Origin of the sequence: Mycoplasma ovis str. Michigan, assembly GCF_000508245.1 — a bacterium.
Lineage (GTDB): Bacteria > Bacillota_I > Bacilli_A > Mycoplasmatales > Mycoplasmoidaceae > Eperythrozoon_A > Eperythrozoon_A ovis.
Genome location: NC_023062.1, coordinates 576,713 through 634,383, shown reverse-complemented (window position 1 = coordinate 634,383; position 57,671 = coordinate 576,713). Strand labels below are relative to the sequence as shown.

The following is a 57,671-nucleotide window of genomic DNA, read 5'->3' as shown; positions in this document are numbered from 1 at the left end:
GAACGAAAAGCTTTACAGAAGAATTGAAAAATAGTTAATTTTTTCTAAAGCATTAATTACTTTTAGCGTTCCTTTAGTTACTTATCTTAGTTTCTGGAACCTTCTGTAATCTAATTTTTTGTCATTTTCTTCTTGGGGGAAAAGCAGGTAAAAATTAACTTGATAATGATGTTTTAAGTCGCCTTTGAGTTTAGCTTATTCAGCGGGATTTCTATCAGATGTTCCAAATCATCATTAAACAATAGTTCCAAGGTTATTCCTTGTTCAAGATTGGGAGGAGTAATCGATAATTCTTGTAATTTGGTTCAATCTTTTTCCTTTAATTCAGGCACTGAATCAGGAGAAAAGGAAAAGTTAATGTGAGTCTTTTCTGTTGAATAATTTCAGGGACATTTCAGAGAAAATACATTATCTTGTTGATTTGTCTCGCATTCTGAAATTGTCCATTCATTTTCATCTAAACTCTCGTAAACTTTTGAATCAATCGAGAATCAATTTTTGCTCTGAATTTCTTTTGCATTTAATTGCGTAGCTTCCTTAGTCAATTTTGGAACAGACTCTTGTTTTTCCTTTAAATATTCTTCTCCCTCATTCTCGTGTTTAATGTTTTGTTTAGTTGAATCAGAAGTAACTGGTCCTGATGCTGGCTGTGTTAATCTAGGCTCCTCTCGCTTTGAACTACTGCCGGCAAAATCAGTAGAAGATTGTCCTAATATTTGTTGCGACGTTTCATCAACATCATTTCCCTCGGACTTCTCGGAAGATGTGGAAGTAATTTGGTCATTGAGTTTTTCTCCTTGTTCTGATTGGGGCGGTGTGACCTCCTTAGCTCCAAGCACTCCTTCTTCAACTCGATCCCCTCCCGAATCACCATCTATTTCGGGATCTTGAGTCCCTAAATCTTCTTTATACTCAACCTTTAAGTTTTGACCTTGCAACTCACTAGTACTAGTATTGTGGGCTCCAAAAGCAGTTCCCGCAACCCCACTCCCATAAAAGAAAGTAAATATTTGGTTAAAAGGGAAGGAGAAAAAGCCAAGAAACTAACTAAATTTTTTCTGTTCTATGTTTTAAATACTCTTATCCCTCGTAACCCATAAGTTTTAGATATTTTTCCGGAGCTTCTAAAGGAACTTCTATCTCGCCACCGCCACTGTTAAATATCAAACCCACAGTTATATTGTCCATTCTAGGATAAATTGTTGATTCTGACAAATCATTTCAGTCCTTATCTTGCAGACTAGGAACTGACTTTGTCAAGAAAGAGAAATCTATATTAGTCTTGAGACCTATGTCATCATTCGTCGGGCAAGAAAAAGAAACTCTATCCACATCTATATTTCTTGTACATTCGTCGGGCATTAACTCAGTTTGTTCTAAGCCGTCATAGTTTTTAGATCTCATAGTGAATCTACTTCCTCTTAATCCACTTGTTTCTCTAGATTCAGATTCACTCGCTGAATCTTCTGGCAAAGCCAAAGGTTGAGGAGATATTTCGGAAACTGAACTTGCAAGCTCACTTTCGTTTCTACTTTCTGGAATATTAAGTTGAGATTCCAAATTTGGTTTTTGTAAAGTTGTACCTTCGCCAACAATAGAAGGAGACTGTTCCGATATTTGTTTTGTTCCTCCTGTTCCCCTTAAAGTTTCTGCATGGAGATTTCTATTGTCACTTTGTTCTTTTACTTCTTTTTTAGGTTCTGCTTCTGTTTTCTTTTTGCCTGTTGCGTCCACTCCTTCACCAGAGCGATCGCTTTCTGCACTTATGGCAGGTCCTGTAGATTCAACTGGAGTTTGCGGAAAGACAATTACTGAAGGAGTTCGTGAAACAACATCACTTCCAGTGGGTCGTTGTTCCTCAACTTGATGTGTTATTTCTCCTTGAGTTTTACCTGCATTAATAGTCCCAAAAATAGTTCCAACAACTCCACTTCCAGCACCTATAGCAGAAAGTAAATATTTTGACAATAGAGAAACGAAAGAAGCCATGAAGTTAACTTTTAACTAATTAAAAAGCCTTTAAGTTCATTCGTTTGTAGAGTTCACAAATCATGATGGCAAGTAAGACTTACATCCCTTATGTAAGTGTCGACTACGACACTTATAGTACTTACCTAATCCTTCGTCAAGTTCTTTCACCTTAGCTGGAGATAGTGAAGCATTAGTATTATCAGAAGAAAGACCAGCTTCTGAGCTAGAAGGTGTTTGAATTGACTCTTTCGAAGAATCAGCAATGGTTAAAGTACTGATTGCAACGGTTGCTGAAACAGGATTGGAAGTAAATAAAACAGTACCCGCAATACCACCTCCTATTCCTAAAGTCGTTAAAAAATACTTAACTGCTCAGGAAACAGAAAGAACCATAAGAATTTAACTAATTTTTAAAGATTATATACTTGCTACGCAAACAAATAAAACATTTGTTTTTTAACAAAAACTTCTCCCAAAACAAAAATTTATCTGTTAACTAAATTGTTTTAAATATTCCTCTGGAGCGGAAATAGGAACTCTTATTTCTTTTTCTAATTCATCCTTAAATACAAAACCTACTTGGATACTATCTTCCAGAGTATAAATATCAATCTCATTCAGCTCTTCTCATTTCTTATTTTGTAAATCTGGATAATCAGTTACAAAGAAAGAGAATCTGATATTTGTTTTAGGGGAAGAAAGATCTCATTCACAATCAAAAGTAATTTGTTGCCCTTCTATTGTCTTCTGACAAACATCAGGAGAAATTTCATTGTATTCTAGGTCATTGTAATTTCTAGAACCAATACTGAATCAACTTCTGTTTGAAGGTTTAGCTTCTGCCATCGTGGGGGCCTCAATTGGAGCTTGTTCTAGTTCCAGTTTAGGAATATCAGGTTTGGGGACATTCTCCCCTTCACCTCTTACGGGGTTATTTTTAGGAAGTTGAGGTTCTTCTTTTACTGCAGGCACTTGTTCTCTCGGATTCGAACTAGGATTGGAGTCCAATCCTAAATCTTTTGTTGATTCTTGTGGAGCTTGTGTTACAGGTTGGTTTTCTGAATTTGATTTTGTATCTTTTGGTTTTTCGTTATTTTTTTCAGTTAGATTTTCTTCCTTGGAATTAGATAGACTTTGCCCAGAATCTGTTATGTCACTTTTTAATGATTTGACTTGGGGTGTTGGGGTCTCAGAAAAACTATCTCTTTTACCTCCCTCTTGTTGTTCCAATCCATCGTTTAGGTGAGTTTCTGCTTGGACAACAACTTCTTTTGTAGGTTTATCAGAAAACAATATTCCTGAAACTGTACTTGTTATTCCCCCTGAAACTACTAAAGTCATCATTACATATTTCCCAAAAAGTGAGGAAAGGAAGGCCATAAACTAACTTAGTTTATTTTTTATGGATTCTATTTGAATTTTTTTAATTTAAATAATTTATCAAAAAAGGCTTTAAAATTGTGTGAAAACATTATTTTCTTTAAGGCATTTTGTCTTCCTTTAAATCCATTATTGTTGGGAGCTTAGCTACTGTTACAGCTGTTTCTCCTGTAGCAGTATTTTCTAATGCTTCTTTCAGGGAGGAATCAGTAACTGTGGCTACAGAAACTTCTAGTAAAGAGAGCAGTTCTGAGACTCATCAATCTTCTTTAACAACCACCGTTTCACAAGCTCGAAAACAATTAAATGAAGCTGAAAAATATCAAGAAAGAACTAAAAATCCCGATTTGTGTAGAGTTGTTTTAGCTTCTGATGAGGATAAGTCTAAGCTTCAAGCTTGTCGAACTTATCAAGATAGTTTAGAAATCGAGTTTGAATATCATGCAGGGGAATATGGAATGCCTATACCTGTGCAAGATTTGAAATTTACTCACAGTCACTTGGTTATTAACTTAACAAAGTCAGACAATACTGGTTTCAGTAATAAAAGAATGAAATTATCTGAAGAAATTCATGCCTCAAAAGGACTGATTTCTTCTTCCGTTAATGGACAAGTTTTCACAGAAAAACAGTGTCAGTTGGAAGTATCAGAAGAAGATAAAGATAAGTTACCTCATAAAGGTTGAAAGATTAATTACGTAGCAAATTCTTCTATTTAAGAATCTTTATTTTTTAGAAAAATTTAGCGAAAGAAGCGAGATTATTACCAAGTTATTAGGAAGTTTCAACTCCCTTAGAATTTAGACGACATTGACGATGAACTTTAAATTGTTGACTATTCCTTTGTCAGGAGGCATTGCAGGAGCTTCTTCTCTGATTCCTATGTCTATTTCGGGAAGCTCTTCCGATAATAATCTAGGGGAATCTACAAGATCCAAAATTAGTAGCAATTGTAAAAAAGTTAAGTCTAGAGAAGATAGCGAGGCGGATGAGAGTGTTGGTGAATTAGCTGTTTGTTTGGAGAAAGGGAAAACTATACCTAAAGAAGTGTCGTTTAAGTGATTTAAAAGCTATAAAGATCAAAATCCTGTAGAAGTTAGATGATTAACTTTGACTAGCTTAGGGATTCTAAAGGTGCAATTACAAGAGGATGATATTGGGGAAGAGGAAATATTTATTCCGGACGAAAGTGTATTTCAGGAGGAGTCTGAAATAACTTTTGTAAAACCCGCAGGCGTTGGGGAACATAAATTTAAAAGCTCAGAATGTCGAGTGGAAATGACATATATGGACTGAACAGTTAGATGCCTTTCAGGCTCTTAAATAACTCTAATTTTTGATTATTGTCGCTTTCTTTAAGTACTAGATAGTATTAATTTTTTTAATAGCTTTTCCTTAAATTAGTTCAAATATTTAAGAAAAAAATTAATTTTTTTTATTGTTAGATTTTGTCTAATATTTTCTGTAATTCCTCTAAGAATTTTGCCTCTTGTTCTGAGGAACCAATTATTGTTGGACTGGAAGATCTTCGCACGACACTTCGGCCAAACAGTTGAGATCTCAAATTATTCAAAGAACTCATAATACTTGCACTCTTTGTACCTATTGTTTTTTGCCTTCTCCTTATGGCATTATTTAAGTGAGCTCAATATGTGTCAAGATTTTTAATTTCTTCTTTTTTAATTCCAACTCCCCGTAACTCCACAAAAACTCTCTCCAAGTAATTCAATTTTTTTAATTTTTCTTGTAAATCACCCTTCTCTTTTTGTAAATTACCATTTTCTAATCGACCATCTTTATTAATTTGCTCTATTGCATCCTTTTCAGATTTTGCTCGTGCAACCTTATTTTCTTTTTCTTGTAATTGATTTTCTATGCCTTTTATTTGAGCCTCAATTTTCTGAATATCAATTCCTTTTAATGTCTGTGAAACTTTCTGCAATTCTTGTGTTTGTTGTTTGATTTGTTGTTCTAATGTCCTTTTGTCACTATCAAATGAGCTTTGTGATAACTGCATGTCTCTAATTTTTTGATCTACTTCCTCCAATATTTGTGAGTATTCTTCTTGTTTAGCTAATAACTCTAAATCACTACGGTCTAGTTGATCTTTTAACTTACTTATTTCTATATTTTTTACTTCCAGCAACTGTGAAGAAGTGTCTTGTCCTCTAAATAACCAGTCACCAGCACCTAATCCAACAGCAGTACCTCCTGTCAAAATACCGCTTAATCCCGTAATTAAAAATCTTAGGGAAGGCATAATTATTTATTTTAATTCCCTATTTTTTAGTTGACTTTCAATTATTAATCACTTCTTCTAAACGTACCTGAAAATCTGAGTTTTGACCATTGCTCACTATTCCCTTGGATTTAAGATCTCTGACTAATCGTTCTAACATCCCTGTAACAGAATCTTTTAATCCTTTCATTGCTTCTTTACGAAGATCTAATAATTTTCGCTCACGATCTTGAATTTCTTTAATTTGCGTCTTTAAAACCTCTTGCTTTTTTAATCCCTCAACAATCATTTCAAGTTTTTGAAGATCTTGAACTTTTTGAATTCTTTCATTTATTTGTTGAATTTCCTCTCCAATCTTCTTCTTTTCTCCTTGAATCTTATCTTTAAATGTTTCTAGCGAACTTTTATCTTTTTCAATTTTCAAGATTTCACTCTCTTTTCTTTGCAACTTTGCCTCTAATTGTTTTTTAGTTTTTTCGTAATTAGACTGGATTTGTTTTAACTGTCTTAAAGATTCTTTAGTATCTTGAATCTCTCCCTTCTTTTTACTTAAATCTTCTGTTAACTTTTGTAACTCTTTTTGTTTTTCCTCTAACTCCTGTAATTCCTCTACCTTTTCTTTTAGACCTGTTTCGTGCTTAATGTTTTCACTCGATAAAGATTGAAGCTTTTCCGATATCTCAGCTTTTAATTGTTCTATTTCTCGTTCTTTCGCCTCTAAATCACTTTTAATATTTTCAGAAACTGGTTGATTTCCTCCTCTAAATAGTACCCCGACAGTTGAGCCTCCAAATAGCAATCCACTTGCCCCCCCCTAGTAACATAGTTTTCCAACCAGCCATAGTTATCTAATTATCCCCCTTTTATTTTTTCATCTTGAAATAGCAGAATATTGAACTTATTTTATTTGCATACGTAAGAATGAATTTGTTTGAAATATTTTGCATTTTTAAGTGCAGTTAAATTTATTTTCCAATTAGCTTTATCTTTTTTCAATGCTGTCTAACAAATCTCTCAAATCTTTTAAAAATTGATCCTCTTTATCTTTATTTCCAATTATCTCTTCTTTCTCCAGTTTTGAACTTTCGTAGTTTCTTTGCCCCCTTGAATTTTGACCAATCAAAGTAACTAAATTAGTCCAAACTTTTTGTCGTTGGCTTTGCACAGCTTGAGCTTGTTTGGATAAAGCGTTTCTCAACGAGGATTTATAATTTTTAGTATTTTTAATTTGTTCTTGTTTAATTCCAACTCCGCGCAATTCCGAAAAAACTCTTCCCAAATAATTCAATCTTGTTAACTTTTCCTTTAAATCATTTCTTTCTTTTTGTACATTTTTACTCTCTTCCTGTGCACTTGAATTAGCTCTTTCCAAGGTATCTTTTTCTGATTTAGTTTTTGAAAGCTTATCGCCCTGTTCTTTTAATTTTGTTTGCAGTTCTTCTATTTGAGCACTAGTTGCTTTAACGCTATCAATATTCTTGTCGGCTATCTGTTCTAATGATGTTTTAGTTCTGGCTAATTCCTCCTCTTGTTGCCTAATTTTTTCTTCCAATGACTTTTTATCATTGTCAAACTGTTCTCGCTTTCCCTGTAAATCTTTCAACTTTTGTTCAATTGTTTCTAATCTAGTCTCGTAATTAGACCTTTCTTCCATCAAATCTTTGTCATTTTTCGCCAACCTACTCACTAACCCTTCAATTTCTTCATCTTTTGCCTCTAGCATTTCAGAGAAAGAAGGTTGTCCTCTCGGAAATCAACTATCTGCGCCTAATCCCATTGTTGTACCTCCTACAACAATTCCACTCAATCCAGTCATTAAAAACTTCCAAGAAGCCATAATTATTCACTTAAATCTCTAAATAAATTATTCGATGTTATTTTCAAGATTCTTTTCATTGTTTCAATAATTGTTCTACCTGAGTTTTGAATCTTTTTTTGTCTTCGTCTTTTCCAAGCAATTTTGTATTGTTTTCAAAATTACTGATTCATTGACTTAACATCCTGTCAATATAATTCCTTCAATCTGTATTTTTGCTTTTTAAAATTCAACAACTCACTTTTATAATTTTTGATTTCTCGAGGTCTTCCTCTAAAAGCCCCCTCCTCGTTGAATCCTATGAAAACTTTTTCAAGTGTTTTTAAATTTTTAATGTTCTTAATTTTTTCACTTATTTCTTCTTTTTCTTTTTGAGCTTGTTCTTTTCTAACTCGCGCCTCTTCTTTGGATTTTTCTAATGCACTTTTTCGCTCCTCAGTTTGTGAAAGCTCAGTTTCTTGCTATTTCAGTCTTGTTTCTAATTGTTTTTTGGTCTCTGAATAATCTGTTTGCTCTTTCTTTAATTTCGCTAAAGATAATTTAGTATCGTCAGTCTCCTTCTTTTTATCCTCTAATTGTTTAGTTAACTCTTTTGTAGTATTATCAAAATCTTTTTGTAGTTTCTCTAATTCTTGTAAATTTTCCTCTTTTTCCGCTAATTCTTTTTCATATTTAGCTTTTTCACTTGATACACTTTCAGTCTTCGTTGTTAATTCATCACTTAACTGTTTTATTCTTTGTTCTTTAGACTCTAACTGTGTTTTGTATTTTGCTTGTAATTCTGGCGTAACTTCAGCATTAACAACTGTGGTTCCTCGAAATTGTCTAATTCCTACTCCTACAGCTGCTCCGCCCAACAATAAACCTCCTGCCCCCCCCAGAATAAGAACCTTCGGACTAGCCATTAGAAAGAAGTTGGATTAATTCCTTCTTAAGCCTAAATACCAATCTTTTTTATTGAAATTATTTTATTTGCACTACAGTACGGTTGATGTGTTTGCAATGTTTTACAAGTACGAAATATTTAAGAGTTAACTTATAGATTTTTTGTAAAAGAGTAAATTTAAGCCCCTTTTTTAACTAACTTTGTCTAATATAGCCTTTATTTTTTCTAATAATTCCTTTTCCTTTTCTGGATTTCCAATTACGGTTTGAGTATCCATTGGCGCAACATCTCCTGCTTGTCTAGTACTTTGGCTCCCGTTTCTAATCTGTTTTGTTAAAGCATGCAAATTGCTTAATACCGCCCCCTTTTCCTTTCACAATACGCTAGTTTTGTGCGTTATAGCATTCCATAAGAATGCTCTATATTTATCCACATTTACAATTTGTTCTTTTCCATAACCAGCTTTACGCAACTCCTCAAAAATTCTTTGCAATTGATTTAATCTTTCTAGCTTTTTATTTAAACTATCTCTTTCCCGCTGTACTTTACTATTTTCTTCTCGGGCATCTAAATTAGCTTTTTTCAGTAAATCTCTTTCTGTTTTAGTGCTCTCAAGTTTAGTGGCTTTTTCTTGTAATTGTGTTTGTAATTTTTCTATATGTGCACTAGCCTCTTCAGCTTTAATTGCACCTTTTTGTGATCTTTCTAATGCATTTTTAGCCTTAGTTAATGCATCATCTTCCTTCTTTAGATGATCAGCTAATGAATTTTTTCTACTTTCAAACTGACCTGTTTTGTCTTGCAATTCTTGCAGTTGTTGTTCCAATTCTTTTAATGTTTCTTCGTAAATAGCCTGTTCGGCTAATAAGTCCTTATCTTGTTTCGACAATTCTTCTTTTAATTCACTTATTGCTTTATTCTTTTCCTCCATTAAATGCGAAGACGAAGAGGATTGGCCACCAAACAATCAGTCTCCAGCACCCAATCCGACGGCAGTACCTCCTGTCAAAATACCACTTAATCCTGTAATTAGAAATCTCAAGGAAGGCATAACTTAACTACCTAATACCTTTTATTTTTTATTTATTTTTTCTTGTCAATCCTTCAGCATTTCCTCTAAACGTGCCTGAAAGGCTGATTTGTCTTGCTCAGAACCCGATATCCCGCTGTTGGTTTTAATCCCAGCAATTAATTTATCCAACATTGCTTTAACAGAATTTCTCAATTCTTTCTTTGCTTCTGCACGAAGATTTAATAGATTTTTCTCACGTTTTTGAATTTCCTGAATTTGATCCTGTTGAACATTTTCCCTGCTCATTCCCTCAACGATCATTTCAAACTTGTCCAAATCTTTAACTTTTTGAATTTCTTGCTTCAATTGTTGCATCCCTCTTTGAATTTTCTCCTTTGCCGCCTTAATCTCGCCCTTTGCCTTCTCTAATGAATCTTTATCCTTTTCAATTTTTGACATTTCAGTCTCCTTTGCTTGTAATTGCCTTCCCAATTGTTTTAACTGACTTACAGAATCTTTAGTTTTTTGAACCTCTTCTTTTTTGTTGTTTAAATTGTCTGTTAATTGTTGTAACTCCTTTTCTTTAGCCTCTAACCCTTGTAATTCACTTGCTTTTTTCTTTAATTCTTCTTCATGTTTAGCTTTTTCACTCAACAAATGCTTAACCTTTTCCGATAATTGAGACTCTAATTGAGTTATTTCAGTTCCCTTGGCTTCTAATTCTCTAGTAACTTCTGCAGAAACTGGTTGTTTGCCTCCCCTAAAAACTACTCCTACGGTTGATCCTCCAAAAAGCAATCCACCTGCCCCCCCCATGAGCATAGTCTTCCAACTAGCCATAACTACCTAATTAAAGCTTTAAAAATGTTCCACTTATTCCTATTTTTAAACCTATTTTATTCATGCCAGAGTATTTATCGATATTTAACTAAAAATCAAAGATAATTAAATCTAGTTTCTTCTTCTCTCTATATTTTTTCAATACTGTTAAATATTTCTCTTAATTTTGCCAAAAATTCACCTTCTTTTACTGAATCTCCAATTAACTTCCCCCTAGCCAATTCATTATTATTTGTTCCTTTTCGTTCACGACCAAATAAAGTCGTTAAATCAGTTCAAACTTGCAGTCTTTTGTTTTGTAGTGACATCTTTCTTCTCGTTATGGCATTATTTAATACTGCTTTATATGTTCTGATGTCTTTGATGTCCCCTTCTTTAATTCTTTCTTTTGATAATTCTGCAAAAATCTTTTCCAAATAGCTTAATTCTTTTAATTTTTTCTGTAAACTATCTTTTTCCTTTTGAAGTTTGCCATTTTCTTCCCGTGAACTCGAATTAGTCTTTCCTAACGTTTCCATTTCCAATTTAGTTTTTGAAAGGTTATCTTCCTTATCTTTTAACTTCTTTTTTAACCCCTCTATATCAACATTTCGACTGGCTACTTTTTCTAATGATTGTTTATTACTTGTTAATTCTTTCTCTTGTCGTTGTATTTCCACTTCCAACGACTTTTTACGTTCGCTAAATTGTTCTTGCTCTCTTTGTAAACTTTCTAACTTCTGTTCAATTTCTTTCATTCTCTTCTCATAATTAGTTCTTTAATCTAATAACTCTTGTTCATTTTTTTCTAACTTACTCTCTAAATCAACAATTTCTTTATCTTTTACCTTTAGTTCTATAGAGAAAGAAGGTCGCTCCCCTGAAATTAATTTACCTGCCCCCCCCAGTCCAACGACTGTTCCTCCTGTCACAATCCCACTTAATCCAGTAACTAAAAACTTTAAAGAGGGCATAATTACTTATTTCAGATTTAATTTTCAATTGTAATCTAATTTCCTCAACTTTATTGATTAAAAGAGAACAGTCTTATTAAGGAATACGAATAAAAAACTAGGAAATTTGCTCAGAATTTACTTATTTTTATTTGAAAATTAATTTTCCTTGTCTTTTAGTGACTCAAGTATTTTAGTCAAAGTTTCTATAAATTTCTTCTCTTCCACTTCAGAACCCATTATGGATTTTCTTTCATAAGTACCATTTACTCATCTTGTATTATCTACGCAATGAGTTCCGTATACATCCTCTCTAGAGTCTTCATAACAAATAGATCCTCCTCCATTTATTTGTTGTGATTTTTCAATTTTTATATTTTTTCCAGATCTAATTTCATTAGACAACGTTGCCACAATATCAGTAATTTGCTTACGCAATTCTCTAGTTGATTTCATTCTTTTTGTAGCAATATCTTTTACTTTCTCTTCATATGAGTCAATGTCCTTAATTTGATCTAAAGCAATCTGTTCTTTTGTAAAAATTTCAAAAATTTTCTCTAAATTTTTAAATTCTGTTAATTTCGCAATTAAATCTGACTTTTCTTGTTGCATTTTGCCCTTTTCAGCTTGAATATTTTCATTAGTCTTTTCCAATTCTTCTTTCTCTAATTGAGTTTGTTTAATTTGACCCTCTTGCTCTATTATTTTTGCCTCCATTTCACTCAATTGAGCTTTATTTTTTTCAAGACTATTTCCGTCTCCCGTTAAGTCTGCTACTGTTTTCCGAATTGCTTCTAATAATGCTTTTTGTTGCTCAAGACTTTCTTTTAATGTTTTTTGACCCCCCTCTAATGTAACTTTTTGTGCCTTTAACTCTTGCAATAGTCGTGTTCTTGCTTCTAATTTATTTTTGTAATTAATTTCTTCGATAGACCAATCCCGTTTGTTTTGTTCTATCTCATACTGCAATTCATTGATTTTTCTCTCACTTTTTTCTAATTCTTTAGCATGTTCATCTTCACCTTCAATCAAAATCCGGCCATTGTTCTCTATATTTAAAAAATTTTTAGCACTTATTCCAATTGCAGTCCCACCCACCACAAATCCACTTAATGCTACCATTAAGACTTTGAAGATAGACATTATTTAATTTGTCACTTAAGACCTTATCTTGATTGTTCTGCTATAGTTCAAGATTTAAGCAAAGATTCTAACTTAGCTTTAAAGTTCTTTTTATCTTCTTCTTTCCCAAAAAACACGTGTGGTCTTGAAGTAAGTCCATCAACTCAATTCTTAAGTGTCATCAAAACTTGTTCTCTTAATCTAGTCTTTTCAGTCTTATGTCGTTTCGTTGAACCCAACAAACTTGTTTCATAAGTCTTAACTTTTTGAAGTTTCTGCTGATTCACACTATCTTTTGTTAATTCTTTAAAGATATTTTCAAGATATGAAAAATCTTTAAATCCTTCTATCTCCTCTTTAAGTTTTGTTTTTTCCTTTTCAGTTTGTTCTTTTTCTTCTTGAGCTTTATTTTTAGATTCTTCTAATAGCCTTTTATTTTCCTGAATTGTTTCAAGCTCACTCTTTTGTTGTTGTAATTGCGTTTCTAATCTTTGTTTATTGCTCTCATAATCAGCCTTTTCATTCTCTAATTTGTTTAAGAAATTCTTAGTATTTTCAAACTCTTGTTTTTTATTTTCTAATTCCTTTATTAGTGATTGGGTAGTACTATCGTAACTAACCTTTTGTTCTTCTAATTTTTTTATTTTTTGTTCAATTTCTTCTATTTTTTTAGCGTATCTGTAGTTCTCTTTTAGTAAATGTTTAGTATTTTCCTCTAATTTTTCGCTTAAATCATCTATTTCTTGAGATCTTTCATTTAATTCTCTAGAACGTTCAATTGTTCTTTTCTCTGATTTTTCCTTGGTTTCTTGAGCAATTGTCTTAGCACTATTTTTGGCATATTCACGAATACCTACACCAATCGTTGCACTTCCTAATAATAATCCACTGCCCCACCCCACGAGAACTTTTAAGAGGGACATAATTAACCTACCACTCGAATTTTTAAACTTCTACTCTAAATTTAACCCCTTTACTTTAAATCTTTTCTAATATTTTCTGCAATTCTGCTAAGAATCGTTCCTCTCTCACTTGAGAGTCAACTATATTTTGCCCATATATTTCTCTTGTAGTTCCCGCAAATCCTCGAGTGTTGGCTCTACCTAGCAACTGAACACGTAATTTATTTAAAGAACTCATAATATCTGTATTCTTGTCCCTTATTGATCTTTGCCTTCTAGTTATGGCATTATGTAAAACCGCTTTATATGTCCCCATGTCCTTAATTTGATTTTTGTCGATTTTTTCTTTCAATAATTACGCAAAAATCTTTTCCAAATAATTCAATTTTTTTAATTTTTCCTTCAAATCATCCTTTTCCCTTTTCAGGTTATCTTTTTCTACTTGAGCATCTTTATTAATTTTTTCCATGTCTGTTTTTTCAAATTGGGCTCCTGAAATCTTATTCTATTGATCTTTTAATCTAACCTCTAGTGCTTTTATTTGATCTTCAATGCTACCATTTTGCATTGCTTCTATTGATTGTGTAATTTTCAACAATTCTTCCTCTTGTTGTTTCATCTGCTCTTCTAATGTTTGTTTGTCACCAAGCTGACTTTGTGACATTTGAATTCTTTGCGTTACTTCTTCCAACTTTAACTCGTAATCTTTTTGTTCAGATAATACATCCAAATTACTTTGTTGCAATTGTTCTCTTAATTCACTAACTTTTCTTTCTAGTATTTGTAAATTTGAAGGAGATTGTCCTCCCATCAATCCAATTGCAGTACCTCCTGTTATGGCGCCACCCAATCCAGTCATTAAAACTTTCAAGTAACCCATAATTAACTAACTAATATCCCCCCTATTTTTTAGTTGTTTTTCAAGCATTGATCACTCCCTTCAAGCGATCCTTAAAACTTGTGTTGTCTTGAATATCCTTTCATATTCCCCTTCTTGATTCAAGATCACTAACTAATCTATCTAACATTCTTGCAACATCAGACCTCAATTCTTTCTTTGCATTTGAACGAAGAGATAACAATTTTTGTTCACGGTCTTTAATTTCCTGAACTTGCTCTTTTGGAACAACATTACCTTCTAATCCTTTAACAATCATTTCGAGTTTTTGCAAATTGCTAACTTGTTTAACAGTTTCCTGTAATTGTTGGACCTCCTTTTGAATTCTTACATTTTTCTCTTGAAGTTGGTTCTTAACTCTTTCCAATGAACTTTTCTCTTTTGTAATTGTTGAAATCTCAACTCCTTTTTTCTTTAGTTCCGACCATAATTGTTGTTTAGTTTTTTGATAATCAGACTTGGCCCGCTTTAACTGTTCTAAAGATTTTTTAGTATTTTCAACTTCTTCTTTTTTGTTGTCCAAATCCTCTGTTAGTTTTTGTAACTCTTCTTGTTGTGACTCTAAACCCTTTAGTAAGTTTTCTTTTTCTTGTATATCTTTTTCGTGTTTAGTTTGTTCGTTCTTTAGATATTCAATCTTTTGTAATAAATCAGCTTCTAGTTGAGTTATTTCTCGTCCCTTGGATTCTAATTCAGCTGTAACATTTGCAGGAACTGGTTGATTGCCTCCTCTAAAAACTACTCCAACGGTTGATCCGCCAAATAACAATCCTCCTGCCCCCCCCAGAAGCATAGTTTTTCAACCAGACATAATTAATTACTTATTGTCTTTTTAGTTCGCTTAGAAATTTTTAAAACTGTCTTATCCATTTTTAAGAGTAGTTTAATTTAACTTCTTTTTATCGACTATATTCTCTCAATTTTGTTTAACAAATTTCTAAAGTTGTTTACAAATTTATCTTCTTTGTCTGCATCTCCAATGATCCCCTTTTTTTCTAATTTGGTTTCTCGATCTTTTTTATTGTGACCAATTAAGTTAGCCAAACCAGATCAAATACCTTGTTGCTTTCTGTGCAACTCGATACCTTTTCTTTTTACAGCCTCCTGCAAGAATGCTTTATATTGGTTGATATTCGTGATTTGTTGACTTGAAATTTTAATACCCCGTAGCTCTGAAAAAACACTTTGGAGGTAACTTAGTTTTTCCAATTTCTTTTTTAGACTATTTCTTTCTTTTTCTAAATTACTATTTTTCGTTCGTTCACTTGCATGAGCTATTTCTAAAGTATCTCTTTCTGATTTAGCTTTTGAAAGCTGATTATTTTGTTCTTTTAATTTTGCTTGTAAATCATTAATTGCATTGATGTTTTTGGAATTTGCACTGCTCACTTGACTTAATGATTTTTCAGTATTTGATAATTCCTACTCTTGTTGTTTTATTTGATTTTCTAATTCCTGTTTATTACTGTTAAATTTTTCCTGTTTTTCTTTTAACTCTTGCAATTGTCTTTCAAATTACTGTAATTTCTTTTCATAATTAGTTTTTTCATCTGATAACTCTTGGCCACTCTGTTCTAACTTACTAAATAACTCACTAATCTCTTCATCTTTTGCATTGAGTATTTCGGAGGAAGAAGGCTGTCCTCCGACAAATAATTTATCCGCACCTAATCCAATAGTGGTACCTCCCGCCAAAACACCACTTAACTCTTTTATTATAGCCCTTAAAGAACTCATAATTATTTATTTATAAAGTCTTAAATTTTCAATTCGTCTTTCAATCCTTCACAACTTGTTCTAATCGATTTTTAAACTTGATTTTTTCTGCAGAATTTCCTTCCAATTTATTGACTCATCTGTTTAGCATGTCAAACATGGAACCTCTAAAATCTTTAATTTTTTCCTTTCGTAAATTCAACAATTCTTTTTTATGTTTTTGAATTTCTAAAGCCCTCCCAGTTGAAGGATCTTCATTGTTTAACACTAGGAAAATTTTCTCAAGTGTTTCCAAATTTTTAATTTGATTAATTCTTGCACTTAAATCATTCTTTTCACTTTGAGCCTGCTCTCTTCTAGCTTGTAAATCTTTCTGAGATTTCTCCAATGAACTTTTGCGTTCTTCAGCTTTCGAAAGTTCAGTCTTTTGTTGATTTAGTTGTTGCTCCAATTGTCTTTTGGTTGTTTCATAACCCGCTTTCTCTTGCTTTATTTGTTCTAAAGATCTTTTAGTTTCTTCAACCTTTGGTTGCCTTTCTTTTAATTCTTCGGTTAATTGTTTTGTAGTACTATCTAAATCTTTCTGCTGTTTTTCTAAATTCTTTAATTCTTGTTCTCTTTGTCCTAAATCTTTTCGTATTTAGATTTTTCGCTTAATAAATCTGCATTTTTCTTGGACAACTGATCACTTAATTGAGTTATTTGTTGATTTTTAGACCTTAATTGCTCATCATATTCTTCTTGCGTAATTTCAGTAACAACTGCTTGATGCCGAAACCCTTTAAATCCTAGTCCGACAGTTGTTCCTCCCAACAATAGACCCCCCCAGCAGAAGAGTCTTTAGGTTGGCCATAATTATCTAATTATTTTTATTTTCAAACTTTTAATGACCCTTTTTCGCTAAATCGAATTAATTAGATTTATTTTATTCGCATGCATTGGCACTTTTAGTTATCTAAGACTCATTATTCTAATTTCTCTTAAAGTCTCTTGTTATTCCTTTCACAATTATTTCTGCTTATTTTTATTTTTTAGATAAATTCGTTAGTTCATTGGAAACAATTGCTTAATTCTCTTTTCCAAAAAGCGATTTATACCAATTGACTGACAAAAATTTTATTGAGAGAACTTGTTGGCTTAGTTATATTCACCACATTAACCGGTTTGTCAAATTTATCCCCTACCATTTGCACTTCTCCCTCTCACTCTCCCTCAATATCAGATTCAAATGCTTTACCCGTAAAAACTATTTTTCTATAATCTCCTGAATTTTCTTCTCCTGTCGTAACTTGCATTTTTATATCAAGCTTATTCCCCGCAGTTAATGTCTCTCTTCTTGGGAAAAGATTATTCGGGAATGAACCTGCCCAATCACTAGGAAACTTAGAATCTTCCCCTTCATTTGTTTTTTTGCAAATTACCGAAAGATAATGGTCTATTTCTTGACCGGCATTTCAGATTGCGTCTCCCAATGTTTTTTCATTTTCTGTGCTACCTGCATCGCCATCAAAGCTAGCCTTGGCTTTTATTATTTCGCAATTACCACTCATTTCTTTTACTTCTGGTACCACAGGAACATGAGGAGCCATTTCAGGTTCATCCTCGGGAGGAACTTCTTGTGGATCTTTTATAGGAGATTCTGGAAGTGATTCTCCAGAAGTAATGTGTTCCTCACGAGAATCTAAAGATGGAGTAGGCTGTTGAGTTACTTGAACTATAGGCTTATCATTAGTAGAACCTTATTGTTGTCTTAGAAGTCACGGAATACCCGAACATCCTCCCCAAATTCCAGCAACTAAAGCAAGTTTGCTTGGACTTATAGGCATAATTAACTACTTCTTTTAGAAAGCAAGTTTAAAAAACTTACAAGTAGGAGAATGATATAGGAAAACATGGTTTTGGCAATCTACTTGTCCAATTATTTTTAAATTGTAAGTCGATATATCAATAGCATTTTGTATCAAATGCTTAAAAACTTGAACAGAGTTCAACCAAAACAAAAAAAGAAATGGAAAACCAAAAGTTGTATCGTATAGATTTACGACCGATAGAACTTTAAAAAATTGAAAGAGACTATCTGTGAGTATTCATTAATACTCATTTGAAGAAAGAAATCAAATGAAATTCCAATTAAGATAAGAAAAAAAGATACACAAGTGAAAACAGGAGTGGACCTTGTTAATCACCTGCGTTACATTGGAATTTTTAAATATTATTTGAAACTACAACAGTAAAGTTTTAGGACAATCTAAGTAATAACGAAGAAATAACACTCAAGTTAATAAGAGAATTAGAAAAAACAAACGATAAGTTTTGAAAAGTATTGAATGAAAAAAACTAGGTTATTTTTTAGATGAAAAAGATTATTCCAATGGTAACAATTATGGACCCGAAGTTAGTGAAGTGGCAAATGAATTAAGTAAAAAAGAATAACTTCTAAAAAATGAATAAAGTAAAAAACTCTCTACCTAAAAAAATTAATAAACAAATGATATTTCAAAACTTAAAAAATTGAATTAAAGATTCAGATAGCGAAACTCTTGAACATCTAAAAAGTAGCTTAAACATGATAAAAAAATGAGAAAAAAAATGAAATATAAAAAGCTTTTATGAAAGTTGAGAAGAACATAAAGAAGCATATGAAGAATTAAAAGAAATACCTGAATTTCCTTGTGCAAAAGAATTGGAAGAAATAATGAATAAAACGCTAAGAGAAATATCTCAAAAATTTCGTAAACTTTATATTTTCCGCTTAACACGTGCATTAATAAACATAAATAACGATTGAAGGTGTAAAACAAATTTCAATACAGATAAATTAAATAGACAAGATTGAATGAAAATATGAGAGATAGCAGAAGAAACAATAAATGAAATATATACCAAGAAAAAAACTTGAAGCTAATACTATGAAAATAATGATTCTCTAAAAAATCAAAATGAAAGACAACTATTTTTGTCTTTCTTTAAAAAGACATTATTTGGCACTGTAGTTGCTTCTGTTGGAATTATGAAATTACCTTTAATTCCGAAAAACGATACTGAAATGCGGGAAGAACAACAATATTAGATTTTGAGATTTCCAAAGAAAAGGAAGATTATAGGGAATTTACGGAAGTAAAAGAGCCTAGAATTATTAAACTCATGGACTTTTCTTGTTCTGTTGAATATGGCTCCAATTTGAATAAAAAATTATTGAAATGTTCTTAAAAATAATTTCTTCTGTTCTTTAATTTCCAAATTAATTTTTCACCTAGCAATAAAGAGATACTAGAGAAATTGAGTCCAAAAATATAAAAGGTAGTCGCTAAATATAAATTATTGAAAATACTCAAAATCAATGTTAAATGGTATTTAAAGACCTGTAAATAAACTTTTCCTCAATTTTTCAATGCTTTTTGGGAAAATTCGATAATCGATATCTTTTAGAAAGATCTTTTAAGAAATATACCAAATATTTATTTTTTAATTTTTTCTAATAACTTTTTAGCTATTTGAAATTCAATAGGATGTTTAAGATGCTTTAGTTTTTGTTCTATTAATCATTTGTCATATTTCAAGGCCTCTTCTTCTTTTGTCCCTTTGAAATGTAATTTAGCAATCTTTTCATCAACTTCTTTTCTTTTTGGGCGAAATTCCTTGGATGATTGATTTATCTCGTCTAAAGCTTTCTCAAAATCCTCTTGTTTCACATAAAACTTGCTGTAAGGATTATCTTTTCATGCTCCCCAATCATTTTGATAAGAACTTTGTGTAACATTCCCTTCCTTAGTTAGCTTAATTTGCTTATTTCCTCAATTAATTTGTTTTAGGGCCGAGGAAAGATTTTCGGGAACAGGAGATTTTTTGTCTTTTACTTTATTTTCTTTAGACTCATTGTCCCCTTTAGAAACAGAACTTAAGTTTTTCAAAAGTTTATTTCTCTCATTGGAAAGTGTTCTGTGGAGCTTATAAATCTTTTGTAAACTGTGTCTTTCTTTTGGATCAAGAGAGTGAATTATATCTTCATCTTTTCCCCTCTTTGCAACTCCCTTTGTAATTTTTCTTCGGACTTCTTGAATATTGGTTTGATGTTTTTTTAGACCTTTGCCCCCCCCTTCTCGAGAATAGATTGATATTTTTTCAGCAATAGGTTATTTATTTCCTCAACTTTCTCTGAAATTGTTATTTCTCCCTTTACTTGTTCAATTGTTTTTTCAGAGTCTTCTTCTCCTTTAGGTGGAGATACTTCTAATTTCTCTGAATCATTACCATTGAAATATAACTTAATATCAGGAAGACTAGTGTAAGGAGTTAGTTTCTCTGCATTTGGAGATATTGTCTGAATTTCCAGTTTCTTATTTTCATCTAAAACTTGTGATTTGCTAACTGTTCTCATTTTTGTAGATAAAGGAATTCCTTTATATTCTTGGAATGTCCCGACACTATTACTTAAAGTGAGTGCTGAAATACCTCCTGATACAGTAATAAAAGCCAATCCTCATAAAAATAACTTAGTCTTAGATCTCAAGTATTTAATATGCAGTCAGAGTTGAGTGTTTTAGAAAGAAGGTCAATTGTTCTGCTCCTTAGAGCTAAGAACAAATTGTCCCTCATCAATTCTAATTAAGTATTTTTTTATAACAACCATTTACGGCTTGTAAATAAGAATTTTTGACTATTAAGTTAAAAATTAAAGTCCTTCGGGGTAGCTTAAAAACTAATACTTAACTTTTAGAGATTAATTGTTATTGGAGGGGATTTAGCGCAATAGATTCTACATTCGATACTTGTAGATCTTTTCACTTGCACATTATCCCTTTTATATTCTTCATCCTCTTGGTCTTCTGGATAACCTCTATCTTTAGGAGATTCAGAGAGAAAACAATAATTCTTCTCCCCTCAAGAACTCGGAAATCCATCCTCATCAACTGCTTCTAATTTGAGAGATAAATTATTTGGGAACTCTGCCAAGATTGGGCTTGCAATGGTGAAAGCTTTAGTTTCCCCACTTTCTGTAATAGTTGCCAAAACCTTTCTTTCTCCTTAAGCTTTTAAATCTTTTAATTCCAGAATTTTATTTTGTTCTATATCGTATAAATAATAATTATTATTTGTGCAAGCCATTAATCTTTCAGAGGTATTTGATTCAATTTCAAACTCATAACATGTCTTGTCTGGCAAAAACTCAGCTAAAACACTATAGGAATTAGAAGCTGATTTCGAAAAAGCAATTGGAGTTGCAATTGAAACTCCAGACAAAGCAAAAACAGCAAATTTAGATAATCCTAAAAAGCTCATTTAACTAATTTTTCTAATTGTACAATTGACGAAGTCTTAATTATTTGTAGTCCCCTTAAAAACAGACTCTTTTAGAACTTTAACTTTCTTTTTCTTTCAAGGATTCAAACAATTTTTTTAATTCTTCTATAAATTTATCTTTCTATGATATATTTTTTCCTTGAAGCGCATAAAACTGTATCGGCAGAAACTCAATGTTGCCTCAGTATCAAAAGGATACTCGAAAAACTTCCTACAATCCCAGAAACCACACAAGCGCATTGCGACTAATAGACATTGTTAATGAATCAATAAAAAAGAGTTTAAAGAGCGATGTACAATGGATACAGATATAATTTTGCCTTTTGTGGCGAAAAAAATAATTTTAACTATCCTAAATTTTTACCACCTGCTAATTAAGTCCCTTTTTTCCTTTCGCCATTCATCTCAGACTCCAATCTACTTTCAACAAAACTATTTTTTATAATTTTCATTATTTTTTTCTGAAACTACAGGAGAAGTTGTCATTTTCTTGTCAACTTTCGTTTTAGTAGTTAATGTATTTTTTCTTTCTCTAAAAAATTTCTATGAATATATCTATTCAGTTAGGGCGGAAAATGCAAATAGACACCAGAAACTATCTAGCACAAGGTCTCGTATCATATACTGCAAACCAACGATATCTGAAATTATTTCACAATTACCTGACTTCGATTCCTTAACAATTTAATTATTTAGCCTGAGTTTGGGGAATTTTAATTGTTTTTATAACTTTTAATTCTTGTTTATAATCACCACAAGTTAATTTAGGCCTGTGAGAACCTCCCGTTGCTGTCTCAAACTTACAAATTGTAGAGAGATCTTGATTATCCAATTGTGTTAATTTATCACTATCAAATCCAAGAATTACGTCTCATGTATTTATTCCCCCAATATTCATATTTATTTCTTTAGTTCCAGTTCCATTGTTAGGAGTTATTGTAACTGTAAGTTTTCTTTCTTGTTTGCTTGTCGTTATTGATTTAACTTGCATCATGTCACGTCGTTGTCACTCTTTCCCTCATCATTCAAGTCAAAATAGAGGATTATCTTTTTCCTGAGGGGGCGGGCAGACATACATGAAACCACCATCCGCTACACTAGAAAACAAACTATAACATGTCTTTGTTTCGTATGTTACTTCTTTCGAGCTAGCTACTGCCCCACCCGCTGGAGAGAAAGAAATCGCAGTTGCAGTAATTCCCGAAACAACGCCACCTAGACCTAATGCAATTAATAAATGTCTCCCTAACCTTGAAATAGCCATTATAGAATTTAGTTAGTTTAGCTATCCAGTTATTGTACCTCAGTTGAAAGCTTTATAAAAAACCTTAATTTTATATCCAATAAAGGCTTACTGAAATTTTTTCATCAAAAAATTTGGTTTCTTCCAAAAGAGACAAAAATCTAATAATTTTTGAAAAATTTTTAAAGTGGTTAGTCTATAAAAAAATGTACCCCTCTCTGATTGACGGATAATGTGTTTCCTTAGATTCTAGATTTTTCAAGAGAATATTCATTGGGTTTTTATAATTCCCATCTCCCAACATTAATTCCAAAATAATTTAATTGTCTAAGTTAAAAGAAACAATCTCTAATTCTTGTAACTTGAATCAATTTCAATTTCTCAATTATGTAACCAAAGAGTGGTAGAGAAATTAATTTAGGTATTATATTTCGAAACCCTTAAGATTAGAACTTTTAAAAGAATTATTTATTTTTCAATTGTTCAAATACATCTGTCAAGGTTTTTATAAACTCTTCTTCCTCTTTTGTAGAACCTACTATGGGTACTTTGTATTTATATCCTGATATGTATAGCCTACTTCTATCTAAATCTGCTTCAATTACTTTGACTTCTTTTCCAGAACGAAGTTCATCAAATAATCTTGCCAAATTGTCTGAAATATCCTTTCGAAAAGCACTTATTTCTTCTCTTTGTCGTGTTATCACGCTTAATAATTTTGCTTTGTATTCTTCAATGCTTTTAATCTGATCTCCAGTGGAACTATCTTTTAAAAATTCTTTAAAGATTTTCTCCAATCTCTTCATCTGTTCTAATTTTTCACTTAATTCCTTGTGTTCTTTTTGAGCTTGGTTCTTTTCTTCCAAATAAGTTTTTTTATTTTGTTGAATTTTTTCTAGCTCAGCTTTTATTCCACTAATTTTTAAGTTCAATGCATCCTCACTATTTTGGTCATATGTTCTCTTCAGATCTTCTAGTTGTTTCTTAGTTGCGCTTAAGTCTTCTGTTGATGTCGATTCTCTTAATTTTTTTAACTCATCTTGTCTGGAAGACAAATCCTTGTTGTAATTATCCTCATTTTCAGACTTTTGTTGAATTAATTTATCCAACTCATTCTGCAATTGAGTTATAGTGTTAGATTGTTCTTCTAACTCTGCAGTGCGATCGGATAACTGAATTTGATTTCCTGTAGTCAATTCTGAACCGCTCCCAAGCAACAATTTACCTCCAGCTCCAATTGCAACTCCTCCAGCCAGAACTCCACTTAAGCCTAAACTTAAAGCTTTCAAAATGGCCATATTATTTACTATCTTTCATTCATTCTGCTTTTTTCTCTTCTAACTGTTTTATAAATTTTTGTTCGTCACCCTCTTTTACTCCTACTTTCAGATATCTTCCGTTTTTTAGGTCACTGATAAACGCGTCCAATGTATCGAAGAAACTACGTCTCAATCTTGTAACTACTGTTTTCTTGAATTGCCCCGATCCCAAAATTGCGTCCTCGTCTCTCTTCAACGCATTGATAGCCTCTTTAGATGGTACTTTACCAAATAACCTGCTATATAGTTCTTCAAAATCTTTAAATTGTTGTAATTCCTGACCTAAGTCTCTCTTAGCTCCCTCAACTTGTGTTTTTTCTTTCAAGTCAGCTTCTAGTCCTGCCTTAAGTGTTGAAATCAGTTTTTCTTGTTCCTCGTATTGTCTATTTAAAGCGTCTAAATTATCTTTACTATTTAATAAGTTTTGTATTTGTGTTTTAGCGTTCTCTAACTCAGACTTCTGTTGTCTTAATACTTCTAGTTGTTGTTCTAAAGTTGTTAGTTCTCCAGCTTGTTGCTCCTTTTCACTTAATAATTCTCCCTTACGTCTCTCTACCTCCTCTTTTAACCTGTCTACTTCTTTAGTTTTTTCTTGTAATTGTTGTTCTAAATGCCCCCCCCGAACAGTTAAATCTTCGGTTGCGGATGTAATTCGTCGAGAGGTTAAGTGTTGATTAACACCAACTCCAACCACAGTACCACCTAACACTAACCCACTTCCTCCCAAGATTATCGCCTTTAAAAAAGCCATTCCAACTATTTATTTAGGTGTTTAAACAAAATTACTTAATTACCTTAATTTTATGTTTTGCGCGAAAGAGTTAAAAAAATAGAAACAAACCAAATAATTATTATTTCTTCTCTAATTAATTTCTGCAGTTATTTGTACTTTTAAAAGAATTACTTATTTTTTCAATTTTTCAAATATATCTTTCAAGGTTTTTATAAACTCCTCTTCCTCTTGCGGAGAACCTACTATAGGTAATTTTCATGTATATCCTGGTAAATACAGTCTATCTCACTGTGCATCTGTTTCAGTTACTTTTACCTCTCTCCCAGTTCTCAAATCCCTAATTAATTTTTCCAAGTTCTCGGAAATACTCTTGTAAAAATTATCTATCTTACCTTTGCGTTGTAACGCAATACTTGACAATCTTTCTTTGTATTGCTCAACGTCTTTAATTTGATCTTCAGAAATATTTTCCTCCAAAAATTCGTTAAAAACTTTTTCAAATCTTTTCATTTGTTCTAATCTTGTACTTGACTCTCGATTGTATTTTTCAGCTTGATTCTTCGCTTCTAAAGAAGCTCTTTTATCTTGCTGAATTCTTTCCAATTCAGTTTTTTGTTGTTTAATTTTTGAGTTTCATTCATTTTCACTATCTTGACTCCCTTCTCCCCTTAACGTTTTTAGTTGTTCTTTAGTTTCATCGAAACCCTTTGTCAATCCTCTTAATCTTCCTAACTCTTCTTGCTTGGAAGCCAAGTCCCTATCGTACTCACTCCTCTTGTCAGATTGTTGTTTAGTCAATTCATTCAACTCAGTTTTCAACTGGGTTATAGTGTAAGTTGTTTCTTCTAATTCTTCGGTCGGATCGGATAACTCATCTGAACTATTTGTAACTACTGTTTGATTGCTTCCCAGCAATACCTTACCTCCAATTCCAATAACTGCTCCTCCAGCTAAAACTCCACTTAAACCCAAACTTAAAGCTTTTAAAATAGCCATATTATTTGTTATTCTTAATTGAACTTTCCACTTGTTTTCATTCTTCCAATATTTCTTCCAATCGTTTCATAAATTTTTGTTTGTCTTCGTCATTGCCTTTCATATTGATGTCTCTTCTGGTTTTAAGGTCGTGAATGAATGTATTTAAAGAAGCAGAGAAATTTTTCCTCAATTTTGCAACCACAGCTTTCCTTCGACCACTTAATCCTAAAATAAAGTCTTCTCTTTGTCTCAACTCGCCGATAGAGTCTTTAGAAGTTGTGCCACCGAATAATCGGTTGTAAAGTTCTGAGAATTTTTGAAAACTTTGCAACTCTTGTTCCAACTCTTGTTTTGTTTTTTCGACTTGTTTTTGTGCCTGTAGGCCTCCCTCTAAATCTTTTCTAAGTGTTTCAATTTGTCGCTCTTGTGACTCTCATTGCTTAACTAAAATTTCTAACTTTTCTTTACCATCTAATAATTCTTTTATTTGTTTTTGAGCCCCCTCTAACTCAGACTTTTGTTGTTTTAATGTTGCTAATTGTTCTTCTAAAGAAGCTAAACTTTCCGATTGCTGTTGCCCTTCTTTTAATAAATCTTGTTTAAGATTTTCTACCTGTTCTTTTAAACTATTTAATTCTTGAATTTTCTCTTGTAACTTTTTAATTTTCTGCTCTAAAAGCCCCCCCCGAGTAGTTGAGTCTCCCTCTACTTGTGTAATTTGTGGAGAACTGAAGTGTTTATTAATACCCACTCCAACAGCAGCACCACCCACCAATAATTCACTTCCTCCCAAAGCTATTGCTTTGAAGAGAGCCATTCTAACTATTTATTCAGGATTGAAGTAACCTTTTAAGCCTTTTAATTTTTTTTATTCTCTTTTTATGAAGGGTAAATGTTCTATCTTTAAGTATTTGCTGAAGTAGGTATCAAATAAATTTGGTTGTTAAGAGGGGCAGGCAAACTAGGGGAAGTAACTTCAATAATTATTGTTTCTTCATCTTTATTTTGTTCTCCTGATCATGAAGTTTTACCATTGTATTCTCCAGTTATTGGAGATGCAAATTTATTTCCGGTAAATATCACTGTACCGTGTTTAGGACGTTCTTCTCCTAAATTTTTAGGAGTAACGTTCATTGCTACATTAATTTGGTCACCTTCCTTCAAAGCATCTCCCTCTTTAAAAAAGCTTTTGGAAAATACCCCCGTCCAATTATTAGGAAGTATTGAGTTTCCATTTTTATCAGTTTTTGTACAGGAAAGTGTGTAGTAATTATCCTTTTCTATCTGAAGTCCTGTAAATAAACTCTCCAAATTTAATCCAGTAAGTGAATTAACTACTCCGCAGCTTCCTGATACAACATTGGTTGAATCATCTTGAGAAACTTGTCCTTCTGTTGGGTTTGAAGGAGAACTAGAAAGGTCTGTTGAATCTTGTGTAGTGGTTGTTGCCATGAAATTCCCCTTGGTCACTATTAGAGGAATACCAATACAACTACCACACACCCCAGAAGCTACATCAAGAGTTTTAATACTAAGAGCCACTTTAAAGTAAGTCTTTGATTATTATCTCAGGATTTTAAACCATTAACTTATTGAGAGAACTAATTTTAGGTGAAATAGGAGAGATTGTCTCTACTATTTGTGTTAAAAACTTGTAAGACTTGTTTCACTGGAAATAAGATATATCCTGTTATTGTTAGTTCCACGAATTTTTAGTGCCTCCTTATTATCAGTCTTTTTGGTTCTTCCTCGCTGTCATTCTCCATTTACAGTAGATGTAAACTTATCAGACAAAAATTCCACTCTATATTTTTTTAATTCTCCCACTGAATATATAGAGGTTACCTTCATTGAAATTTCCAATAGCTCTTTTTCGTCCTTTGTCTGTCCTACTTTAAATAAGCTTCGCGGGAATAATCCTGTTCAATCATTTGGAAGTTCTAAAGGATTCTCGCTAGTTTGCTTACACAAAACCGTTAAATAAGAATCCTCAACTAACTGAAGATCCTTAAATACTTTACTTAAATCCACATTTTCAAGAGATTTTACGAACTCACAATTCCCCGAATTCTCTTTTTGAGGGGCAGATTCCTTCTTCTCTGGTACTTTAGTCTTTTTAGGTGGTTCTGGGGGTCGAGTAGAGTCTTTCCTTGGTTTTTGAGTCTCTAAAGGCTTGGTCGCTTCTTTAAAAGAATCTTTGTCTCCGACTTCATTTTCTTTAGAGATATTTTTTGTCGCTCCTGCCGTTTCCCCTTTAACCTCCGGAATAACAACAGGATCTTTAGATATTTTTAAGGACTGTGCAACATAGTTTACTGTTTCTTTTCCTTGCGAAAGCGATAAAGGAATACCAAGACAAATTCCACCTAGTCCGGAAGATAATGCCAGAACTTTAGGACCTAAAGACATTTTTTAAATAATTATGTCTTATTTCTAATTTTTTTATAAATTATTTTTAAGAACTTAAAGTAAAGACTAGTACTAATTAACATCAATTAGTAGGATTTATTTGTTTTTGCCAAAAAACAAATATTGACACCATATAAATACATTTAGTTAATCTTTTGGTCAGAAATTAGTTTTGAAAATCAAAGACTTTTCACCTAAGTAGTTAGATGTCTGACGAAGAAATAAAAACACCACTTAATCAGGAATATACAGATGAATCTATTCAAGTATTACAAGGTCTTGAACCTATTCGAAAGAGACCTGGGATGTATGTTGGCTCTACTGGAATTGAAGGATTACACCACTTAATTTGAGAAGCTCTAGATAACTCTGTAGACGAAGCCGTTGCCGGCTTCGCTAGTGAAATTAATTTAGTTATTGAGGACAATCATATAGTTTCCGTAGAAGATAATGGCAGAGGAATTCCATTAGGAACAAATATCAATACTGGACTGTCAACAATAGAAACAATATTTACTCACATTCATGCAGGAGGTAAATTTGATAACTCCAGTTACAAAGTATCTGGAGGATTACATGGTGTTGGGGTTAAGTGTGTTAATGCACTTTCAACTTTTTTGGAAGTAGAGGTAAAAAGAGATGATAAATATTGTTTCACAAAGTTTGTTAATGGAGGACAGTTAGAATCAAAACCACAGATCAATCCTATATCTGGGGAAAAGGGAACAGGAACCAAGATACGATGACAACCAGATTTTTCAATAATGGAAGAGAATGAATATGACTTATCTCTTATTAAAGAAAGACTAGAGAGACTTTCTTTTTTAAATAAAAATATTTCTTTTCATTTTGGACACACTCCTACTCAGGAAAAAATTTCTTTTTTCTCAGAAGGAGGATTAAAAGATTGAGTAGCCAAGATTAATGAAGGGTTAGAGCCAGTTTGTCCTATTCAAAGTATTGAAATTCCAGAAAAACAAGTAATGAAGAAAGAGAAATCTAATCTTTTAAAGCTTGAATTAGCTTTTCAATACGTTGGAGGAAGAGAAAAGGGAATAATTTACAGCTTCTGTAATAATATCTTTACTTCAGCAGGAGGAACTCACTTAGAAGCAGTGAAGGAGGGGATGTTGAATTGTATTAGAGAATATGCATTTGAAAACAAGATGATTAAGAATAAATTTGACTTCACTAAGGAGGACATAATTGGAGGACTAACTCTTGTGATTTCTATACACTACACTGCCCCAACTTATAAAGGTCAAACCAAGGAAACCTTAATTAATCATGAAATTAAGGTTCCAATAAAAGAGGAAGTAGATGCGCAATTACACAAGTACTTCCAAGACAATGTGGATGCAATGGAATCCATTTTGACACACATTGAACAGGAATATAGAAAGAGACTACAAAGAGAAAGAATTGAAGAAATAGCTAGGGAGATTCCTAGGGCCAGTCAACTAGATTTTGCAGATAAATTAGCTGATTGCACTATTAAAGATCCTGAGTTCTCTGAACTTTATATTGTGGAGGGAGACTCAGCCGGAGGCTCAGCTAAAAGTGCTAGAAATAGGGAGTTTCAAGCTATATTACCTATTAAGGGAAAGTTAGTTAATGTAGAAAAAAAGAGATCATTTAATGTTTCTAAGAATCAAGAAGCTAAGAATTTAGTAACAGCTATTGGCTGTTCTTATTCAGATAACTTTGATATCACAAAACTAAGGTACAACAAAATAATTTTGATGACTGATGCCGATGTAGACGGTGCTCACATTAGAGTTTTGTTATTAACTTTCTTTCATAGGTATATGTATCAATTAATAGATAATGGACACATTTATGTTGCACAACCTCCACTTTATAGAGCTTCTTCTAAAAAAGAAACAATTTATTTGTTTGATGAGAAGGAAAGAGAACAATTTGAGAAGGAAAGAAATAAATCTCGTACTTTTGAAATAAGTAGATTTAAGGGTCTTGGGGAAATGTCTCCCTCGCAATTGTGAGAAACAACTATGGATCCTAATACAAGAACTTTCCTTCAAATTACTAGAGAAACATATGAAGAAACTCAAGAGGCTATGAATAAATTAATGGGATCTGATGTTAAGCCAAGAAGATCTTTTATAGAAGAAAATTACTTCAAAGCCAAGTTGGACATTTAGTTGAGCGCTAAGCCTTCTAGTAATTTAGAAAAGCTCTTAGGAGCTTTAGCTAACTCACAAGTACATGAAAGAAATCTAGTTAAAGAAGCTGAACAATCATTCCTTGACTATTCTCTTTCTGTTATTACTTCAAGAGCATTACCAGATCTTAAAGATGGACTTAAACCAGTTCACAGAAGAATTCTTTATTCTGCCTATGAAGAAAAAATGTTTAATGATTCAAGATTTAGAAAGTCTGCGACTTTAGTTGGTTCTGTAATGGGGGGTTATCACCCCCATGGAGATAGTTCTATTTATATGGCTTTAGTTAGGATGGCTCAAGATTTCAGCATGAGATATCCGCTGTTGGAAGGTCAAGGTAACTTTGGTTCTATTGATGGAGATGCACCAGCGGCTATGCGTTATACAGAGGTTAAGATGAGCAAACTTGGAGAAAAATTCTTAGATGGAATCAAAGAAGATGCTGTAGATTTTGTTCCTAATTATGATGGCTCTAAAGAAGAGCCAGTAATTCTACCTATAGTAGCTCCATCAATTCTCTTGAATGGAGGGGAGGGAATTGCTGTTGGAATGGCTTCAAAAATTCCTCCTCACAATTTACAAGAAGTTTGTGAATTGGCAATAGCCCTACTAGATGATACATCTCTTCCTGTGGAAAAGATGTTTGAAATCATGAAAGGACCAGACTTCCCAACAGGAGGTTTGGTGTTAGGATACAAAGGTATTCAAAAATATTTACTGACGGGAAAGGGTTCTTTCAGAATAAGAGCTAGAGCTCAATTAGATTGAGAAAAAAATCAAATTATCTTTACTGAAATTCCATTTGGAGTTAAAAAGAGTTCAATTATTAAGAAGATAGCTAGATTAGCTAGTGATGAAAAGAATCCTAATTACCTAGTTATTCCATTACTTCAAAGATTTATTAGGAATATTAGAGATGAGTCTAACTTAAAGGAAGGAATCAGATTAGTAATAGAATGTGGCAAAGAAGCTCCTTTGGATACCATCCTTAATAATCTCTACAAATACACATCATTGCAACATTCCTTTTCATCTAACATAACACTCTTAAGTAAAGGAGAACCAAAGACTCTTGGAATAATTCCAATACTAAGAGAGTATTTGGAATATCAATTAGAGATTCTTGTAAGGAGAACACAATTTAATCTCGAAAAACTTAGAGCTCGTATTCACTTATTAGAAGGTAGAAAAACAATAGTTACAGATTTAAAAACAGCTATAGATATTATTACTCAGGAGGATGAACCTGAGAAATTAATTAAAGATAAATATTCTTTATCAGATATTCAAGTAAAAGATATATTTGATCTTCCTATTAGACAGTTAAAGAGAATAGAGTTTCAAAAATTGATTGATGAATTAGAAGAAAAGGTTGGATTCAGAATAGCTCATGAAGAGAGATTAGCAAGTAAAGAGTTACAACACCAAGAAATAAAGAAACAATTAATGGACATTATGCAAGAGTATGTTGATGATCCTAGAAGAACTGATATTGACCAAACTAAGGGATATTCATTAAGTCAACTAGATCTAATTCCAAAGGAAACTTTGGTGATTAACGTCAGTGAAAAGAATTACATATCTGCTTTACCTTTGAAGGGAATTAAGTTAAGCAATAGAGGAACAAAAGGTTTTGATTTAAGTAATGACCAATCTAGAGATTTTGTTTCTGACTTGTTAATAGCGTCATCTCATGATGACATATTCTTGTTTACTAATTTTGGTAAGGTCTACAAAGTTAAGGGTTATGACATCAAGGTTAGCAACTCTAATAAGTGAACTAATAAGCCTTTAGCTATTAAAAACATACTGGGTTACAAGGATTCACCATTTAAAGAAGGTGAAAAAGTAATTAAGACAATTGCCATTACTCCAGAAGATTATGAAAAAGACCTTTACTTGTTGTTCGCTACCAAACAAGGTCGCGTTAAGAAGACAAGATTAAGCGATGAACAAAGAGTTTCTAAGGACGGAAAGATAGTAATACATAACAACTTTAAAACCATTACTAAAAAAGGTAAGCAGGCATTTAAGCGAAAACTTGGAAACAAATCTAAGAAAGAGTGGCCTTATAACGAGGATGATGAGTTAATGGGAGTAATAAAGATTACAGATGAGTCTGAAATTTTCTTAACTTCACCAGACGCTAGAGTAACTAGGTTTAATGCAAAAGACATTAAACCAAGAAGTAGAGGTTCTGGAGGACAAAAAGGAATTAATCTTTTTGTTAATAAGAATGGAGAAAAGACTTATGTTGGAGATTTGGTTTCAGTCTCATCTAGTTATGAAGGAGATAAGTTGTTAATGATTAGCGAGACCGGAAAGGGAAAAATTAATGAGTTTAATGTTTTTGAATCTAAGAGAAAAAAATCACCAACAAGCAAATTTACTCCAAAAAGAGGTATGGTTGCTTATGGTTCCGTTAAGTCAAAAACGGGAGAAAAAGAACCAGTTAAATTAGTTGCTTGTGTTGCTGTTTGAGGAAATGAAGAAATAGCTTTAATGACTAAAAAGAATCACTTGAATAGATTTAATGTTTCAAAGATCCCAACACTTAAGGGAGGAAATACAGTAGGTGTGAAATTAATTGATCTAAAAGAGGATAAGAAAGATAAGGTTATTAAGTTTGCAAAATATGTATCTCTAAATGATGATTTGAAAGAACTAAAGCAAGAAAATACAAATTCAGTAGAGGAATAGTATTTCTTCTCTCTAATAAGAGATTATTTGGAATATTGTCTTATATTAGATATTTTTGATTAATAATTGATGATTTTCCAATAATGTTTTATATTTAAGAATTAATTAAAAATATAGACAAAAATTGCAATAATCTACAATATTTAAATAAATATAAGTAATATGCAGAGAGAATCAAATTTGTTATTTGTCAATGACGACAATTGAATGTCTGCCATTCCTCTAAGAGTTCTTGAAGAGCAATGGTGAAATAAGAAGCAAGTAAGTATTAAGGGAGATCAAAAATTACAGATGTTTATGTTTAAAGGTGATTCTCAAATATTGATTTTCACTAATTTGGGAAGAGTTTATATGATGAACGGAAATGACTTTACTAAAAATTATTCCTCTTCACTTCAAAGTAATTATTGTTCCATAGAATTAACCTCTTGATGTAAGTTTTCTTTTCCAAAAATTGTAGAAGAGAGTAATGGTGTTAATTCAAAGGAAAGGATAGTTTCTGTTCTGTCTGATCATGATTTAATTGATTCTGATCAGTTTCAGTTATTTTTAATAACTGAAAAAGGTAAGTGTAAAAAATTGGAAACAAAACATTTAAGAAATGTCAGTAAATCTGGAAAGATAATTATTCAACTAAAAGATGGAGATCAATTAAAGCAAGTACAAAAAATTGATAGTCAATCTGAGATAGTATTAATATCTTCAGAAGGAAAAGCAGTAAGATTTAGCTCTTCTGATGTTAGAAGTATGGGAAGGAATTCTATGGGAGTAAAGGGAATTAATCTTGGTTCTAGAGAATTGGAGGGAGTTGAAGGTAAATTATCTTTCTTGACAACAAATTTGGAGGGAAATCGATTATTAATTATTGGAGATAAAGGTTATGGAAAGATCTTTAAACTCCCGCAAATTTCTTTAGTGAAAAGGGGGAATAAAAAGGGAATGACTTGTCACAACTTGAAGACTAGTGGGTGAATCATTTTTGCTTCTTGTGTGAATTGAGATGATCATTTGATTGGATTGACTTATAGGAACAATCTACACAAGTTACAAGTGGATAAATTACCAGTACTAGATAACAGATATTCTAGGGGAGCTCATATATTAGGTGAAAAGCAAAGATTTTACGATAGTCTAGTGGAAGTTATTAAATACACTAATTAGATTTACAATTTTTAAGTAATGTCTTTCATACAGTTTCTTGATGCTTCTGTTATAGGTAGTGTTTTGGGATCTGTAATCCCTTCAGTTATTGGATTTGCAGCTTATTTGTGTAATTTCTTTTTGAAACTTAAACAAAAAGGTTGAAGAAATTTAAATGAACAAGATTGAAAAGAATTAGGTCAACAAATAGAAAAAGAATTTAACTTAGTTAGTTCTGTTTTCAAAAGTACTCATGAAAATCATTGTTGCGAACATTGTCAAAAGTCTTCTGAAAAGTTATTGCAAGATGTTCAAAAAGTTAAAGATCAAATAGATCAATCTAGAAGTAACTTAATGACTAGGGCAAATGACAAGGTAGCAGAAAATTTACCACCTAAAACTAATACTTCTAAAAAAATAACCAAATAGTTAGAATACTTGGTTTATTCTAAGTATTTACTTTCTCTCGTAGTTCTTTTTTCTGGAGGAGCAAATGCGGTAGCATTTGGAACTAAATTTGACTCGGGGGGGGCAACGAATAAGGGAGTTAATGACAAACTACAAGAGAAATCAGATAACTTTGAAACTTTAGCAAGAGGTGAAGAGACAAGATTAAGTCGCGAAAGAAGAGACAGCGATTCTAAAAATTCAAGAATACAGCAAGGAAGTGAAAAGAACAATCAATTAAGAAAAAAGACAGAGGAAACTGGAACACAGGTTAAAGAGACTCAAGAAAAAACTACAAAAACTTCATCAGAGCAAACTAAACAAATACAGGAAAAGAAAACTCAACTTGAGTCTTCTTATACATCAGAATCTAAAACATTTGTGGAAAAATTACAATCAGAAGCTCAACAAATAGGAAAAAAATTAAAAGATTCTTGAGATAAAAATCAACAACAAATAACAAAAACTTTAAAAGAAATCCAAGCTTCTAATCAAGAAAAAATAAAGAAACTATTTGAAGAAATTAAGGAATTACCTAACAGAATATTTAAATCAGATGCCCTTAAGAAAAAATAATTCCTAAAAACTTTTATTAATTAACTTATATTTCTATATCTATTAGTTCTTCGTGAAATAGATATGTTTCCAATAACTTAGTTAAAAGTTGAATAGTATAGTTTAGTCTAGCTCTTCTTTCCCTAACTATACTTTCTCAATTTTTAGTTTCTTGTTTCTTGAATTCAGAGATATTACTATATAGGTTGAAATAAAGCTTAAATTTAGGTTCTGTTCCAGAAAACCTAGTCTTTATTCAACTCTCTGAACAACCAAAAAAAGTAAATTTAAATATTCCTTCAGATTCTCCTTTAGTTGTTTTAAATTGGAATCTTTCCAATTGCACTCTTTTCTCCTGACTTGCCAGTCAATTTAGTTTTCTTAGAATATTTTCTTTCTCCTTTTCATTTATCTTGAATGAAACAGTTTTTCCTAGTCAAGCCCAACCAGTTTTTCACATTAATCAATAAAGTTGAGAAATTAATTTTCTTTCATTAGTTTCCAGAGGTTCTTTACTGGCTCCAAATTTACAGAAACCAATCATATACATAGTCAAGATGGTTTGTTGAAAACCATCTTTTTCTAGTGAAATTTCAGGAAGGAATAAACCTCCAATTGCCTCTTCACAACCTAGCAATACTTCTCCTCTCTGAGAGTATTCGTCTACCTTTTGCCCAATACTCTTAAATCCAGTATCAGTTCTTATTATTTCAATTTGAAAATCAGGCTGAAATAACTTAACTACCTTATCGATAAAGTCACCACTTACATAAGTGGTAACTAAATACTTATATTGAATTTGAGAGCTAAATCTAGGATTTTGTGATAACTCTAATAGAAAATGAGCCAATAATACTGCTATTTCATTTCCAGTAAAGTGGTATCACTTATCTCCAACCCACTCTGCCAGCGCACTTCTATCAGAGTCAGGATCATGTGCAATTAAATAGTCTATGTTTAGATTTCTAGCTTCTCTAGCCATACTCTTAAAAGATCTAGGTTCCTCTGGATTAGTAATTTCTTCTTCTGAGAAATTACTAGTAGGAGTACATTCCCAGTAAAACTCTTTAAATTTTTGTGCTCCAAAATTTCTAGACAGACTAGCCATTCTACCGGAGGAAGTACCATGATGAGATGAGAACAAAAATTTAATTGTTCTCATGATAGTACTTCCTAGGAAATAGAACAAACCAAGTCTTCTTTTTATTTCTCTTGTCAGTGACAATGTGTACAAGTCAAATACTTCATTTCCAACAGTTTCAAAAAAAGTTTCACTACTATATTTGACTGCCAAATAATCTTTTGGCTCTGGAAAATAATTTCTTATTTTGAATTCTTGTTCCATACTCAATTGACCTCCATTTGGCCCATAAACTTTGAATCCGTTATAGTTCATAGGATTATGACTAGCAGTAATCATCACTCCTCCTTTTAGATTTCTATATTTGATATAGAAAGCTAAAACAGGAGTAGCAATAGATTCTGAAGAAATTAATGCATTAATAGAATGTTGCCTTAATACTTGATATATTGTTTTTGCAAATATAGCACCATTTTCCCTATTGTCATAACCTATGATTACTGGATCTGCCCCAGGTTCATTCATGAGAAATAGAGCGTAAGCAACTGCAAAAACTTTACAAGTATGAATATTTATTTGTTTAGGGCCTAAACCAGTTAAAGCTCTAATTCCAGAAGTTCCAAATTGGAATTCAGAACCATCAATAGTAAACATTTGCACTTGTTCCTTTGGAGTTAACATTTTTAATTTCTGTTTTTCAATAGAACTAAGACTTTTACTATTGACTCACTTAAGATAGAGCTCTCTAGGAGAAAGAGCTCTCTCTTTCAACTCTTAATTAGTGTGCATTCCGACAGTTGAATAAATTAGATCCAATTTCTTTCTAGCTATTTGTCTTAGATAATCTGCATTCTTTTTAAGAATCTCTTTAATTTTTTGTTCTTCTATTTGAGAGTATCTCTCTTGAATAGAACTTATTTTTTGAACTACTAATTTTGAGAGTTGTTCTTTAAGCTCTTTGTAACTCAAAGATTTAACTGATTCAAAAACTTGTTCTAGTTTTTGATCAGATAAGGAAGAATATATAGAAAGCAGGTTATGTATTCCTGCTTGATTTTTATCTAAAGAGATTTGATTTAGAGAGTCTGTTTTAGCTCTCATAATCTTTTTAGTGATCTCTTCAGGACTATCACTAACAAAGATAACTCCATCTTTGTTAGTAGTACTCTTAGACATTTTTTTAGTGGGATCCACTAAGTCCATTATTTTGGTACCGGAACCCAAATTAATGGCAGATAATTTATTTGGGAAGATATTACAGTTATAGAGCTTGTTTATTCTAGTTCTCAGCTCTGAACACAACTCTAGATGTTGAGTTTGATCTTCTCCAACAGATAAATATTGAGAATCATAAATTAATATATCTGCAGCCATTAAGACCGGATATATTAAGACTCCAAATAAGTTAGGTTCAGTTCCGTTAGGTTCCTTGAACCGATTCATCAGGAACTTATATTGTGTCATTATTTGTAATTCCCCTAATTTGGAGTGAGTTAACAAAAAGTAGAATAATTCCAAGTGTTCAGCTTTTAAGTCTGACTGCAAAACAATTCTTGTTTTTGTAGTATCAACTCCTGAAGCAATTATTCACTTAATTAGTTCTCAACTCCTCTTTTTAATAGTTTGAAAAGAGATATTTTGAATTGATAGTGGAATAGTATAGGAATGCAGATCTGCAATTAAGAGAATTGAATCAAAAGAATTTTGATTCTTAATTAAAGGTAATAGGGAACCTATGTAGTTTCCTAAAGTTAGTGTTGAGGTTGGTTGAATCCCACAAATTAAGACAGGTTTCCCATTATTAGATCCCATTGTTAGTTATTTAATTGGAGTCACAAATTACCTTTTTAAGATATAAAAAGTATTTAATTCCCTAAGTATTTATGAGTTACAAGATAGCTTTGGTAGGTTTACCAAATGTAGGTAAATCCTCAATTTTTAATCTATTAAGTTCTCAGCTAAAGTCAAATGTAGCTCCTTATCCATTTTCAACTATTTATCCTGTTAAATCAATTATTTATTTACCTGATGAAAAATTAGACAAACTTAATAAACTACTTCTTTGGTGATTTAGAGGTAGTTTGGAATCTTCTAAATTAATTAAAAAGTATTGTTCTTTGGAATTATGAGACATAGCTGGAATAGTTCCATTGGATGGAACTCAGGATAAAACTTCTGAGTTAGGTCCAACTTTTTTGTCTCACATAAGAGTTTCAGATTTAATTCTTTTAGTCGTTAGAGCTTTTAGCGATCACTCTGTCCCCCCCAATATAAAGACCTTTTTAAGCGAGAGACCTGAGTTCTATGATATTCTTTCTCAATTGGATTCTTTTGAAAAAGAGAACAATACTCAAGTAGAGTTGGATAAATCAAAAGAATTATTTGAGAAATACGGACTCTCAGATATTTCTTTTTCAAATAATACTAGTCACAATAGTACTTTGGAATTACATTGTTCTCTAGAAAAAAGTAATATTGACGATTCTGTCAATATACCTAAATTTTCCGAGAGTATATTAGAGGCACAATTAGTTTTAATGACTCTAATTAAATCTGATCTAGAAATTCTTTCTAAGACTATTCAGAAATACTCTAAGAATCTCAAAACTAATGAAAAAAAATTAAAGATATTAGTTCCAATTAAAGAAGAATTGGAACAAAAGAAATATGTACCTATTAGTTCTTTGAAAAGCTACACTAGCTTATCAAGTGAAGACAAAGAAGAAATTAATAGTCTTTCACTATTAAGTTCTAAGCCTATAGTGTTATTGGCAAATTATGGTTCTAGTTCTGAATCTCTGGAATATCTTTTAGAAATTCAAGATTGGTCTAAGAGACACTCTTTACCATTTAGTTCTTTGAATCTAGAGGCAGAGGAGATTTATTCTCTATTAAGTTCTGAAGAGGAAAGAAGGGAAGCCAGAGAATCTCTTTACTTAAAACACTCCTCTAAAGATAAGTTGTTTCAAGTAATCAAAGAAACTCTTAATCTCAGTTCTTTCTATACTTTTAAGCTGGAAGATAAGTCTGGAAAAAAATATAGTTTGATTAACTGAAACTGGAATTTAGAGCCAGTTTCAGGGGAAATAAGATCTTGATTATTTGAAAAATCAGAGGAAAAGAATTATTTATATAAATGCGTTGCAAGCATACATAACCAATTATCTGAATACTTTATTTCTTCTAAATTAATAGAGAGTGATAAATTTGTGAATTTATCACCTTTACAAGAGTTTTCTGGTGAATTAATAACTGGATCTAAGAATTACAAATTACAAGGAGGAGAAATAGTTCAGATTATCGCCTAAATTAGACTTGTCAGTTAACAAACAAAATGTATCCGCAACTTTAACAGTAATTTGTGGCCCTATGAAATCTGGTAAATCTAAAGAATTATTTCTGATAATGGATAGACTAAATTATCAGAAAGTTGATTACAAAATTTTTAAACCTAAACTAGACATTAGAAATGTCGATAGTATTTCTTCTAGGTATTTTTCACTATTTAATTCTGCAGTTATTATTGATGAAACTAATCCTGTAGAAATATTAGAACATATACCCAAAGAGTTAAATAAGCCCTTAACTGTATTAATAGATGAAGCTCACTTTTTTTCAAGTGAGCTTATTTCTGTAGTTAAGCTATTACTGTTTAGGGGAGTTAACATAGTTATCTCAGGATTAGATTGTGATGCTAACTTTAATACTTTTGGTCCAATGGGAGACCTATTGGCAATAGCAACTAATATAAAGAAGTTAAATGCAGTATGCGAATTCTGCTTTAACTTAGCTAATTTAAGTGCATTAAAAGATTCAGTACATTCCTTTGAGAAGGGGAATATTCTCATAGGAAATGATCAATATTTGGCACTTTGTTTAAGTTGTTACTTAAAACATACTAATTGTTTAGAGAAAATTTCAGTTACTAAATCTACCGAAGAATATGAAAAGTTGAATTCAAATTAATTAATTTAAAAAGCCTTTCCTTCTAGCCTTCTTTTAAATTAATTAACTAGAGCATATGAAATTCTTTAGTCAATTAGTTAAGAAATATACTCTTGCATTCAAGTTATTTAAGAAGAATTGACAAAGAAGATTTAAGTTAGTTCAATTAAAGACTAAAGCCTTTGTACAGTCAGTAACAAAATTTTTTGTTACTGTTTGAAATTGATTCTTTGTCTTTCCATATAAGTTTGTAGCTAAATGGTGAGATAAATTATTTTGAAGACATTTAGTTAGGTTTTGTAAGTGACTTAACAAAAAAACTTCTTTCTTTAGGTGAAAGAATTTTGCTGGAAGTACTTCAGGAGCGGAGAAAGAAAGATATCAACTATTTGTAAATATATTGGGAGGATGAAAGAATGTAGTTGCCTTTAAATGCAAAACCAAAAGTTGACATTTAAAGATCACACATTCTTTCTTAATTGATTGAGATAAGTTTCCGCATTTTGGAATAAAAGTTTTGTATTGAGAATGACCCTACTTAAGTCTTGCAGTAGGGTCTTATGCCAAGTGAATATATAAAAGACTAAGAAAGGCTACTAAGATGCCAGCAAAGATAAGAAAAAGTAGAAAACACTTTTAATACAGAAGTTTAGCCATTAAAAGAATAAGAAACTTCTGTATTATTGCACATATTGATCATGGAAAGTCTACTTTATCTGACAGAATAATAGAACATTGTTTAGAGTTACCTCACTCTTCTATTTCCAATTGTTTTTTAGACAGTATGGAATTGGAAAAAGAAAAGGGAATAACTATAAAACTAGCTTCTATTAGATTAAGTTGAAAAGATTGTTACCTTAATCTAATAGATACTCCTGGACATATAGATTTCTCAGCAGAGGTATTTAGAAGTTTAAAAGTATCTGAGTCAGCTTTGCTGTTAGTAGATTTAACTAAAGGAGTTCAGGCTCAAACAATTTCATTATTCAAGAAAGCTAAAAGGGAAAATCTAAAGATTATCCCCGTCTTAAATAAAATGGATTCTCCTTTAGTTACTAAATCACAAACTTCTCAGATAATTGAGACTTTGAGTAAAGATCCTTTTGGATTTCATCCAGAAGAATTCAAGTATATTTCTGCAAAGACTGGTCAAGGAGTAAAAGAATTACTAGATGACTTGATTGAGGAGATACCAGATCCCTCAGAACATAAGTATCTTTCACAACTAAATATTCCCTTTGTAAAGGAGAATAAGCTGTGTGCTTTAGTTTTTGAAGCCGAATATAGTAACCAAAGGGGAACTATATTAACTATCAGAGTTTTCTCCGGAAAACTCTCTGTAGGGGAAGAGATTTATTTAGTTAAAGCTAAAGTAAAAACAAGAGTTAAGGGAATAGAATTCTTAGTCCCCAAGGCAGAGAAATCAGAGAATATCTCTGCTGGGGAAGTTGGAAGAATCTATTTGTTTTTATCTAAAGATTTGCAATTAGAGTCTGGTGAACACATATGTAATTACCCAGCACCACCTAAAGAGCAACTTCAGTTGCTCCCAGAAACTAATAGTATGAGTTCATTTAAAGCTATGATCTTTAGCTTTATAGCACCTTATGAAGAGTCTCAAAGAGAATTGTTTATTAATAGTCTTTCTTCACTAAAGTTGTCGGATACTTCTTTTTCCTATGATTTTGTGAAATCTTCGGCCTTAGGCTTTGGGGCTAATATAGGGGCCTTGGGCCCCTTACATCTAGAAGTGTTGGTTTCTAGGTTAGAAAAAGAATATAGATTACAGTTAGTCAGCGGACCAGCAACTATTGAATATAAGGCAGAATTAAAACAAGGTGGAGAAATTTTTTTCTCTTCTGCTTTAGACCTCCCGGAGAGAACAACTGTCTCTCAATTTTTAGAACCTTATATTCAGTTAGACTTGTCTTTTCCATCACAATGTGAAAAAGAATTTATGGGATTTATCTCTACTAAGAGATCAGCGAGTTTGATTGAAATTAATAGAACTGATAAGGAAGTAAGTTCACAATATTTACTTCCATTATCAGAACTTAATTCTTCTCTAATACATTCATTGTTTGCTATCACTAAGGGATATATAGATTACAGTTATTCTTTGGCAGACTATATACCCTTAGCTTTAGTAAAAGTTTCTATATGTATTAACAATCTGGAGTATCCAGAACTAAGTTTCTTGTCTGAAAGGGGCGAAGCAAGTTTTAAGGCAAGAGAAATACTTTTGAAGTTGAAGAGCAGTTTGTCTGCTCAACTTTATGAATTAGCCTTGCAGGCTAAGATAGATGGAAAGATTATTGCTAGAGAAACTCTAAAAGCTATTGGTAAGGCTGTAGCAGCTAAATGTTATGGAGGAGATATCACAAGAAAGAAGAAATTGTGGGAGAAGCAGTCTCAGGGAAAAAAGAGATTGAAACAAGAGTCTAAATTAAAACTCCCACATTCCTTCTTTAAGACTTTGATTTCCAGTCATAACTAATAAAATTAAATTCAATTTTTGTGTGTTTAGATGCCTTTTTAATAGAACTTTAAAGTAGATTTACTTTGTCAAAAAATAAAAGTAACAAGTTAAACGAGCTACAAAAACTAGAAGATACTAGTTTTAATGTAGAAAGTTGTTATTCGGAAGAGTTACCTTTAGAAGAAAAGATAACTAGAACTGTCTTATATCTTTCTAAGATAGATGGGATACCTAACGTAGAAAGTTTATTGAATAATTTAAAACTACAAAAGAGTAATGCCCTTTCTCTTTATGACATACTTTCTTCAGAAATCAAAAATAAATTGTGAAGTCACCTAGAAGAACTATTTGAGTTGAAACTCAATAGTTCTAGGTTAGAAAGAAGTATGGATCATCTACTTTATGTAGTTAGAACCAATAACTTATTGCCTAATAATTTAACTCAAGAACATTTACCTAGATCTAAAGAGTACAGACAATTTTTATCTTTGTATAGTGAGAATATGAATTTTCAACAGGGAATACTTAAGTTGAAAAGTTCTATTTCTCTATTATTAGATTCTCAAAGATTATTAGATAAAAATTTTGCTGTACAAATGTCTCAAATAGATTATCAGATAATTTCTTTGGCTCGCATTCTATCCAATTTAAATGAAGCTAGAAGAGAGGAAGTAGATTCTCTCTATGCATCTAAATTTGATAGAGTAGAAGAGTTAATTAGGGATATTACTAGTAGAGAAGATAAATTTAATAAGTTAAGACTATCTATGAAATTAAATCCTGAGAATTTTATATATAACGGTTTTAAAAAGAATATTCTTAATGACTTAAATTCTCTAGATCAATTAGTAGTAACAAGAAAATAGTTTTTTGTTATAGTCTTTAACTTATCTGCTTATAGGTTAATTACTTTAATTTATTAGGTGCACTTCTTAAATTTATTAAGAGTAACTTAAACAAATTTAAAAACAGTTAGATGTCCCAGGTTTCGGCATCACTACCACATTTAGCTTTAGAAGCACAAGATTTTTCTTTACCCAATACTGAAGATATTACATCTCAGAAGGTAGAGGCAGAAGTTTCTGATTCACAAGTAAGTTCAGAACCAGTATTCTTTACAGGGGTTAATGTACCCCTGTTAAAGAAGTACTACAAGAAACTAAAGAGAAATCTTACTATTTCTATATTTGCTTCACAATTAGTACTGTTATTTTCTATTTATTTTGCTTTTGTAGCAGTTTCTTCAACTTGGGGTTGAAGTGTTGTAGACAATATTACTTTTGTGAAGAGCGCTTTTGATTCTGTGAAGAGCGCTTCTACTTGAGCACAAGTCCCTACCACAGTGGGTTTTGCCTTTACTTTATTTGGGTTGGGAAAGAATTTCTGGAGACTTTTCAGACAAAAGAGACGAATTGATTGAGAATCTGATTTATGTCAAGCGGGAAGGTATCCAACCTACCTCACACCTGCTTTAAATCAAAAAGCTATGACTTTATTTGGTTGAAGAATTAATAGTTATTGAACAGGATTTACGATTATTGGTCTTTCAATAGTTACAGCCTTGTATGCGTATTTAGTAAAGGGGTTTAGAAATAGTTCGAATGGTTGAGAAATAAAATGGAATGAATTGCATACCAATTTATTTAAATGGGACCAACAACCAGAAGACAAAATATTTAGAGTTACTTTAGCTACTTTTGTCTTTGGTCTATTAGTTATTGGGATTACAAATCCCATCTGTAGAGGTGCAATAAAGAGACTTTTAAATGTTTTTAATTCTGATGAAGCGAGTATGCACAGAGATCTTAAGGAAAAAGTATTTAGATTAAATAAGAGAGATAAGATCATCAGCACAGTAATCCTATGTGTTTTAGGATTAGCAATATTCATAATACTAAAACGATTAATAATAGCAGTCTTCAATAGGAGCTTTAATGTGTCTAAGTGATAAAAATTTAAATTAGTGGATATTTACTATGGCTGATAAGAAAAAAGTCATTGGAAACCTGAAGATGAATCTTATGAGACATGAGTTGAACTATTACTTCTTGGAATTAAAGAAGAAATTACAAGAAGAAACTCCTGAACACCAATTAGGTTTAGCTTTACCTTATATCTATCTTGAAAAATCAGCCGATGAACTTGAATCTACAGTACAACTGTTAGCACAAGATGTACACCACTTAGAAAAAGGAGCCTATACTTCTTCTATTTCTGCAACTCAATTGAGTTCCATCAATATTAAGTCCACATTAATTGGACATTCTGAATGTAGATCGTTAGGGCAAACAGAAGATGTTATTTCCAAAAAAATAAGAATAGCTTTATTAAATGGATTTAATGTTGTCTATTGTTGTGGAAAAGATCCATTAAGGGAAATAAAGAATGAGCTATTCTTTATTAGCCCTAATAATTTAGAGAAATTGTCTATTGCTTTTGAACCTTTAAGTGCAATAGGTTCTGGTTCTGCAATGCCTCCAGAATTAGTAACAAAACAATTAGAGGAAATAAGAAATTTAGCTGTTGATATGTGAGGTGAAGCTGGAAGAAAAGTTCCTTTATTGTATGGTGGGTCAGTGTCTAAAGACAATTACAAGTCATTCTTGAGTCTTCCAGAATGTGATGGAATACTAGTTGGTACAGCTTCATTAAATATAGACAATATTTGAGATATGGCTATGAATAGGTAATGTCTAGGAGAGTATTCCTCACTATCTTAGATGGTTGAGGAATAAGTTCCAAGAAAGAGTGAAATGCAGTAGCTAATGCAGACACTAAGACTTTTGATTATTTGTCTACTGAATATCCCTTTACTTCTTTAACAGCTTCAGGTGAAGCCGTTGGACTTCCAGATGGTCAAATGGGAAATTCAGAAGTGGGACATCTGAATATAGGTGCTGGAAGAATAGTTGAAACTGGACTATACAGAATTAGTCAGTCAATAAAAAGTGGACAATTCTCAAATTTAGAAGATGTTCAATCAGTTTTTAATGACTTGATTGAAAGATTTAATTCAAATTTGCATATTATGATTCTTGCCTCCAAAGGGGGAGTTCACTCACACGTAGATCATTTATATTCTTTTCTAAAAATTACAAAGGCTAGAGGGTTCAAGCCCTTTGTACATTTATTTAGTGATGGAAGAGATGTTCCCCCTAAGCAATTCATAACTGATTTAGAAGAAATAGTTGGAAAGATAAAAGAAGCTAATGCGATATTAGCTTCTATTTCAGGCAGATACTATTCTATGGACAGAGATAAGAATTTTGATAGAACTGAGAGAGTACTAAAGGTATTTACAAAACAATCAGGAGTTCCTAGTTTCAAAAATTTAGAAGATTATGTTAATTCAGAATATTCAAAGGGAACAACAGATGAATTCATAAACCCTGCTTGTTCAGAAGAATATTTATCTTCTGATGGTCTAAATAAAGGAGATATTGTTGTATTCCTTAACTTTAGACCTGATAGAGCGAAACAAATATCTCATTTATTAGTTGGTACAAAAGATTTGTATTCTTACAAATCTCAATTAACACCAGAGGACTTAAAACTTTACACTATGACTGATTATGAGGGAGTTAATTCATCTGGTGTGTTCTTCCCAACTATTCAATTGAAGAATACTTTAGGAGAAGTTATGGATATTTTTGATAGAAATCAGTTAAGAGCTGCAGAAAGTGAAAAATATCCACATGTAACTTATTTCTTAGATGGGGGAGTAGAAAAGAGTTTTAAAAAAATAGACAAAATAATAGTTCCCTCCCCTAAGGTGGGGACTTATGATAAAGCTCCCGAAATGTCTATTAATGAACTATATGCGGAAATTGAAAGAAATGTAAAGAGGCAAAAATATGACTTAATAGTAGTTAATCTGGCCAATCCAGATATGGTTGGCCATTCAGGAGATTTTGATGCTACTGTCAAAGCTTGTTCTGCTGTAGACAGAATTTTGGGAAAGATATATAACCTGATTAAGAGTGATTACACATTATTAGTTATGGCGGACCATGGCAATGCAGAGGTTATGAGAGATGAAAAGGATGAACCACACACTGCTCACACACTTTCTCCAGTACCTTTTATAGTTTGTGACAAAAATGTGGTACTAAAGAATGGTGGAAAACTAGGAGATGTCTCTCCCACTATTCTTGAATTAATGTCTATTAAAAAACCTGAGGAAATGACGGGAGAATCTTTGTTGCTAACTAAATAGTTTTCTAGATTTATTGGTGCATCAAGTGCCAACAGCACATAATGCAGCACCTAGAGGATCAATATCTAAGTTAGTAATAGTTACTGGAGATCCATTAAGATGTAAAAAATTTTCAGAAATATACTTACAGAACTATAAGTTATTAAGTTCTGTAAGAAATATGTATTGCTATACAGGAACTTATAAGGGAGTTGAAATTTCTATTATGGGTCATGGAATGGGACAAGGATCGATGGGAATTTATAGTTATGAGTTGTTTGCACCAGAAATTTATGATGCTGACTTTGTAATACGTTTAGGATCCTGTGGATCCTTAACTAATAAGATACACGTGAATGATGTAGTTGTTGCAACAGGGATTAAGACTAATTCAAGTTATGGAGAGTTATTGGATATTCATCACACTAAAGAAGATACTATTGAGGTAGATCCATTTTTAATAGAATTAGCACACAAGTGTGCTAAAAACTTGAATATTCCATTAATTAATTCATTGAATTGGTCACAAGATAACTTCTATATTCCCCTAACTCTTAGGGGATTAGGGGAGTATTCAGGTTGTGAGACTGTGGAAATGGAGAGTTATGCATTGGCAACTAATGCAAAGTATCACAATAAAAAAGCTTTAACTATCTTGACTGTTGTGGATGAAATTACAGAAGATAAGGGTTGTGTAGAACTAACTTGACAAGAAAGAGAACAAACCTTAAATAATATGTTCTTAATCGGATTAGATATATTAGTTGAGTATTCAAATTTAAATAAATCCTAAAGAGCTTTCAAGATAGTAATTTAGTAGATCTGGAAATATGCCCAGATCTACAGTTAGTCTTAAAAACAAAAATTCAATACTTTCAGAGAATTCTTGGTTTTTAAGGGAAAGAAGAGATTTAGTTTCCAAATCTTTGTTATTAGACGATAAGGATGATAAATGTGATTGAAGTCCAAAAGTAATTTTTAAACCACTTCTTCCAATAAATTACAAAAGTTGGTCAGCAGAAGTAATAACCAAAGAATTTAATTTAAATCTCTCGACTTCCAATTGAGAGAATATATGAGATAAATTCTTTTCCAATCCTTTTTATTTCTATTCTTCTTCTTCGAAACTAATAGATCAAGAATTAAATAATTCATTGTTCTGTAAATCCCCGAACAATATCTATTTAGAAAGTAGTAGGCAGATTCAAGATATGCCTTACACTTGAGCAGAACAATATTCTGACTTATTAAATACACAAGAACTTAAACAAGAGATAATTAACAAATACAAAAGGATAGAAGAAGAAAATCTTCTATCCGAATTAACTAAGTTAGATTTAACTATAGCATGTGAGGAATTATCAACAAAATTTGAAGATAAAAAAGAAGAGTTAGAGAAGACTGAAGAAGAACAAGTAACTACATTTAAAAAGTCTTCTGAGTGAAAACCTCCTGTTTTGGAGGTTAGACCTCCGAAGATTAAATTACCATTGGATAACTCTCTTCCATCTATGTTTCTTTCTTTCTTGCATTCCAAAGAGTTTGCTGAATCTTCTGTAAGTCCACTAAAAGATACTCCTAAGTGAATAAAGAAAATTAATTCACTAATAAATAGATGATCTATTTCTAGATATATACCGGAAGAAAGAACAAAAGCACTCTTTAGTCCTTTAGACCTTAATACTTTAAATAAACAAAATGTTCAATGGCAAGATCCACAAGAAAAGTGATTCTATTACTCTATGCCATTAATTAATCTTTTCTTCGATAGATATAGAGAAAAATATAAAAAATCTTTGGTAACTATTTGAGAAGAACCTGAATATACATTCCCATTAACTGAAATAGAACTTTGTGAAACAGCAAATCTTTTTAAGGCAAAATACTTACCTGTTTTTTGCTATAAGGGAGTACCTGCTCTAGAAATTAATAAAGATTTAGAGCTAGTTGAATCACTCATTGAAATTTATGGAAAACATTCTGAAAAACAAGCCAAGAAGGAACTTGAAGAAGAAGGTTTTGCCGAAGTCCAATTAGGTTCTTCTTTTAATTCAGATGATTTATTAAGTCAATTGAAAAGAGAAGAACAAGAAATTTAAATCTTTTAATTTATTTAGTGGGGATTGAAGAAGTGGAAAAAGTTGAAGATGATTCAACAACTTCAGAGGAAGTTGTTTTAACTGAGGTAGAAGATTCTGAAACTAAATCAGATTTAGTTGGATTTAGAGATGAATCTACAGATGATGTCAATAGTCCATTTAAGATAAAGTGAAAGTTTTTTAAAAAACTGTATAGTTATTTTTTCATATTGAATAGCGATCCTTTTAATTGATCAGGAGATTATCCTAAATTTGAAGAGTCAGTATTGTTTGATAAATGTAAATCTTTTACATTTAGTTTTTCTAGACTCTTTTGAGAAAGAGTGTTTAATGATACAAGACCTCTACACTCTAGTATTAGAGCAAAATCATGATGACATAGGAAAAAAGAAATATGGTGGTAATGGAGGAACGACTTAGAACAGATGCCTTTACAGAGAGGGATTATAGATTTGAAAATTTAGTTGTTTGAGGAGTAAATTACAGTAAAGGAGATTATAACTTCTTAACAAGTAAACAAATCCAAAGTTTTTCAGAACATAAAACCCACAGATCTCCGTTAATCAATGGTGTAATTAAATTTCCAACCCAAAGAGTTAAACAAGCTTATTTCATTAGCAAGAGAAATAATCTAAATAAAAGTAAGTCTTCGGATGAACAAGTAGAAGAAGATAAAGATTCAATTCTTAAATCTTTTTCTTCTGAAGATCATCCTGAAGGAGATCAACTATTTCCTGACAAACATCCTCTAGGAAGGGATTTAGCTAAAGACCTAGAGGATGAAGAGCACCAAAGATTACTAGAAGAACAAGAGGCAAGTTATAAAGAGGATGAGAGAAATTTAAATACTTACAGCTTAAAAGACTTCCCTCTTGCAGATCCAGAAACTATTAATAAGTTAGCTGACACACACTCAAAGTATTTTCGATTATTAACTAAGTTACAAGATACTCATACTCCTGAGGATTTTGTAACTGCTTTCAGAATACAAGATAGAATTGCCTATCTTTTAGATAATCAAACTTTGCTTTACAAGACTCTAACAAAGCAATTAATTAAATATTTAGAGAAAATAAATGACAAATTAGAGAAATATCTGAAAGATATTACTCTAAAGCAAGAAGATCTTAAGAGAATGAATGCCCAAATTTCTAGATTTAATGAATATGACAGAAAGACTCAAAGCAGATTAGATCAAGCTGCAAAAGAAACAAATCTCTTTCAAAAAGATTTGCAAACTTATCAAGACAGTTTAAGGGGGCTACAGACTGAGCTACAAGCTGAACTTCAAACAGCTCCTGAGTCTTCAAATGGAACTAAAAGTCCTGATGAATTGAAACTAAAACATGAGATTGTAGTTCATTAAAAATCCTCTTGAATGAGGTTTTTAACTCCCCCCCCACATAAAATTATGTTTTTGTAGCTTCCCCCATGCAGAAGGAAGTTTCTCTTTTTCAACTTTCTTCTGTTTCAAAAAAGTACGACTCAAAAGGAAAGCCAATTCTTCACAATTTCAGTCTAAATATTGAAAAAGGGTCTTTTGTTACTATCATTGGACCATCAGGCTCGGGAAAAACAACAATTCTTAACTTAATTGCAGGCTTTATAAAGCCTGATAAGGGAAAGATCTTATTTTCAGGAATAGATATAAAAGATATTCCTCCAAATCAAAGACCTACAGCAACAGTATTTCAGGATTATGCTTTGTTTCCTCATCTCAATGTTTTTGAGAATATTGCCTTTGGTCTCAAAAAACAAAAGAAAATATTGGATAACCCTCCAGAAAGCAATAAAAATAGGATGGAAAAGCTCTTGCAAAGAGCTAAAAACAAGAGTCTTGCAAAACTTGCAAAACTTTCTAGAGAAACTGACAAATACAATAACCAACTTAGAAAGTTGGTTAACAAGATAGATCTAATTAAAAATCAAGGAAGTCCTAAAAAAACTAATTGATTAATTCAAGCATGAATGCTTTTTTATCTAGGAACTATCAAGGCTAAACTCATAGATTTAGAATATTGAAAATCTTGATGAGAATATTTCCCCATTCTAAAAGAAAAAGAGCTTAGTTACAGATATTTAGCAAGGGCTTTTAGTCCCGCTGAAATAGCAGATAAAGTTAATAAGCTTATTTCCTTAGTTGGGTTAGATGGATATGAACAATCCTCCATAAATACTTTGTCAGGAGGTACCAAGCAAAAAGTAGCTCTCGCAAGAGCTCTTATTATGGAACCACAAATAGTTCTATTAGATGAACCTTTATCAGCTATTGATAAGGATATGAGGGAAAAAATGCAAATAGAACTAAAGAAGTTACATCAAAGACTTAATTTGACTTTCTTATTGATCACTCACGATCAAAAAGAAGCATTAATACTTTCTAACAAGATAGTTGTATTGAGAAAGGGGAAAATAGAACAATTGGGAACACCTTCAGATGTTTATGACACTCCTAGCAACGAATGAGTTGCTAAGTTTATAGGTAAATCCAATATTTTTGAGGGAATATATCTTTCACCTGAGGAAGTAGAAGTTAATGGTTCTATTTTCAAAATCAATAACATTACTGGATTTAGAAAGAATGAAAGAGTCAAAGTGATGATTAGGCCAGAGGACTATGATGTTCTACCAGTAGGAAAAGGATTTATTTCAGTTAAGGTGATTGACACTATATATAAAGGTCAATTATGAGAGTTACAGTGTCAATTCTGCGAAACTATTCTTCTTGTAGAAAGCTTTAATCAAGTCAAAAAGGGAGAGGAGATAGATCTCCTTTGAGATACTGAAGATGTTCACTTAATGAAGATAAATGAGAATCAAGAATGAGATTAATAGTTAACTGAGTCTACCTTAGGATTAAACGAATTGAACCATTATTCATCCCATTCATAGTCTTTACACTTTTAACTTTTGTTTTACCTGCAGTTTTATTATTTTTCCATAGCCTAAAAGACCCATCAGCTCTACAAGCTTCTAGATTTACTTCTAATATTTTTATTTCTCTTGGTATTAGTACTATTGCATCAGTTATTGCACTAGTAATTACATTAATACTCAGCTTTATACTTGCTTTTTTAATCTGAACTTCATTTGGAAGCACATGAAGAAAAAGATTACTTCTCCTTCTTTGTTTACCTTTAGTAACAAACTATTTCATAAAGCTTATAGGGCTTAAGAGTTGTTTTGATTTTTTTAATGGAAGTTCAAATAGTACTTTTGGAATACACTACACAATATTTGGATTGGTATATCTCGCTCTTCCATTAATAACCTATAACTTTATCAATACTTTTTTCTCTATCCCTCAGGCACAGAGAAGAGCTATTAGAGATTTAGGACAAACTTCTTGAGGAGAGATTATCTTTTTGCTATTACCTTGATCTAAAACCACTTTTTTTAGCTCATCTATATTATTTTTCCTTCCATCATTATTTACTACTTTTATTTCTGAATTTCTAAATCATGATGTAGGAACAAGAATGATTGGAGAAGTTATTTCTAGTCTTTCTTCTAATTTTTGAGCAGAAGGAGCAAGACCATTTATAGCCTTCTTAGTTAGTTTGTTGTTTACTATGTCTGTTTTCTTTATTGTCTTTTGAGTCTCTTTATATAAACTATTGAGTTTTCAATACAAAAAAATTAAAAATCAACTTTACTTTAGAGCTAAGAGAGAGAATATAAGGCAAAAAAGTCTTCAATTAATTGCATTGAATCCTATTTAATAAATTGCTTTATTCTCTTAGCTTTTTCTCTTTAGATAGTTTTAAGTGAATACAAAGATCTAAAAAATGATTTACTATTCTATTTCTTTTTGTTATCTACTTACCTTGAATAGTTATCATTTTTCTTTCTTTTGTAAAACCTGGCGATAAAGGAGAAGTTTCAACTAATCTTTGAAACTTTGGTAAAAACTGGTCTTTTGACAATTACTTTACTTTCTTTTCTTTTGGAGCAAAAAATGATTTTTTTTGAGGAAGTTTATGAAATTCTTTTTCAATAGCTATTAGTGCATTATGTCCTTCTCTGTGAATTGCTTTACTTACTGCATTTTCACTGTGAAAAAGAGGAGGAAGATATAAGTCCATAGTTTTCAAGTTATCTAATCTCTCTATATCTTCCCCAGAATTAATACAAGGACTATCATTCATGCTATTGTTTATTGCCATATTTCTTCCTCTAGGATATAATTTTGGTTACCCAACTATAGTGTTGTCACATATAGCTTTTTTAGTTCCGTATGGAATTATTCTTATCTATCCTAGATTAGAAAAGTTAAATAAAAAATTATTGTTTGCCGGTAAAGACCTAAATTGCGGAGAATTAGAGACTTTATTCAAAATAGTTCTACCTCAAATTAAGGGAACTATAGCTTTTTGTTGTTTAGTTCTAATCATCCTTTCAATGGATGATTTCATAATTACTAATTTAGTTAAGGGTAGAGTGACTACCTTAACTACTCAACTCTATACTATGAAAAAGGGAGTGAAGGCTTGGTCTATGTGTTTTGGATCAATTTCCCTGTTATTAGCCTTTACGGTATTTATTGGTTATTCCTTTTTTAAGAAAGAAGGGAAGAGACAGTGAGAAGTTATCTAATAGTAATTAAAGGAGTGATCTTGAGAAGTTAAACACTTATCTTTATCTTTCTTAAGCTCTTCATTAATTAGTTGTTTCAAGGAATCATCAATATTTGCTCCCTCAACAATTCCTAATTCTTCTAATACACCATCTTCATTTGTACAAACAATACTAGTTAATTTAGTACTATTACTATGTATGATCTCTTTGTTCTTGTAGAGCAATAGCGGGAGCGCTATTTTTGTTTGCTAAATAAATTCCTGTAACGGAAGTTCCTATCAATCCTCCTCCAACGAGAAATAAACCTAATTTAGAAGCAATCATTTATAAAACTATTTTTGTTGTTCCTCCTCAAGGTACTCATCATCCCCCTCTTCTCCTTCAACATCTAAATCACATTTACCATCTTGAGCAATGCTTACTTTTAGTTTCGATATATCTTCTGGGCTTATATCCCCATTACTTGGAATTTCCATTTCTAAATCATCCTCATTTTTACACTTTGTTATCTGTTGCTTAAAAGAATGAAGTGCTTCTTCTGCAGTTTTAGTAGTGCCAACTATTGAGGGACTAATAGAAGAATCACTTTGAACAATAACTCCAGAATTATTTTTTAGTCCATAAAAAATTCCCAATGAAGTGGCGCAAGCAACACTTGCCCCACCAATGCCCAATAAAACTTTAAGAGTTAATTTAGTCACAGCCTTATTATTTGAGATAATCTTACAGAAGTTTCAGTATCTTTTTGAAAAACATACTTGCTGAAAAGTTGATTACCACGTTAAAGAAATAATTTAGGGTTTAACTTAGTTTCTAATTTTGTAACTTCTAAAAATTTACCCTTAGTCGTTTTTTCATAAAAAATACAAAGTAGTAGAAAACAAGTTAACTACTAACTTATAAGTGCTTTTTTGGAAGCGTTACCCTAAAGCTTTAGTAGTAACTATTTAATATTGAAAAAATTTAATTCATTACTCTTCTTTTTTAGATTGTTCAGGAATTTTTCCTTCTTTCAAGAAATCAGTCATTTCTTGTATTAATTTGTTTTTATCTTTTTCAATAAAGCAAATTCCTAGAGGTAAATTGTCACCCTTTGCTTTTTTAGGTTTTTTCTCCTTCTTTGCACCGTTACATTTAAGATGTTCTTCTTTTTCTATTTTTTGTTTTCTACCATCTTTTTGCCCTCTCTTTAGGATAGTAATCATTCTTCTAGGGTTAATTGCAAGTCTTATATAAAGTCAGTTAATGATTTCTTTTCCGTCTTGCTGTTCATCTTTAGAAAGAGCCTGAGCAAGAACTTTAAATGTTTTAAAGGCATCAGGGAATTTGGATAAAGCTTCGTAGTCTACTAATAGTCCTAGTCATGCTTTTAAAGTCAAGTGAAAATTAAAAACTAAGTTTTCCAGAAAACTGTAATTTCAAAAGTTTTTAAAAAAATTCATTAAAAACTTAGAATTTCCCTCTGTCTTAATCCATTGATAACTCATGGGCACAATTCCAATAATATTTGTTGCTACATCAGACACTTTACCTCAAGCTTGCGTTAGTCTTGGAATGGGATCTACAGGTTCAGAGGGAACGGGCGGAGATGATGAAGCACCATAATAGTTAAATATCTTCGCAACTCACCCACCAAGTTTTCCTAAAGCTTGTGAAACTAAATTCTGCCTAGCCTCAGCACTTACTAGGCCTACTCCAGTAGAAAGTCCTAATAGTGATATACATAAATATGCAATTTTTCCCTTAACAAGCGCCCCCCCCAGAAAGAACATTAATTTATTTCTTTTAGATAAATTACATATCCTTAATTAATTGATTGTTCTTGAAACAAAGAAGCTATTAATAATTTTGTTTTTACAAGGGTTTAAATAGCTTAGTAGAGAACAATAAAAGTTTTTAACTGAATCCAGTTAAAGACATGAATTAAAATCAAGAATTATGATCCTATCAAGAGGTTTTTTGCCTCTTTTAGTTGGTGTTAGTAGTTCTGTTTCCTGAGGTACATCTGTCTTTCCTTATTTTTTTGGTTTAGATAAATACATGGTGCTACAAGTTGAAGGGTCAGAATCAAAAGAATGAGTTAAATTGGGGTCGCAAGAAGGAGAGGGAATCTTTTTTAAGTCCAAAGGGACTTACAAAATTGATACGTCTAATTCTTCTTTTGGATGAAGAGGTCCAGCCAGAATAGGATATACAACTAAAACAGAAGTAAATTTAGACCCAGAAGATAAGACATTCTTGATTGTTTCTGGAGAAAAAGGAATAGTTTTATTTAGAGGTAAGAGACATTTCCAAGAAGATAAAGATTTGGACAAAGCAATTAAGGTAAATAATGAAGTTTGAAATCAAGGAAAAAGTGATCTTATAAAAGATGAAGATCCAGATTATTATTGTTCAGGAAGAACTGAACAATGAAAAACACATTTAAATAACAATTTATCTAGCCAAATGGTCGGCTATTTAAGACATCCTTCAAAAACAGAATTAGGCAATTTGAGAATCATTAGCCTTGTTGACACTAAGAGTCCTAAATTTCAACAAACAAAATTTCAAACCAATTGTAGGGGTATTGAAATATTCTTTCCAGAAACAGTTACTTTCTTTAAAGAGTCTTCCAATGGCGGAAGAGAAATAGAAGTTAAAACAAAAACAGATAGAAAAGACATTGGACATGTCTTTGAAATAGGAAAGGTTGAATCTGTTTTATACGGAAGAAATAAAGACTTGAATATAACTGAAAGAGGAATTGTGGACGGAATTGGAAATTTACTTAAGTGAAATAGTAAGTTTTTTCCAGAAATTAAATTAAAACCAGTTAATTAAGGCTTTTAATTCCAGTTTGTTGCACGTTAAGTATTTTTTACCTATGATAGTATTGGGAATTGGAGGTGTTTCTATAGCTGCAAATAACTATGAAAGTGCTGTTCCATCTTGAAATTCCTCAGTAACAATTAAAACATCAAAAGTAGAGAACAAAGCAGGAAGCTCTTTGGTAAGTAGGGATTTAACAAAAATTAGTCCATATGATTTTCCTGAAATGGCTCGAAGAGGAGCTTTTAAGTAATATTTGTAGAGATTTTTTAGAACAAAAGAATTTATTAAATACTTTTTCTTTTAGTATTTTTTACTCAGTCTAGTTATTTGCTTATTTCACTTTTTAAGACAACTGAATAGTTTAGAAAATGTAAATTAGGGAGAATCTTAAAACATTATTGCAAATTAAATAACAATTGAAATAAAAAACTAAATTTCGAACAAGACTAGACTTTTCACTAACTTACTAGATTGTAAGTTGGTGTTTCCAATTTATAGATCATTTATAAGTGTTTTATATAAATGGTTGGATTCAAACATAGTGTTTTAATTCCTATATTTTCTTTAATAATTGCAGGTTCTACCTCAGCAATATCTACCACCTCCTGAAAAGTAAAAAAACACTTCCCAAGAGTAGCAAGGGCTATAACAAAACACTCTTGTTATAAGTGAATTATCGATAGAGAAACAAGGGCTGAAATAGCGGTTTGTCCGAAAAAAGATGATAATTCTCCAATTTTTTATCTTTGATGATTAAAAGAAGGAGATAAAGATTACAACGGTTGATTAAAAATTGAAAAGATAACAAAAGTAGAGGCGGACAAATCTATGACAGTTAAGCTTCAGGAACCTTTAAGATTACCTGACACATCGAAGGAAAGAACAATTTGTTTAGACAAGTGAGAAAAACAATATGGAAAGACTAAAAATTTGGATAAGCTAGTCGATAAAACTCTTAGTACTGACTGTCAAATAAAAGGAGGAAATATATTGGAATGTAGTTCTGGGTACAAATATTTTAGGGTTGATTATTTTGACGTATATACTGGTTGATTGGATACATAAATTTTTTAATCACTTCTATTTTCTATTAGGTAGTTTTCTCCTGAATTGGTTGCGAATTAATTAAGGAAAAATTTTAGATGAAATTAATAGCGAGAATAAGGATCATCCAATTACTTACGCTGAAATAAAGGATAAAAACTTAACTATCTAATTACTACTTATTTACGATTATTTTTTTCCCTACATATTTCAAAGTTTCTTGTAATCATGATAACTACTTATTTTGGAGAAATGTTTAGGTACTTCCTTTCTTCCCCTTGCAGCTTCAAATTTTTTCTCTAGATGGTTATAAAAGAAATTCATTGGACCATCTGTAGTTATATTTCCAGAACTTTTTGATTTCACAAATATAGGGAAATATGTATTTACTCCTAAGAATACTACTGGATCTTTATCACAACTGGCTAATGCTCTATTACCATCTTTATCGTTGTCAAAAGTCTTTAACCAAGATTTAAGTCTCCATCATGTATTCCAATCTTGATATCAAAAACCATTAAAGTTGGTACATTTTGGATTTGTTTCTAGAGAAACCAAATGTTTTTGCGGTTGTTCTCATGTTTTACCAATAGCAAATAATCCTGAATTATTAGATCAGATTCCATATTCTGAATCCAATTCCACAAAGCATTGACAATCTTTATTCCATTGAACTAACTTGAAATAGTGAGTATTTCATCTAGAAATAAAAGT

General features: G+C 31.7%; 68 protein-coding genes (1 of these 68 cut by a window edge). 26 read left to right on the top strand and 42 right to left on the bottom strand.

Annotated features, from left to right (window positions below):
• Positions 1–173: 173 nt before the first annotated feature.
• The 4 genes from MR07_RS03635 to MR07_RS03620 form a co-directional block, all read right to left on the bottom strand.
• Entirely contained in the window at positions 174–938 is a 765-nt protein-coding gene (locus tag MR07_RS03635; protein WP_024071559.1) for a hypothetical protein, read from the bottom strand.
• A gap of 142 nt (positions 939–1,080) precedes the next feature.
• Positions 1,081–1,989 (bottom strand): hypothetical protein, encoded by a 909-nt coding sequence (locus tag MR07_RS03630; RefSeq protein ID WP_024071558.1) that lies wholly within the window; start codon positions 1,987–1,989, stop codon positions 1,081–1,083.
• Positions 1,990–2,019: 30 nt separating this feature from the next.
• Positions 2,020–2,364, bottom strand: a complete 345-nt coding sequence (locus MR07_RS03625) for a hypothetical protein (RefSeq protein ID WP_024071557.1) — start codon at positions 2,362–2,364, stop codon at positions 2,020–2,022.
• A gap of 99 nt (positions 2,365–2,463) precedes the next feature.
• Entirely contained in the window at positions 2,464–3,351 is an 888-nt protein-coding gene (locus MR07_RS03620) for a hypothetical protein (RefSeq protein ID WP_043901219.1), read from the bottom strand.
• A 110-nt stretch (positions 3,352–3,461) separates the two neighbouring features.
• Here MR07_RS03620 and MR07_RS03615 point away from each other — a divergent pair, with 110 nt between their 5' ends.
• Together MR07_RS03615 and MR07_RS03610 are read left to right on the top strand one after the other, a co-directional pair.
• Complete coding sequence (locus tag MR07_RS03615; protein WP_024071555.1) at positions 3,462–4,070, top strand: hypothetical protein; 609 nt, start codon at positions 3,462–3,464, stop codon at positions 4,068–4,070.
• A gap of 97 nt (positions 4,071–4,167) precedes the next feature.
• Positions 4,168–4,674, top strand: a complete 507-nt coding sequence (locus tag MR07_RS03610) for a hypothetical protein (RefSeq protein ID WP_024071554.1) — start codon at positions 4,168–4,170, stop codon at positions 4,672–4,674.
• Positions 4,675–4,792: 118 nt separating this feature from the next.
• On the opposite strand, the gene MR07_RS03605 is transcribed toward MR07_RS03610, so the two are convergent.
• From MR07_RS03605 to MR07_RS03515, 18 genes are all read right to left on the bottom strand, one after another.
• Positions 4,793–5,611 (bottom strand): hypothetical protein, encoded by an 819-nt coding sequence (locus MR07_RS03605; RefSeq protein ID WP_043901218.1) that lies wholly within the window; start codon positions 5,609–5,611, stop codon positions 4,793–4,795.
• Between the two features lie 19 nt (positions 5,612–5,630).
• Positions 5,631–6,389 (bottom strand): hypothetical protein, encoded by a 759-nt coding sequence (locus MR07_RS03600; RefSeq protein WP_024071552.1) that lies wholly within the window; start codon positions 6,387–6,389, stop codon positions 5,631–5,633.
• A 183-nt stretch (positions 6,390–6,572) separates the two neighbouring features.
• Positions 6,573–7,427: a coiled-coil domain-containing protein gene (locus MR07_RS03595; RefSeq protein ID WP_024071551.1), complete on the bottom strand. Its 855-nt coding sequence runs from the start codon at positions 7,425–7,427 to the stop codon at positions 6,573–6,575.
• Positions 7,428–7,867: 440 nt separating this feature from the next.
• A complete protein-coding gene (locus tag MR07_RS03585) occupies positions 7,868–8,311 on the bottom strand; it encodes a hypothetical protein (protein ID WP_024071549.1) in 444 nt (147 codons plus the stop codon).
• 171 nt (positions 8,312–8,482) lie between these two features.
• A complete protein-coding gene (locus MR07_RS03580) occupies positions 8,483–9,343 on the bottom strand; it encodes a hypothetical protein (protein ID WP_024071548.1) in 861 nt (286 codons plus the stop codon).
• 21 nt (positions 9,344–9,364) lie between these two features.
• The gene (locus MR07_RS03575) at positions 9,365–10,144 is read right to left on the bottom strand and encodes a coiled-coil domain-containing protein (protein ID WP_144079583.1); all 780 of its coding nucleotides are present in this window, start codon (positions 10,142–10,144) and stop codon (positions 9,365–9,367) included.
• 128 nt (positions 10,145–10,272) lie between these two features.
• Complete coding sequence (locus MR07_RS03570; protein ID WP_024071546.1) at positions 10,273–10,881, bottom strand: hypothetical protein; 609 nt, start codon at positions 10,879–10,881, stop codon at positions 10,273–10,275.
• A gap of 21 nt (positions 10,882–10,902) precedes the next feature.
• Positions 10,903–11,097 (bottom strand): hypothetical protein, encoded by a 195-nt coding sequence (locus MR07_RS03565; protein ID WP_024071545.1) that lies wholly within the window; start codon positions 11,095–11,097, stop codon positions 10,903–10,905.
• Between the two features lie 138 nt (positions 11,098–11,235).
• Positions 11,236–12,219, bottom strand: a complete 984-nt coding sequence (locus MR07_RS03560) for a hypothetical protein (protein ID WP_024071544.1) — start codon at positions 12,217–12,219, stop codon at positions 11,236–11,238.
• A 23-nt stretch (positions 12,220–12,242) separates the two neighbouring features.
• Positions 12,243–13,121 (bottom strand): hypothetical protein, encoded by an 879-nt coding sequence (locus tag MR07_RS03555; protein WP_043901216.1) that lies wholly within the window; start codon positions 13,119–13,121, stop codon positions 12,243–12,245.
• A 55-nt stretch (positions 13,122–13,176) separates the two neighbouring features.
• Positions 13,177–13,416: a hypothetical protein gene (locus MR07_RS03550; protein WP_144079582.1), complete on the bottom strand. Its 240-nt coding sequence runs from the start codon at positions 13,414–13,416 to the stop codon at positions 13,177–13,179.
• Positions 13,417–13,605: 189 nt separating this feature from the next.
• Positions 13,606–13,980, bottom strand: coding sequence for a hypothetical protein (locus MR07_RS03545; protein WP_024071540.1), 375 nt, complete (start codon positions 13,978–13,980; stop codon positions 13,606–13,608).
• A gap of 22 nt (positions 13,981–14,002) precedes the next feature.
• Positions 14,003–14,809, bottom strand: a complete 807-nt coding sequence (locus MR07_RS03540) for a coiled-coil domain-containing protein (protein WP_024071539.1) — start codon at positions 14,807–14,809, stop codon at positions 14,003–14,005.
• A 95-nt stretch (positions 14,810–14,904) separates the two neighbouring features.
• The gene (locus MR07_RS03535) at positions 14,905–15,387 is read right to left on the bottom strand and encodes a hypothetical protein (RefSeq protein ID WP_024071538.1); all 483 of its coding nucleotides are present in this window, start codon (positions 15,385–15,387) and stop codon (positions 14,905–14,907) included.
• Between the two features lie 126 nt (positions 15,388–15,513).
• Entirely contained in the window at positions 15,514–15,735 is a 222-nt protein-coding gene (locus tag MR07_RS03530; protein ID WP_024071537.1) for a hypothetical protein, read from the bottom strand.
• A gap of 10 nt (positions 15,736–15,745) precedes the next feature.
• Positions 15,746–16,165 carry a hypothetical protein gene (locus tag MR07_RS03525; RefSeq protein ID WP_024071536.1) on the bottom strand — a complete coding sequence of 140 codons (420 nt, stop codon included), beginning with the start codon at positions 16,163–16,165 and terminating at the stop codon, positions 15,746–15,748.
• A 173-nt stretch (positions 16,166–16,338) separates the two neighbouring features.
• Complete coding sequence (locus tag MR07_RS03520; RefSeq protein ID WP_144079581.1) at positions 16,339–16,530, bottom strand: hypothetical protein; 192 nt, start codon at positions 16,528–16,530, stop codon at positions 16,339–16,341.
• A gap of 275 nt (positions 16,531–16,805) precedes the next feature.
• On the bottom strand, positions 16,806–17,264 hold the full coding sequence (locus MR07_RS03515; RefSeq protein WP_024071534.1) for a hypothetical protein: 459 nt from the start codon (positions 17,262–17,264) through the stop codon (positions 16,806–16,808).
• On the opposite strand from MR07_RS03515, the gene MR07_RS03510 reads away from it, so the two are divergent.
• The gene (locus MR07_RS03510; protein ID WP_024071533.1) at positions 17,233–17,559 is read left to right on the top strand and encodes a hypothetical protein; all 327 of its coding nucleotides are present in this window, start codon (positions 17,233–17,235) and stop codon (positions 17,557–17,559) included. The genes MR07_RS03515 and MR07_RS03510 overlap by 32 nt on opposite strands.
• Before the next feature lie 598 nt (positions 17,560–18,157).
• Positions 18,158–18,619, top strand: a complete 462-nt coding sequence (locus MR07_RS03505; RefSeq protein WP_024071531.1) for a hypothetical protein — start codon at positions 18,158–18,160, stop codon at positions 18,617–18,619.
• A gap of 553 nt (positions 18,620–19,172) precedes the next feature.
• Here MR07_RS03505 and MR07_RS03500 read toward each other — a convergent pair.
• From MR07_RS03500 to MR07_RS03450, 11 genes are all read right to left on the bottom strand, one after another.
• Positions 19,173–19,625: a hypothetical protein gene (locus MR07_RS03500; RefSeq protein ID WP_024071529.1), complete on the bottom strand. Its 453-nt coding sequence runs from the start codon at positions 19,623–19,625 to the stop codon at positions 19,173–19,175.
• A gap of 167 nt (positions 19,626–19,792) precedes the next feature.
• The gene (locus tag MR07_RS03495) at positions 19,793–20,191 is read right to left on the bottom strand and encodes a hypothetical protein (protein WP_144079580.1); all 399 of its coding nucleotides are present in this window, start codon (positions 20,189–20,191) and stop codon (positions 19,793–19,795) included.
• A 236-nt stretch (positions 20,192–20,427) separates the two neighbouring features.
• Positions 20,428–20,724, bottom strand: a complete 297-nt coding sequence (locus MR07_RS03490) for a hypothetical protein (RefSeq protein ID WP_024071526.1) — start codon at positions 20,722–20,724, stop codon at positions 20,428–20,430.
• A 15-nt stretch (positions 20,725–20,739) separates the two neighbouring features.
• Positions 20,740–20,994: a hypothetical protein gene (locus MR07_RS03485; RefSeq protein ID WP_024071525.1), complete on the bottom strand. Its 255-nt coding sequence runs from the start codon at positions 20,992–20,994 to the stop codon at positions 20,740–20,742.
• Between the two features lie 709 nt (positions 20,995–21,703).
• The gene (locus tag MR07_RS03480; protein ID WP_024071524.1) at positions 21,704–22,279 is read right to left on the bottom strand and encodes a hypothetical protein; all 576 of its coding nucleotides are present in this window, start codon (positions 22,277–22,279) and stop codon (positions 21,704–21,706) included.
• A 443-nt stretch (positions 22,280–22,722) separates the two neighbouring features.
• Complete coding sequence (locus MR07_RS03475) at positions 22,723–23,556, bottom strand: hypothetical protein (RefSeq protein ID WP_024071522.1); 834 nt, start codon at positions 23,554–23,556, stop codon at positions 22,723–22,725.
• Position 23,557: 1 nt separating this feature from the next.
• A complete protein-coding gene (locus MR07_RS03470) occupies positions 23,558–24,328 on the bottom strand; it encodes a hypothetical protein (protein ID WP_024071521.1) in 771 nt (256 codons plus the stop codon).
• 153 nt (positions 24,329–24,481) lie between these two features.
• Complete coding sequence (locus tag MR07_RS03465; RefSeq protein WP_024071520.1) at positions 24,482–25,306, bottom strand: hypothetical protein; 825 nt, start codon at positions 25,304–25,306, stop codon at positions 24,482–24,484.
• Position 25,307: 1 nt separating this feature from the next.
• Positions 25,308–26,105, bottom strand: a complete 798-nt coding sequence (locus tag MR07_RS03460) for a hypothetical protein (RefSeq protein ID WP_024071519.1) — start codon at positions 26,103–26,105, stop codon at positions 25,308–25,310.
• An 86-nt stretch (positions 26,106–26,191) separates the two neighbouring features.
• Entirely contained in the window at positions 26,192–26,830 is a 639-nt protein-coding gene (locus MR07_RS03455; protein WP_024071518.1) for a hypothetical protein, read from the bottom strand.
• A 102-nt stretch (positions 26,831–26,932) separates the two neighbouring features.
• Entirely contained in the window at positions 26,933–27,697 is a 765-nt protein-coding gene (locus MR07_RS03450) for a hypothetical protein (RefSeq protein WP_024071517.1), read from the bottom strand.
• 206 nt (positions 27,698–27,903) lie between these two features.
• Here MR07_RS03450 and MR07_RS03445 point away from each other — a divergent pair, with 206 nt between their 5' ends.
• The 5 genes from MR07_RS03445 to MR07_RS03425 all read left to right on the top strand — a co-directional run bounded on the left by MR07_RS03445 (position 27,904) and on the right by MR07_RS03425 (position 34,743).
• On the top strand, positions 27,904–29,859 hold the full coding sequence (locus tag MR07_RS03445; RefSeq protein WP_024071516.1) for a DNA gyrase/topoisomerase IV subunit B: 1,956 nt from the start codon (positions 27,904–27,906) through the stop codon (positions 29,857–29,859).
• The gene (locus MR07_RS03440) at positions 29,860–32,580 is read left to right on the top strand and encodes a DNA gyrase/topoisomerase IV subunit A (RefSeq protein ID WP_024071515.1); all 2,721 of its coding nucleotides are present in this window, start codon (positions 29,860–29,862) and stop codon (positions 32,578–32,580) included.
• 207 nt (positions 32,581–32,787) lie between these two features.
• Positions 32,788–33,741 carry a DNA gyrase C-terminal beta-propeller domain-containing protein gene (locus MR07_RS03435; RefSeq protein WP_158432941.1) on the top strand — a complete coding sequence of 318 codons (954 nt, stop codon included), beginning with the start codon at positions 32,788–32,790 and terminating at the stop codon, positions 33,739–33,741.
• Between the two features lie 18 nt (positions 33,742–33,759).
• On the top strand, positions 33,760–34,149 hold the full coding sequence (locus MR07_RS03430; RefSeq protein ID WP_024071513.1) for a hypothetical protein: 390 nt from the start codon (positions 33,760–33,762) through the stop codon (positions 34,147–34,149).
• 9 nt (positions 34,150–34,158) lie between these two features.
• Positions 34,159–34,743 carry a hypothetical protein gene (locus tag MR07_RS03425; RefSeq protein WP_024071512.1) on the top strand — a complete coding sequence of 195 codons (585 nt, stop codon included), beginning with the start codon at positions 34,159–34,161 and terminating at the stop codon, positions 34,741–34,743.
• A 25-nt stretch (positions 34,744–34,768) separates the two neighbouring features.
• Here the strand turns inward: MR07_RS03425 and MR07_RS03420 are convergent, their stop codons facing one another.
• On the bottom strand, positions 34,769–36,574 hold the full coding sequence (locus tag MR07_RS03420; protein WP_024071511.1) for a phosphohexomutase domain-containing protein: 1,806 nt from the start codon (positions 36,572–36,574) through the stop codon (positions 34,769–34,771).
• 3 nt (positions 36,575–36,577) lie between these two features.
• Complete coding sequence (gene trpS / locus MR07_RS03415) at positions 36,578–37,615, bottom strand: tryptophan--tRNA ligase (protein WP_024071510.1); 1,038 nt, start codon at positions 37,613–37,615, stop codon at positions 36,578–36,580.
• A gap of 71 nt (positions 37,616–37,686) precedes the next feature.
• Between trpS and MR07_RS03410 the strand changes: the two genes are divergently transcribed.
• The 13 genes from MR07_RS03410 to MR07_RS03350 all read left to right on the top strand — a co-directional run bounded on the left by MR07_RS03410 (position 37,687) and on the right by MR07_RS03350 (position 51,353).
• A complete protein-coding gene (locus MR07_RS03410; protein WP_024071509.1) occupies positions 37,687–39,111 on the top strand; it encodes a GTPase in 1,425 nt (474 codons plus the stop codon).
• A gap of 7 nt (positions 39,112–39,118) precedes the next feature.
• Positions 39,119–39,769 (top strand): thymidine kinase, encoded by a 651-nt coding sequence (locus MR07_RS03405; protein ID WP_235062721.1) that lies wholly within the window; start codon positions 39,119–39,121, stop codon positions 39,767–39,769.
• Between the two features lie 55 nt (positions 39,770–39,824).
• Positions 39,825–40,388 carry a hypothetical protein gene (locus tag MR07_RS04200; protein WP_024071507.1) on the top strand — a complete coding sequence of 188 codons (564 nt, stop codon included), beginning with the start codon at positions 39,825–39,827 and terminating at the stop codon, positions 40,386–40,388.
• Between the two features lie 9 nt (positions 40,389–40,397).
• A complete protein-coding gene (locus MR07_RS03395; RefSeq protein WP_327084511.1) occupies positions 40,398–42,245 on the top strand; it encodes a GTP-binding protein in 1,848 nt (615 codons plus the stop codon).
• A 65-nt stretch (positions 42,246–42,310) separates the two neighbouring features.
• A complete protein-coding gene (locus MR07_RS03390; RefSeq protein ID WP_024071505.1) occupies positions 42,311–43,093 on the top strand; it encodes a hypothetical protein in 783 nt (260 codons plus the stop codon).
• Between the two features lie 110 nt (positions 43,094–43,203).
• Positions 43,204–44,178, top strand: coding sequence for a hypothetical protein (locus tag MR07_RS03385; RefSeq protein ID WP_043901214.1), 975 nt, complete (start codon positions 43,204–43,206; stop codon positions 44,176–44,178).
• 25 nt (positions 44,179–44,203) lie between these two features.
• Positions 44,204–44,917, top strand: coding sequence for a triose-phosphate isomerase (locus MR07_RS03380; protein WP_024071503.1), 714 nt, complete (start codon positions 44,204–44,206; stop codon positions 44,915–44,917).
• Positions 44,917–46,443 (top strand): 2,3-bisphosphoglycerate-independent phosphoglycerate mutase, encoded by a 1,527-nt coding sequence (gpmI, locus tag MR07_RS03375; protein WP_024071502.1) that lies wholly within the window; start codon positions 44,917–44,919, stop codon positions 46,441–46,443. Before MR07_RS03380 ends, gpmI begins: the two co-directional genes overlap by 1 nt.
• A gap of 16 nt (positions 46,444–46,459) precedes the next feature.
• The gene (locus tag MR07_RS03370) at positions 46,460–47,215 is read left to right on the top strand and encodes a purine-nucleoside phosphorylase (protein ID WP_235062752.1); all 756 of its coding nucleotides are present in this window, start codon (positions 46,460–46,462) and stop codon (positions 47,213–47,215) included.
• A 37-nt stretch (positions 47,216–47,252) separates the two neighbouring features.
• Positions 47,253–48,521, top strand: a complete 1,269-nt coding sequence (locus MR07_RS03365) for a hypothetical protein (protein WP_024071500.1) — start codon at positions 47,253–47,255, stop codon at positions 48,519–48,521.
• Between the two features lie 32 nt (positions 48,522–48,553).
• Entirely contained in the window at positions 48,554–48,925 is a 372-nt protein-coding gene (locus tag MR07_RS03360; RefSeq protein WP_235062720.1) for a hypothetical protein, read from the top strand.
• Entirely contained in the window at positions 48,925–49,887 is a 963-nt protein-coding gene (locus MR07_RS03355) for a hypothetical protein (protein ID WP_075047546.1), read from the top strand. The genes MR07_RS03360 and MR07_RS03355 overlap by 1 nt, the downstream gene beginning before the upstream one ends.
• Before the next feature lie 65 nt (positions 49,888–49,952).
• A complete protein-coding gene (locus MR07_RS03350) occupies positions 49,953–51,353 on the top strand; it encodes an ABC transporter ATP-binding protein (protein WP_024071497.1) in 1,401 nt (466 codons plus the stop codon).
• Positions 51,354–51,366: 13 nt separating this feature from the next.
• On the opposite strand, the gene MR07_RS04460 is transcribed toward MR07_RS03350, so the two are convergent.
• The gene (locus MR07_RS04460; RefSeq protein ID WP_024071496.1) at positions 51,367–51,621 is read right to left on the bottom strand and encodes a hypothetical protein; all 255 of its coding nucleotides are present in this window, start codon (positions 51,619–51,621) and stop codon (positions 51,367–51,369) included.
• 171 nt (positions 51,622–51,792) lie between these two features.
• A complete protein-coding gene (locus MR07_RS04455; RefSeq protein ID WP_024071495.1) occupies positions 51,793–52,155 on the bottom strand; it encodes a hypothetical protein in 363 nt (120 codons plus the stop codon).
• A 92-nt stretch (positions 52,156–52,247) separates the two neighbouring features.
• Between MR07_RS04455 and MR07_RS03335 the strand changes: the two genes are divergently transcribed.
• Positions 52,248–53,117: an ABC transporter permease gene (locus MR07_RS03335; protein WP_024071494.1), complete on the top strand. Its 870-nt coding sequence runs from the start codon at positions 52,248–52,250 to the stop codon at positions 53,115–53,117.
• On the opposite strand, the gene MR07_RS03330 is transcribed toward MR07_RS03335, so the two are convergent.
• The 4 genes from MR07_RS03330 to MR07_RS03320 form a co-directional block, all read right to left on the bottom strand.
• Positions 53,114–53,323: a hypothetical protein gene (locus tag MR07_RS03330; RefSeq protein WP_024071493.1), complete on the bottom strand. Its 210-nt coding sequence runs from the start codon at positions 53,321–53,323 to the stop codon at positions 53,114–53,116. The two genes, MR07_RS03335 and MR07_RS03330, sit on opposite strands and share 4 nt — an antisense overlap.
• On the bottom strand, positions 53,292–53,423 hold the full coding sequence (locus MR07_RS04680) for a hypothetical protein (protein ID WP_024071492.1): 132 nt from the start codon (positions 53,421–53,423) through the stop codon (positions 53,292–53,294). Before MR07_RS04680 ends, MR07_RS03330 begins: the two co-directional genes overlap by 32 nt.
• Before the next feature lie 8 nt (positions 53,424–53,431).
• Complete coding sequence (locus MR07_RS03325) at positions 53,432–53,800, bottom strand: hypothetical protein (RefSeq protein ID WP_024071491.1); 369 nt, start codon at positions 53,798–53,800, stop codon at positions 53,432–53,434.
• 270 nt (positions 53,801–54,070) lie between these two features.
• Positions 54,071–54,871, bottom strand: coding sequence for a hypothetical protein (locus MR07_RS03320; RefSeq protein ID WP_024071490.1), 801 nt, complete (start codon positions 54,869–54,871; stop codon positions 54,071–54,073).
• A 166-nt stretch (positions 54,872–55,037) separates the two neighbouring features.
• On the opposite strand from MR07_RS03320, the gene MR07_RS03315 reads away from it, so the two are divergent.
• The 3 genes from MR07_RS03315 to MR07_RS03305 all read left to right on the top strand — a co-directional run bounded on the left by MR07_RS03315 (position 55,038) and on the right by MR07_RS03305 (position 56,978).
• Positions 55,038–55,922, top strand: a complete 885-nt coding sequence (locus MR07_RS03315; RefSeq protein WP_024071489.1) for a hypothetical protein — start codon at positions 55,038–55,040, stop codon at positions 55,920–55,922.
• A gap of 16 nt (positions 55,923–55,938) precedes the next feature.
• Positions 55,939–56,163 (top strand): hypothetical protein, encoded by a 225-nt coding sequence (locus MR07_RS03310; RefSeq protein ID WP_144079579.1) that lies wholly within the window; start codon positions 55,939–55,941, stop codon positions 56,161–56,163.
• A gap of 272 nt (positions 56,164–56,435) precedes the next feature.
• Complete coding sequence (locus MR07_RS03305) at positions 56,436–56,978, top strand: hypothetical protein (RefSeq protein WP_024071487.1); 543 nt, start codon at positions 56,436–56,438, stop codon at positions 56,976–56,978.
• A gap of 180 nt (positions 56,979–57,158) precedes the next feature.
• Here the strand turns inward: MR07_RS03305 and MR07_RS03300 are convergent, their stop codons facing one another.
• Positions 57,159–57,671, bottom strand: the 3' portion of a protein-coding gene (locus MR07_RS03300; RefSeq protein ID WP_024071486.1) for a hypothetical protein. 417 nt of this gene lie beyond the right edge of the window; only the last 513 of its 930 coding nucleotides appear in the window; the start codon falls outside the window, past its right edge; the stop codon is at positions 57,159–57,161.